50 protein-coding genes (2 of these 50 cut by a window edge) are annotated in these 56,988 nt (G+C 69.4%); 14 read left to right on the top strand and 36 right to left on the bottom strand.

Features of this window, described 5'->3' with window-relative positions; all coding sequences use genetic code 11:
* On the bottom strand, positions 1-1,041 hold the 5' portion of the coding sequence (locus Q5716_RS01955) for an extracellular solute-binding protein (RefSeq protein ID WP_305001407.1). The gene continues 234 nt to the left of window position 1, outside the view; 1,041 of the gene's 1,275 nt are visible here — the first part of the coding sequence; the start codon lies at positions 1,039-1,041; the stop codon falls past the left edge of the window.
* Positions 1,042-1,173: 132 nt separating this feature from the next.
* On the bottom strand, positions 1,174-2,322 hold the full coding sequence (locus tag Q5716_RS01950) for an ROK family transcriptional regulator (RefSeq protein ID WP_305001406.1): 1,149 nt from the start codon (positions 2,320-2,322) through the stop codon (positions 1,174-1,176).
* 119 nt (positions 2,323-2,441) lie between these two features.
* On the opposite strand from Q5716_RS01950, the gene xylA reads away from it, so the two are divergent.
* Genes xylA through Q5716_RS01935 form a run of 3 tightly spaced genes read left to right on the top strand, consistent with a single transcriptional unit; the run spans position 2,442 to position 5,985 of the window.
* Positions 2,442-3,626 carry a xylose isomerase gene (gene xylA / locus Q5716_RS01945; protein ID WP_305001405.1) on the top strand — a complete coding sequence of 395 codons (1,185 nt, stop codon included), beginning with the start codon at positions 2,442-2,444 and terminating at the stop codon, positions 3,624-3,626.
* Positions 3,627-5,006 (top strand): xylulokinase, encoded by a 1,380-nt coding sequence (xylB, locus tag Q5716_RS01940; protein ID WP_305001404.1) that lies wholly within the window; start codon positions 3,627-3,629, stop codon positions 5,004-5,006.
* A gap of 10 nt (positions 5,007-5,016) precedes the next feature.
* The gene (locus Q5716_RS01935; protein WP_305001403.1) at positions 5,017-5,985 is read left to right on the top strand and encodes an acetylxylan esterase; all 969 of its coding nucleotides are present in this window, start codon (positions 5,017-5,019) and stop codon (positions 5,983-5,985) included.
* Positions 5,986-6,003: 18 nt separating this feature from the next.
* Here Q5716_RS01935 and Q5716_RS01930 read toward each other — a convergent pair whose 3' ends face one another.
* The 3 genes from Q5716_RS01930 to Q5716_RS01920 form a co-directional block, all read right to left on the bottom strand.
* A complete protein-coding gene (locus tag Q5716_RS01930) occupies positions 6,004-7,284 on the bottom strand; it encodes a sugar ABC transporter permease (protein ID WP_305001402.1) in 1,281 nt (426 codons plus the stop codon).
* Positions 7,281-8,033 (bottom strand): ATP-binding cassette domain-containing protein, encoded by a 753-nt coding sequence (locus Q5716_RS01925; protein ID WP_305001401.1) that lies wholly within the window; start codon positions 8,031-8,033, stop codon positions 7,281-7,283. Before Q5716_RS01925 ends, Q5716_RS01930 begins: the two co-directional genes overlap by 4 nt.
* A 139-nt stretch (positions 8,034-8,172) precedes the next feature.
* Positions 8,173-9,222, bottom strand: coding sequence for a sugar ABC transporter substrate-binding protein (locus tag Q5716_RS01920; RefSeq protein WP_305001400.1), 1,050 nt, complete (start codon positions 9,220-9,222; stop codon positions 8,173-8,175).
* Between the two features lie 303 nt (positions 9,223-9,525).
* Here Q5716_RS01920 and Q5716_RS01915 point away from each other — a divergent pair, with 303 nt between their 5' ends.
* The 4 genes from Q5716_RS01915 to Q5716_RS01900 all read left to right on the top strand — a co-directional run bounded on the left by Q5716_RS01915 (position 9,526) and on the right by Q5716_RS01900 (position 13,840).
* Complete coding sequence (locus Q5716_RS01915) at positions 9,526-10,710, top strand: ROK family transcriptional regulator (protein ID WP_305001399.1); 1,185 nt, start codon at positions 9,526-9,528, stop codon at positions 10,708-10,710.
* A 64-nt stretch (positions 10,711-10,774) separates the two neighbouring features.
* Complete coding sequence (locus Q5716_RS01910) at positions 10,775-11,821, top strand: sugar ABC transporter substrate-binding protein (protein WP_434056574.1); 1,047 nt, start codon at positions 10,775-10,777, stop codon at positions 11,819-11,821.
* A 4-nt stretch (positions 11,822-11,825) separates the two neighbouring features.
* The gene (locus Q5716_RS01905) at positions 11,826-12,617 is read left to right on the top strand and encodes an ATP-binding cassette domain-containing protein (protein ID WP_305001397.1); all 792 of its coding nucleotides are present in this window, start codon (positions 11,826-11,828) and stop codon (positions 12,615-12,617) included.
* Complete coding sequence (locus Q5716_RS01900) at positions 12,614-13,840, top strand: sugar ABC transporter permease (RefSeq protein WP_305001396.1); 1,227 nt, start codon at positions 12,614-12,616, stop codon at positions 13,838-13,840. The genes Q5716_RS01905 and Q5716_RS01900 overlap by 4 nt, the downstream gene beginning before the upstream one ends.
* Positions 13,841-13,902: 62 nt before the next feature.
* Here Q5716_RS01900 and mmsB read toward each other — a convergent pair whose 3' ends face one another.
* From mmsB to Q5716_RS01870, 6 genes are all read right to left on the bottom strand, one after another.
* A complete protein-coding gene (gene mmsB, locus Q5716_RS01895; RefSeq protein ID WP_305001395.1) occupies positions 13,903-15,114 on the bottom strand; it encodes a multiple monosaccharide ABC transporter permease in 1,212 nt (403 codons plus the stop codon).
* Between the two features lie 35 nt (positions 15,115-15,149).
* Positions 15,150-16,658: a multiple monosaccharide ABC transporter ATP-binding protein gene (gene mmsA / locus Q5716_RS01890; RefSeq protein WP_434056601.1), complete on the bottom strand. Its 1,509-nt coding sequence runs from the start codon at positions 16,656-16,658 to the stop codon at positions 15,150-15,152.
* 136 nt (positions 16,659-16,794) lie between these two features.
* Positions 16,795-17,904 carry a multiple monosaccharide ABC transporter substrate-binding protein gene (gene chvE / locus Q5716_RS01885; protein ID WP_305002947.1) on the bottom strand — a complete coding sequence of 370 codons (1,110 nt, stop codon included), beginning with the start codon at positions 17,902-17,904 and terminating at the stop codon, positions 16,795-16,797.
* 118 nt (positions 17,905-18,022) lie between these two features.
* Entirely contained in the window at positions 18,023-18,733 is a 711-nt protein-coding gene (locus Q5716_RS01880; RefSeq protein ID WP_305001393.1) for an L-ribulose-5-phosphate 4-epimerase, read from the bottom strand.
* A gap of 141 nt (positions 18,734-18,874) precedes the next feature.
* Positions 18,875-19,906, bottom strand: coding sequence for a LacI family DNA-binding transcriptional regulator (locus Q5716_RS01875; RefSeq protein ID WP_305001392.1), 1,032 nt, complete (start codon positions 19,904-19,906; stop codon positions 18,875-18,877).
* A gap of 81 nt (positions 19,907-19,987) precedes the next feature.
* The gene (locus Q5716_RS01870) at positions 19,988-20,608 is read right to left on the bottom strand and encodes a TetR/AcrR family transcriptional regulator (RefSeq protein ID WP_305001391.1); all 621 of its coding nucleotides are present in this window, start codon (positions 20,606-20,608) and stop codon (positions 19,988-19,990) included.
* A 98-nt stretch (positions 20,609-20,706) separates the two neighbouring features.
* Here Q5716_RS01870 and Q5716_RS01865 point away from each other — a divergent pair, with 98 nt between their 5' ends.
* Positions 20,707-22,200, top strand: a complete 1,494-nt coding sequence (locus tag Q5716_RS01865; protein ID WP_305001390.1) for an MFS transporter — start codon at positions 20,707-20,709, stop codon at positions 22,198-22,200.
* Between the two features lie 45 nt (positions 22,201-22,245).
* Here Q5716_RS01865 and araA read toward each other — a convergent pair whose 3' ends face one another.
* From araA to Q5716_RS01810, 11 genes are all read right to left on the bottom strand, one after another.
* Positions 22,246-23,763: an L-arabinose isomerase gene (araA, locus tag Q5716_RS01860; RefSeq protein WP_305001389.1), complete on the bottom strand. Its 1,518-nt coding sequence runs from the start codon at positions 23,761-23,763 to the stop codon at positions 22,246-22,248.
* A gap of 30 nt (positions 23,764-23,793) precedes the next feature.
* A complete protein-coding gene (locus tag Q5716_RS01855) occupies positions 23,794-25,401 on the bottom strand; it encodes a xylulokinase (protein ID WP_305001388.1) in 1,608 nt (535 codons plus the stop codon).
* A complete protein-coding gene (locus Q5716_RS01850) occupies positions 25,398-26,105 on the bottom strand; it encodes an L-ribulose-5-phosphate 4-epimerase (protein ID WP_305001387.1) in 708 nt (235 codons plus the stop codon). The genes Q5716_RS01855 and Q5716_RS01850 overlap by 4 nt, the downstream gene beginning before the upstream one ends.
* Before the next feature lie 156 nt (positions 26,106-26,261).
* Entirely contained in the window at positions 26,262-27,275 is a 1,014-nt protein-coding gene (locus Q5716_RS01845) for a LacI family DNA-binding transcriptional regulator (protein WP_305001386.1), read from the bottom strand.
* Between the two features lie 43 nt (positions 27,276-27,318).
* Positions 27,319-28,230, bottom strand: coding sequence for a cyclase family protein (locus Q5716_RS01840; protein WP_305001385.1), 912 nt, complete (start codon positions 28,228-28,230; stop codon positions 27,319-27,321).
* A complete protein-coding gene (locus Q5716_RS01835) occupies positions 28,223-29,512 on the bottom strand; it encodes an APC family permease (RefSeq protein ID WP_305001384.1) in 1,290 nt (429 codons plus the stop codon). The genes Q5716_RS01840 and Q5716_RS01835 overlap by 8 nt, the downstream gene beginning before the upstream one ends.
* Positions 29,513-29,633: 121 nt before the next feature.
* The gene (locus Q5716_RS01830) at positions 29,634-30,512 is read right to left on the bottom strand and encodes an LPXTG cell wall anchor domain-containing protein (protein ID WP_305001383.1); all 879 of its coding nucleotides are present in this window, start codon (positions 30,510-30,512) and stop codon (positions 29,634-29,636) included.
* A gap of 145 nt (positions 30,513-30,657) precedes the next feature.
* Positions 30,658-31,548, bottom strand: coding sequence for an LPXTG cell wall anchor domain-containing protein (locus Q5716_RS01825; RefSeq protein WP_305001382.1), 891 nt, complete (start codon positions 31,546-31,548; stop codon positions 30,658-30,660).
* Positions 31,549-31,649: 101 nt separating this feature from the next.
* Positions 31,650-32,813 (bottom strand): cystathionine gamma-synthase, encoded by a 1,164-nt coding sequence (locus tag Q5716_RS01820; protein ID WP_305001381.1) that lies wholly within the window; start codon positions 32,811-32,813, stop codon positions 31,650-31,652.
* Positions 32,814-32,829: 16 nt separating this feature from the next.
* Positions 32,830-34,191, bottom strand: a complete 1,362-nt coding sequence (locus Q5716_RS01815; RefSeq protein ID WP_305001380.1) for a cystathionine beta-synthase — start codon at positions 34,189-34,191, stop codon at positions 32,830-32,832.
* A gap of 141 nt (positions 34,192-34,332) precedes the next feature.
* Positions 34,333-34,521, bottom strand: coding sequence for a hypothetical protein (locus Q5716_RS01810; RefSeq protein WP_305001379.1), 189 nt, complete (start codon positions 34,519-34,521; stop codon positions 34,333-34,335).
* A 315-nt stretch (positions 34,522-34,836) separates the two neighbouring features.
* Here Q5716_RS01810 and Q5716_RS01805 point away from each other — a divergent pair, with 315 nt between their 5' ends.
* Both Q5716_RS01805 and Q5716_RS01800 read left to right on the top strand, forming a co-directional pair.
* Entirely contained in the window at positions 34,837-35,532 is a 696-nt protein-coding gene (locus Q5716_RS01805) for a thioredoxin-like domain-containing protein (RefSeq protein ID WP_305001378.1), read from the top strand.
* Positions 35,525-36,205 carry a DUF305 domain-containing protein gene (locus tag Q5716_RS01800; protein WP_305001377.1) on the top strand — a complete coding sequence of 227 codons (681 nt, stop codon included), beginning with the start codon at positions 35,525-35,527 and terminating at the stop codon, positions 36,203-36,205. Before Q5716_RS01805 ends, Q5716_RS01800 begins: the two co-directional genes overlap by 8 nt.
* 94 nt (positions 36,206-36,299) lie before the next feature.
* On the opposite strand, the gene Q5716_RS01795 is transcribed toward Q5716_RS01800, so the two are convergent.
* The 5 genes from Q5716_RS01795 to Q5716_RS01775 form a co-directional block, all read right to left on the bottom strand.
* Positions 36,300-37,733: a mechanosensitive ion channel domain-containing protein gene (locus tag Q5716_RS01795; protein ID WP_305001376.1), complete on the bottom strand. Its 1,434-nt coding sequence runs from the start codon at positions 37,731-37,733 to the stop codon at positions 36,300-36,302.
* Positions 37,734-37,741: 8 nt separating this feature from the next.
* Positions 37,742-39,919 carry an adenylate/guanylate cyclase domain-containing protein gene (locus Q5716_RS01790; protein ID WP_305001375.1) on the bottom strand — a complete coding sequence of 726 codons (2,178 nt, stop codon included), beginning with the start codon at positions 39,917-39,919 and terminating at the stop codon, positions 37,742-37,744.
* Between the two features lie 138 nt (positions 39,920-40,057).
* Entirely contained in the window at positions 40,058-41,035 is a 978-nt protein-coding gene (locus Q5716_RS01785; RefSeq protein WP_305001374.1) for a carbohydrate ABC transporter permease, read from the bottom strand.
* Positions 41,032-42,165: a carbohydrate ABC transporter permease gene (locus Q5716_RS01780; RefSeq protein ID WP_305001373.1), complete on the bottom strand. Its 1,134-nt coding sequence runs from the start codon at positions 42,163-42,165 to the stop codon at positions 41,032-41,034. The genes Q5716_RS01785 and Q5716_RS01780 overlap by 4 nt, the downstream gene beginning before the upstream one ends.
* A 103-nt stretch (positions 42,166-42,268) precedes the next feature.
* Positions 42,269-43,588: an ABC transporter substrate-binding protein gene (locus Q5716_RS01775; RefSeq protein WP_305001372.1), complete on the bottom strand. Its 1,320-nt coding sequence runs from the start codon at positions 43,586-43,588 to the stop codon at positions 42,269-42,271.
* A gap of 292 nt (positions 43,589-43,880) precedes the next feature.
* Here Q5716_RS01775 and Q5716_RS01770 point away from each other — a divergent pair, with 292 nt between their 5' ends.
* Positions 43,881-44,912: a LacI family DNA-binding transcriptional regulator gene (locus tag Q5716_RS01770; protein WP_305001371.1), complete on the top strand. Its 1,032-nt coding sequence runs from the start codon at positions 43,881-43,883 to the stop codon at positions 44,910-44,912.
* Positions 44,913-45,072: 160 nt separating this feature from the next.
* On the opposite strand, the gene Q5716_RS01765 is transcribed toward Q5716_RS01770, so the two are convergent.
* The 5 genes from Q5716_RS01765 to Q5716_RS01745 form a co-directional block, all read right to left on the bottom strand.
* The gene (locus Q5716_RS01765) at positions 45,073-45,759 is read right to left on the bottom strand and encodes a hypothetical protein (protein WP_305001370.1); all 687 of its coding nucleotides are present in this window, start codon (positions 45,757-45,759) and stop codon (positions 45,073-45,075) included.
* 288 nt (positions 45,760-46,047) lie between these two features.
* Positions 46,048-46,443 carry a 50S ribosomal protein L7/L12 gene (rplL, locus tag Q5716_RS01760; RefSeq protein ID WP_305001369.1) on the bottom strand — a complete coding sequence of 132 codons (396 nt, stop codon included), beginning with the start codon at positions 46,441-46,443 and terminating at the stop codon, positions 46,048-46,050.
* A 36-nt stretch (positions 46,444-46,479) separates the two neighbouring features.
* Positions 46,480-46,995 carry a 50S ribosomal protein L10 gene (gene rplJ / locus Q5716_RS01755; protein WP_305001368.1) on the bottom strand — a complete coding sequence of 172 codons (516 nt, stop codon included), beginning with the start codon at positions 46,993-46,995 and terminating at the stop codon, positions 46,480-46,482.
* Positions 46,996-47,310: 315 nt separating this feature from the next.
* The gene (locus tag Q5716_RS01750) at positions 47,311-48,774 is read right to left on the bottom strand and encodes a sensor histidine kinase (RefSeq protein ID WP_305001367.1); all 1,464 of its coding nucleotides are present in this window, start codon (positions 48,772-48,774) and stop codon (positions 47,311-47,313) included.
* Entirely contained in the window at positions 48,771-49,523 is a 753-nt protein-coding gene (locus Q5716_RS01745) for a response regulator transcription factor (RefSeq protein WP_305001366.1), read from the bottom strand. Before Q5716_RS01745 ends, Q5716_RS01750 begins: the two co-directional genes overlap by 4 nt.
* Before the next feature lie 131 nt (positions 49,524-49,654).
* Between Q5716_RS01745 and Q5716_RS01740 the strand changes: the two genes are divergently transcribed.
* Complete coding sequence (locus Q5716_RS01740; RefSeq protein WP_305001365.1) at positions 49,655-51,124, top strand: ABC transporter permease; 1,470 nt, start codon at positions 49,655-49,657, stop codon at positions 51,122-51,124.
* A 29-nt stretch (positions 51,125-51,153) separates the two neighbouring features.
* Entirely contained in the window at positions 51,154-51,825 is a 672-nt protein-coding gene (locus Q5716_RS01735) for an ABC transporter ATP-binding protein (RefSeq protein WP_305001364.1), read from the top strand.
* A 58-nt stretch (positions 51,826-51,883) separates the two neighbouring features.
* On the opposite strand, the gene Q5716_RS01730 is transcribed toward Q5716_RS01735, so the two are convergent.
* From Q5716_RS01730 to Q5716_RS01715, 4 genes are read right to left on the bottom strand one after another with little or no spacing between them, the layout of a single operon-like run.
* Entirely contained in the window at positions 51,884-52,870 is a 987-nt protein-coding gene (locus tag Q5716_RS01730) for an LAVTG motif-containing sortase-dependent surface protein (protein ID WP_305001363.1), read from the bottom strand.
* A 14-nt stretch (positions 52,871-52,884) separates the two neighbouring features.
* Positions 52,885-53,895: a hypothetical protein gene (locus Q5716_RS01725; RefSeq protein ID WP_305001362.1), complete on the bottom strand. Its 1,011-nt coding sequence runs from the start codon at positions 53,893-53,895 to the stop codon at positions 52,885-52,887.
* Positions 53,896-53,945: 50 nt separating this feature from the next.
* Positions 53,946-55,046 (bottom strand): Gfo/Idh/MocA family protein, encoded by a 1,101-nt coding sequence (locus Q5716_RS01720; RefSeq protein ID WP_305001361.1) that lies wholly within the window; start codon positions 55,044-55,046, stop codon positions 53,946-53,948.
* Positions 55,043-55,789 (bottom strand): sugar phosphate isomerase/epimerase family protein, encoded by a 747-nt coding sequence (locus Q5716_RS01715; protein ID WP_305001360.1) that lies wholly within the window; start codon positions 55,787-55,789, stop codon positions 55,043-55,045. Before Q5716_RS01715 ends, Q5716_RS01720 begins: the two co-directional genes overlap by 4 nt.
* Before the next feature lie 87 nt (positions 55,790-55,876).
* Here Q5716_RS01715 and Q5716_RS01710 point away from each other — a divergent pair, with 87 nt between their 5' ends.
* On the top strand, positions 55,877-56,988 hold the 5' portion of the coding sequence (locus tag Q5716_RS01710; RefSeq protein WP_305001359.1) for an ROK family transcriptional regulator. 40 nt of this gene lie beyond the right edge of the window; the window shows 1,112 of its 1,152 coding nt (coding positions 1-1,112); it begins with the start codon at positions 55,877-55,879; its stop codon lies off the right edge, out of view.

The following is a 56,988-nucleotide window of genomic DNA, read 5'->3' as shown; positions in this document are numbered from 1 at the left end:
GTCGGAGAGCGCCGCCTGGCCGGCGACGGAGGCCGGGAACAGGCCGCCCTGGGCGAGCAGCGACGATCCCTCGTCGGAGCCGTTGAGCCACTCGAGGAACTTGACGGCCTCCTCCGGGTGCTTCGTCGTGGAGCCGACCATCGCGGACGAGCCGCCGAAGAGCCCGGCCGAGGTCTCGCCGTCCCACGTCGGCATCTTCGCGATGCGCCACAGCCCGGCGGTGTCGGGCGCGACGGAGGCGATCGTGCCGGGCGCCCACGCACCAGCAGCCCAGCTGACGATCGATCCGTCGTTCATCTGGGTGTTCCACTCGGGCGTGAAGAAGTGGGTGGTCGAGATGAGGTCCTCGCGCACGAGCGGCTCCCAGAAGTCGACGACGCGGGTCGTCTCGGCGCCGTCGATGTCGACCGACCAGGAGTCGCCGTCGGTCGACCACCACTGCGCACCGAGGGGCATCGCGTAGCCGGCGAGGGTGGCGCCGTCGTCCGGGAAGCCGCCGAGGTAGGCGCCGGTGGCCCGCACCTGCGCGGCGAGGTCGGCGTACTCGTCCCACGTGGTCGGCGGGGTCCAGCCGTTCTGCTCGAAGATGTCTGCGCGGTAGAGGTACACCATGGGGCCGGTGTCCTGGGGCACGCCGTAGACTCCGTCGCCGACGGTGACGAGGCTCCAGTTGGCGTCGGTGAACTCGTCCGAGAAGTCGGAGACGAGGTCGGAGATGTCGTACCCGGCGCCGCTCAGGACGAGGTTCGGCACCTTCTGGTACTCGGCGGCGAACATGTCGGGGCCTTCCCCGGCGCGCTGTGCGGCGAGCACCTTCGCAATGATGTCGTCGGCGCCGGCGGGCTGCTCCACCTTGACCTGGATGTCGGGGTTCTGCTCGTTCCACACCTCGACGGCGTCGGGCACCGCGGGTGCCCAGGTCCAGTAGGTGAGGGTGACGGGGCCGTCGTCCTCGGCTGCGGGGGCGCAGGCCGTCAGGCCGATCGCCGTCGCGAGGACGGCCGTCCCGACGACGCCGCGGAACAGGGCGGATCGCTTCATCGTGGCTACTTCCTTGTAGTGCGGCGGACCGCCGCTGGCTGATCACAGGACGCCGCTCGGGGCGGCGCGGGATCAAGCATCCGTCGCCGATTCGAATTTGTCAAGCAACGAAACAATATTGATTTAACGTCGTCAGGAGAGCAGCTCCCGCATGGCCGCGACGGCGGCCCCCCGGGCGTACAGGCCGAACTGGAACGGCGGCAGGTCGATGACGACCTCCTCCGGCGCGCTCTGCTCGAGGTGGTCGGCGAGCGCGGACGCCAACCGATCCGGGGCCAGTTCGACCATGTCGCGACCTTCTCCCATGACGGAGACGATCTCCGGATCGAAGGCGTTCACGGCATCGGCGACGACGATTCCCAGCGCCTCGGCGGCGAGCGCGAAGGCGCGAGCGGCCGCGGCGTCGCCCGCCCGAGCGAGAGCCAGGGCATCCTCGTACCGGTCCTCGTCGACGCCCGCGTTGACGGCGATCGCGGGCATCGTCACGAAGCTGTGGACGCAGTCGACGTGCCCGTTCTCGCAGGGCCGACCCACCGCATCCAGGCGATGGTGCCCGACCCGACCGGCCCGGCCGTGGGTGCCGGTGAGGAGCTCGTCCTGCAGGACGACCCCGCTTCCGATTCCCGCGCCGAGACCGAAGACCACGAGCGAGCGATGCTTCTGGAGGCCGCCGAACCAGTGGTGCGCACCGGTGAGCGCTTGAACGTCGTTCGCGATCGTGACCGGGAGGCCCGTCGCCGCCTCGAGGCGGCCGGCGAGCGGCACGTCGTGCCAGCCGAGGAAGTTCGAGCGCTGCAGGAGCACCTCGCCGTCGCGAGTGACGACGTCACCGGCGACCGCCACTCCGAGCGCCACCGGGGGCGTTCCGTCCGTGACGAAGTCCGCGATGAAGCGGCCGAGGAACTCGACCACCTCGTCGAAGTCCCGGCTCGGGAGCGGGGCCTCCGCCTCCGCGACGACCGCGGCCGCGAGGTTCGTGCAGACCAGGTACGCGGAGTCCCCCGTGAGCTTGAGCCCGAGGAAGCGCGCCGCGTCCGGCTGCAGGTCGAGGGACTCGCCGGGCCGGCCGCGTGAGCCCGAGTTCACAATCGCGCCCTCGCTCACGAGCCCCGCATCCATGAGCCCTCGGGCGATGCGCGTCAGGCTCGCCCGGGAGAGGCCGATCCGCTCCGCGAGGCGCACCCGTGCCTGCGAGCCGTGCAGCAGGAGGTCGAGCAGAACCCGGCGCTCCGTCTCGGGGAGATCGGGCCAGGGTCGGCCGGGCGCGGACGCGGTGCTCACCGCCCTAGCCTAGGCATCTGGCGCGGCGGTCTCGCGCGAAACGCCTCTTGGCACGACGCCCGACTCGCGATATGTTGGAGCGCGCAACATTCGTTCGATGATGAGCCTGGAGGCCCCACATGCCCACCCCCACCCGCGCCGACAAGTTCTCCTTCGGCCTCTGGACCATCGGCTACAACGGGGCCGACCCCTTCGGCGGGCCCACTCGCCCCGCCCTCGATGTCGTGCACGCCGTCGAGAAGCTCGCCGAGCTCGGCGCCTACGGCCTCACCTTCCACGACGACGACCTGTTCGCCTTCGGATCGACGGATGCCGAGCGCCAGACCCAGATCGACCGCCTCACGCAGGCGCTCGCCGACACCGGCGTCATCATCCCCATGGTGACGACGAACCTGTTCAGCGCGCCCGTCTTCAAGGACGGCGGCTTCACGTCCAACGACCGCGCCGTCCGCCGGTTCGCGCTGCGCAAGGTCCTGCGCAACATCGACCTCGCCGCCGAGCTCGGCGCCAAGACGTTCGTCATGTGGGGTGGTCGCGAGGGCGCCGAGTACGACGCCGCCAAGGACATCCGCGCCGCCCTCGAGCGCTACCGCGAGGCCGTCAACCTGCTCGGCGACTACGTGACCGACAAGGGCTACGACATCCGGTTCGCGATCGAGCCCAAGCCCAACGAGCCGCGCGGAGACATCCTGCTGCCGACCGTCGGCCACGCGCTCGCGTTCATCGAGTCGCTCGAGCGCCCCGAGCTCGTCGGCCTCAACCCCGAGGTCGGCCACGAGCAGATGGCTGGCCTCAACTTCGCCGCCGGAATCGCCCAGGCGCTGTACCACGGCAAGCTGTACCACATCGACCTCAACGGCCAGCGCGGCATCAAGTACGACCAGGATCTCGTCTTCGGCCACGGCGACCTGCACAACGCCTTCGCCCTCGTCGACCTCCTCGAGAACGGCGGCCCCAACGGCGGCCCCGCCTACGACGGACCGCGCCACTTCGACTACAAGCCGTCGCGCACCGAGGACGAGACCGGCGTGTGGGACTCCGCCGCCGCGAACATGCGCACCTACCTGCTGCTCAAGGAGCGGGCGGCCGCGTTCCGCGCCGACCCCGAGGTGCAGGAAGCGCTCGCTGCGTCGCGCGTGCCCGAGCTCTCCGAGCCGACGGCCCCCGAGGGCTACGAGGCGCTCCTCGCCGACCGCTCCGCGTTCGAGGACTTCGACCCGAGCGCCTACTACGGCGGCAAGGGCTTCGGCTTCGTGCGCCTGCAGCAGCTCGCCACCGAGCACCTGCTCGGCGCCCGCTCGTAGATGACGCTCGTCGCGGGGGTCGACTCGTCGACCCAGTCCTGCAAGGTCGTGGTGCTGGATGCCGCGACCGGCGCCCTCGTCCGCGAGGGCCGCGCCGCCCACCCCGCCGGAACCGAGGTCGACCCGGAGGCGTGGTGGGTCGCCCTCCAGGACGCGATCGCCCAGGCCGGCGGACTCGACGACGTGAGCGCCGTGTCGGTCGGCGGGCAGCAGCACGGCATGGTGGTTCTGGATGCGGGAGGCCGGGTCATCCGCCCCGCCCTGCTCTGGAACGACACCCGCTCGGCCGCCGCCGCAGAGGAGCTCGCCCGGGAGCTGCCGGACATCGTGCAGCGCACCGGGTCGTACCCGGTGGCGAGCTTCACGGCGACGAAGCTGCGCTGGCTGCGAGACGCGGAGCCCGAGAACGCGGAGCGGGTCGCCGCCGTCGCGCTCCCCCACGACTGGCTCACGTGGCGGCTGCGCGGCTTCGGACCGGAGAACCCGCGCCTCGACGCCCTCACGACCGATCGCTCCGACGCGAGCGGCACCTCGTATTGGTCCCCTTCCTCCGGAGAGTACGACCTCGAGCTGCTGCGTACCGCTCTCGGTCACGACGCGATTCTGCCGCGAGTTCTCGGCCCGAGCGACGCATCCGGGAAGGCGAACGGGGTGGTGGTCGGCGCGGGAGCGGGCGACAACGCGGGAGCCGCCCTCGGGCTCGGCGCCGTTCCGGGCGATGTCGTCGTCTCGATCGGCACGAGCGGCACCGTGTTCGCCGTCACGACCGAGCCGACCGCCGTGCCCACCGTCGCAGGGTTCGCCGACGCCACCGGCAACTTCCTCCCGCTCCTCGCCACGCTCAACGCCGCGCGGGTGCTCGACTCCATCGCGGGGCTCCTCGGAGTCGACCACGACGAGCTCGGCCGCCTCGCCCTCGAGGCGGAGCCCGGCGCCGGCGGCCTCGTGCTGCAGCCGTACTTCGAGGGCGAACGGACGCCGAATCTGCCGGATGCCACGGCCACCCTCTTCGGGATGACCCTCTCCTCCACTACCCGACCGTCGCTCGCGCGCGCCGCGATCGAGGGACTGCTGTGCGGGCTCGCCGACGGCCTCGACGCCTTGCGCGCCGCGGGGGTCACCGCCGAGCGCCTCCTCCTCATCGGCGGTGCCGCCCAGAATCCTGCCGTGCAGTCGATCGCGGCGCAGGTGTTCGACGTCCCCGTCGTGGTCCCCGAGCCGGGCGAGTACGTGGCGCGCGGCGCCGCGGCCCAGGCGGCGTGGGCACTCACGGGCGAGCGACCCGGTTGGGATCTGCCCGTCGTGGCCGAACCGGCGGTGGACTACCGCCCGGTCATCCGGGAGCAGTACCGGGCGCGCGCTGTCCCCGGCGCCCAGTAGCGTAGCCGCCATGGCTTTCACCGATCTCTCCCCCGAAGAGCTCGCCCGCTACCGCCCCGAGATCCCCCAGCCCGCCGACTTCGACGACTTCTGGTCGAGCACCATTGCCGAGGCACGCGCGCACGGCGGCGACCCCGAGCTCTCGCCCGCCGACACCCCGGTGAGCGAGCTCGTCGTGGAAGACATCGTCTTCCCCGGTTTCGGCGGCGAACCGATCCGCGGCTGGCTGACCCGGCCGCGCGGCGACGCGCCGCGGCCCGTCGTGGTCGAGTACCGCGGGTACGGCGGCGGTCGCGGGCTGCCGCACGAGAACCTCGCGTGGGCGGCATCCGGCTATGTCCACCTCCTCATGGACAGCCGCGGACAGGCGAGCAACTGGGGCACCGGTGGCGCGACTCCCGATCCGCACGGCTCCGGTCCGACGACGCCCGGTGTGATGACCAAGGGCATCGAGCATCCCGAGACCTATTACTACCGGCGGCTCTTCACCGACGCGGTGCGGGCGGTGGATGCGGCGCGCAGCCTGCCCTTCGTCGACGCCTCTCGTACCGCCGTGACGGGTGGCAGCCAGGGCGGGGCGATCTCGCTCGCCGTCGCCGCGCTCGTTCCCGACCTGAGCGCGGTGATGCCGGATGTCCCGTTCCTGTGCGACTTCCGACGCTCCGCGCAGCGCACGCCGCGCGCCCCGTTCACCGAGCTGACGACGTACCTCTCGGTGCACCGCGACCGCGTGGAGCAGGTCTTCGAGACCCTCTCCTACTTCGACGGCGTGAACTTCGCCCGTCGGGCGACCGCCCCCGCCCGCTTCTCCGTCGGCCTCATGGACGACATCGTGCTGCCCTCGACGGTGTACGCCGCCTTCAACCACTACGCCGGGGGCGAGAAGACGCTCGACGTCTACGAGTTCAACGGGCACGAGGGCGGGCAGGGCCACCAGTGGCAGCGCCAGGCCGGGTGGCTGCGCGACCGACGGGGCTGACCCGCCCGCCCTCGTCGACTACCGGATGAGCGTGCCGCCCGCTCGCTTGCGGGAGAGGGCGTCGATCGTCGCCGCGAGGATGAGCACGCCGCCCGTGACGAGGAAGTTGATTCCCGCCGGGAGGCCGAGCAGTCCGAGGCCGTTCGCGATCACCGCGATCACGAGGGCGCCGATTGCCGCGTGGACGAGCCGGCCACGACCGCCGAAGAGGCTCACGCCGCCGACGACGGCAGCCGCGACACCGCTCAGCACGATCTGGCTTCCCGAGGACGCGGTAACGACGCCGATGCGGCTGGCGTCGAAGAGGCCCGCGACGACGGCGAGCGTCGAGCACACGATGAAGGCGGACATGCGGATGGCCGCCACCTTGATTCCGGCACGTCGTGCCGCCTCGGTGTTGCCGCCGACCGCGTAGAGGTGACGCCCGTAGCGGGTGCGGTCGAGCACGAAGGTACCGATCCAGAGCAGGCCGACGGCGATCGGCACGACGATCGGCACTCCCTCGATCGCATCGTGCGGGATCTCGACTCCGTTGAGCGTGCCGCGGCTCGCTGCGCGGTCGATGCTCATGAACGCGACGAACAGCGCGCCCGCGATCGCGATCGCGACGAGACGGCCCCACATGAGGATGAGCGGGCGGTTCGCCACTCCGGCACGAGTGCGACGGGCGCGGTCCCACAGCGCGATGCCGACGGCGAGCGCGATCGCGACGCCGTAGAGCACCCACCCGACCGGGATCGGGAGGTTCTTGTTCATGATCGCCGCGATCTCGGGAGTCTCGATGCGATACGCGCCACCGGTGCCGATGATCACGAGCTGGAGGCCCTGGAACCCGAGGAACAGGCCGAGGGTCACGACGAACGAGGGGATGCCGACGCGCGCGACGAAGAATCCGATGAACGTTCCGATGGCGAGGCCCGCCGCGAAAGCCGCAGCGAGCGCGAGCAGCCAGGGCACCTGGAAGTTGTGCACGAGCACGACGAAGATCGCCGCCGTCACGCCGGAGGTCACACCGGCGGAGAGGTCGATCTCCCCCAGCAGGATCACGAAGACGAGCGCCATCGCGAGCGTCATGAGCGTCGCGCTCTGCGTGAGGAGGTTGGCGAGGTTGAGCGGCGTGAGGAACGACGAGCTCAGGAAGCTGAACAGGATCGCGAGCACGACGAATCCGCCGATCGCGGGCAGGGCACCCATCTCTCCCTGGCGCACCGTGCGGAAGTAGGCGCTGATCTGATCGCGGGCGGAGCCCTCGTGACCGCTGCCGATCGTCGGGGGCGGCGTGGCCGGGGTCGTGGTCATGCGCGGCTTCCTTCGTAGGTCTTGACACCGGTGATGTAGCCGATGACGTCGTTGTTGTTCGTGTCCTTCGTCTCGAGCTGGGCGACCATGTTGCCGAGGTAGAGCACGCTGATGTAGTCGGCCACCTTGAAGACGTCGACGAGGTTGTGGCTGATGATGATGACGGCGACGCCCGACTCGGCGAGGCGCCGCACGAGGGCGAGCACTTGCTCGGTCTGCGCCACTCCGAGGGCGGCGGTCGGTTCGTCGAGGATGACGAGCTTGGCCTTCTTGAGCACGGAGCGCGCGATCGCAACCGTCTGGCGCTGACCGCCCGACAGCGACGACACCTTCTGCCGCACCGACTTCACGGTCCGAACGGATAGGGACTGCAGTGTCTCGGAGGCCTGGCGCTCCATAACGCCCTCGTCGAGGGTCCCTGCGGCGGTCTCCTCCCGGCCGAGGAACATGTTCTGGACGATGTCGAGGTTCTCGCAGAGCGCGAGGTCCTGGTACACGACCTCGATGCCGAGAGCGGATGCCTCGCGCGGGGTGTGGAGCGCGACGGGCTCCCCCGCGAAGCGCACCTCCCCCGCGTCGAACGGCTGCACTCCGGCGAGCCCCTTGACGAGAGTCGACTTGCCGGCACCGTTGTCACCGACGAGGGCGGTGACCTTGCCGGCGTAGGCGGTGAGGTTGACCCCCTTGAGTACGTCGACAGGGCCGAAGCTCTTGACGACACCCGACAGTTCGATTACAGGCACATCCATGCCGAAGTCCTTTCATCGTCGCGGGCGACGCTGCCCGCGACACCCAGTGTGCCGCGTGTCGGCACGAAGGGGAATCGTTAAGGGAGGGGCCCCGCGTCGGCACGCCGCCGATGCAGGGCCCCTCACTTGCTAGGTGGTGCTACTTGACGCCGTACTGCTCGCACGCCGCCTTGACGGCGTCGGTGCAGATCTCCGCGGCGGTCGCGTTGCCGTCGTCGACGACCTTCTGCACGTCGGACGGGCCGACGAGCGTCGGGGTCACGGCGATGAACGGCGTTCCGTCGTCGAGCTTCTTGTCGACGGACGGGGTCTCGCCCTGGAGCAGCTGGATGGCGAGCTTCGACGCGGCCTCGGCCTCGAGCTGGAACGGCTTGTAGACCGTGGCGGTCTGCTTGCCGAGGAGCACGTTCTGGAGACCGGCGATCGAGGCATCCTGACCGGACACGGGGACCGTCTTGCCGTTCTTGTCGAGGACGGCGATCACCGCGGCGGCGTTGGAGTCGTTGGCGACCCAGACCGCGTCGATGTTGCCGCCGAGGGCGGTGTAGGCCTGCTCGAAGCCGGTGCCGGCCGTGGCCGGGTCCCAGGTTCCGGGGGTCTCGAAGGCGGCCTTGATGCCGGCGGCCTCCATGACGCTCGTGGCGCCCTCGGAGAACATCGCGGCGTTGCCGTCCTTCGGGTCACCGGGCACGTAGACGACCGACGCGGTGGCCGGGTCCTTGCCCGCGGCCGCGAGACCGTCGAGGATCGACTGGCCCTCGAGCTCGCCGACCTTCACGTTGTCGAAGGAGACGTAGTAGTCGGCTCCCGCGATCGGGCGGTCGTAGGCGATGACCGGGATTCCCTGGTCCTTGGCCTTCTGAGCGACCTGCACTCCGGCGCTGTTGTAGTCGACGAGGATCATCACGCCGCAGCCCTCGCTGAGCTGCTGCTCGGCGATGGTCGCGTACTTGGCCTCGTCGCCCTGGGCGTTCTGGATGTCGGACTCGAAGCCGGCGTCGGTGAACGCCTTCTCGAGGGCGGGGCGGTCGCCCGACTCCCAGCGGGGAGACGAGGCGGTGTCGGGAAGGATGATGCAGGCGCGGGCCGCGGCGGAGTCGCCGCCGTCCGCCGGTGCCGAGCATCCCGACAGCAGCAGTGCTGAAGCGGAGGCCGCGACGGCGATTGAGATCCATGAAGACTTCTTCACGTCACTCCCTTTCTGTGGTGTGAGGCGAAACTCCTCGAGTACCACGCTCATCGTCGAGCGGTGGCAGGATGATTGTGCATGAGTTCAAGCTTTGAAGATAGAGCGCCGACGAACTCACAGATAACAAGATGGTAACGGCCCGAAATTCCGGGCGATTATGGGCCTTATGCGGGGTTTGTTTTGACGATCGACAAAAAAGCTGAGACGCATACGCCTCTATTGCTTGAATTCAAACGTTTCAGCACGCCCGGGAAAGGCTCGGCAGGACGAGCGCGACGGGACCGGCGAGTGTATCTTGGCAGGGTGCCGAGCCGCAGCCCCACCCCCGGTTCGCAGACTTCACTGCGCGAAGCCAATCGTGTGCGCATCGTCGAGTCGCTCAAGCACCACGGACACCTCACGCAGGTCGAGCTCGCCGGGTTCACCGGCCTCTCCCCCGCCACCGTCTCCAACATCGTCAAGGAGCTCGCCGCGTCGGGCGTTCTCAACACCTCCGTGACGTCGCGATCGGGCCGGCGCGCCACCGAGGTGACCCTCGCGCGCAACCTCGGCCTCGTCGCGGGGCTCCACTTCTCGAGCCGCCACCTGCGCGTCGCGATCTCCGACGTGAGCAAGACGATCGTCGCCGAGAACCACGTTCCGCTCGCCCTCGACCACCGTCACGACCGCGAGCTCGATCGGGCGACTCTCCTGCTGAGCGACATGCTCGAATCGGTGAACGCCTCCTTCACCGACCTGCTCGGCATCGGCATAGGCCTGCCCGCGCCCGTCGACGCGGCAACCGGCCGGCTTGCGACGGGCGGCCTCCTGCGCGGGTGGGAGCACGTCTCGATCAGCGAGGCGATGGCGCAGCGCGTCAACGTCCCCGTCTTCGTCGATCACGAGGCCAACCTCGGCGGGCTCGCGGAAGCACGCTCGGGGTCTGCCCGCGGCTCTCGGGATGCCGCGTACATCCAAGTCGGCCACACCATCAGCGCGGGGCTCATCATCAACGGCGCCATCTACCGCGGCACGAGCGGCAAGGCCGGCCAGATCGGCCACATCACCATCGACGAGAACGGCCCGATCTGCCGGTGCGGGAGCCGCGGGTGCCTCGACACGCTCGCGGGCGGCCCTGCCCTGCTCGAGCTGTTCCGCGACGACCCGGGCATCCAGCGCCTCCGCGACCTGCTGCTGCGCGCCGAGTCCGGGGATGCCAGCTCCCGCCGCGTCATCGCCGACGCCGGGCGCCACGTCGGCATCGCCGCCGCGAGCCTCTCGAACCTCTTCGACCCGGAGCTGCTCGTCATCGGCGGCGAGCTCGCCCGGGCCGGGGAGACGCTCCTGGCGCCGCTGCGCCACGCCCTCGACCGCTCGGCGCTCGCCGGCCCCCGAGGCGTGCCCATGGTGGTCCAGGGCGAGCTCGGCGACCGCGCCGAGGTCCTCGGCTGCCTGGCCCTGGCGATCGAGAACGTCGGCCTCGGCGCCGACGTCAGGCCGCCCCGATAACGAGTTCCGAGTCCGACACACGCAGTACCCCGACCAGCGGGCACCAACGAAGGTGGAGATCCAGATGATCACGGTGAGACGAGCAGCGCAGGCCGCCCTGTGCGCCGTCGTCGCCGCATCCTGCCTCGTCGGGTGCTCCCCCGACGACGGCTCCATCAAGGTCGCGCTCCTGCTCCCCGACGTCAAGACCGCGCGCTACGAAGCGCTCGACCGGCCGATCTTCACGCAGCGGCTCGAGGAGCTCGGCGACTACTCGGTCCTCTACTCGAACGCCGACCAGGATGCCGCGAAGCAGCAGTCGCAGGCCGAAGCCGCCCTCGCGTCCGGCGTCGAAGTGCTCGTGCTCGATCCCGTCGACTCCGCCGCGGCGGTGAGCATCGTCATCGCCGCGAACGCCCAGGGGGTGCCCGTCATCGCCTACGACCGCATCGTCGACGGCGGCGAACTCGCCTACTACATCTCCTTCGACAACGACACGATCGGCGACCTGCAGGCCCAGGCCCTCGTCGAGCGGCTGGATGACACGGGCGCGACGGGCGGCATCCTCATGGTCAACGGCTCGCCCACCGACAACAACGCGCAGCAGTTCAAGCGGGGCGCCACCGCCGCGCTCGAGGCGAGCGGCTACCCGATCCTCGCCGAGTTCGACACCCCCGACTGGAGCCCCAACCAGGCCCAGGACTGGGTCGCGAGCCAGGTGACGCTGTACGGCGACCGGATCAGCGGCGTCTACGCCGCCAACGACGGCACGGCCGGCGGTGCCATCGCCGCGCTGAAGGCGGCGGGCATCCGGGACTTCCCGGTCGTGACCGGGCAGGATGCCGAGCTCGCCGCCATCCAGCGGATCGTGTCGGGCGACCAGTACATGACCATCTACAAGGACATCCGCGCCGAGGCGGCCCTCGCGGCGGAGATCGTCGACGATCTCGTCGAGGGGCGTCCGGTGACCGGCGAGCTCACGATCGGCGGAACCCCGACGACCCTGCTCGACGCGCAGGTCGTCACCGTCGAGACGGTGCTGAGCTCCGTCGTCGCCGACGGGCTGTACACGGTAGAGCAGATCTGCACAGCAGAGTACGCCGCGGCTTGCGCGGCAGCGAGGATCAGGTGAGCCGATGACGTACTCCACCCAACCGGCCGAGCACCTGCTGTCGCTTCGCGGCATCAGCAAGCGCTTCGGCGCGGTCCGCGCGCTCACCGATGTCGACCTCGACGTGTATGCCGGCGAGGTCGTCGCGATCGTCGGAGACAACGGGGCGGGCAAGTCGACGCTCGTGAAGATCCTCTCCGGCGTGCACCCGCAGGATGCCGGCGAGATCTCGTTCGAGGGCGTGCCCGTCACGATCTCCAACCCGACCGAGGCTCGCGGGCTCGGCATCGAGACGATCTATCAGGACCTGTCGCTGTGCGACAACCTCGACGTCGTCAGCAACCTGTGGCTCGGCCGCGAGCTGCTCACCAACGGCGGCCTCGACGAGGTGGCGATGGAGCAGCAGTCGTGGACGCTCCTGCGCGAGCTCAACGCGCGCATCCCCTCCGTGCGCGTGCCGGTCGCGGCGCTCTCCGGCGGGCAGCGCCAGGTGGTCGCGATCGCGCGCTCGCTCGTCGGCGATCCGAAGGTGGTGATCCTCGACGAACCGACCGCCGCGCTCGGCGTCGCGCAGACGGCGGAGGTGCTGAACCTCATCGAGCGGTTGCGCGAGCGCGGGCTCGGGGTCATCCTGATCAGCCACAACATCGCCGACGTCCAGGCGGTCTCCGACCGCATCGTCGTGCTGCGCCTCGGTCGCAACAACGGCGACCTGCGGGTCGCGGATGTCACGAGCGAGATGATCATCGGCGCGATCACCGGAGCCAGCGATGCCTCCCTCCTGCGCGGCACCCGACCGGCGGCGGTGGCGCGATGACGACGACCGACATCCCGACGATCGCCGACCCGAACGAGTCCGGGGCTCGGGCGGCCGTCCGCGACTTCGTGGCGCGCGCCCGCGGCGGCGACCTCGGCTCGGCCCCCGTTGTCGCCGGCCTCATCGTGATCTGGATCGTCTTCGAGATCTTGAACCCCACGTTCCTGTCGAGCACCAACCTCGTCAACCTCACTATGCAGAGCGCGGCCGTCGGCACGATCGCGCTCGGCGTCGTTCTCGTGCTGCTCATCGGCGAGATCGACCTGTCGGTCGGGTCGGTGAGCGGGCTCGCGTCGGCGGTGCTCGCGGTCGGCTTCGTGGAGCTCGGGATGCCCCTGCCGGTCGTGCTCGTCGCGGCCGTGGCATCCGGCGCTCTCGTCGGCCTGCTGTTCGGCCTCATCCGCACCCGCTTTGGGGTGCCGAGCTTCGTGATCACGCTCGCGGGGCTCCTCGGCGTACTCGGCGTGCAGCTCGCCGTGCTCGGCCGCACCGGGTCGATCAACCTGCCCTTCGAGTCATGGATCGTGCAGTTCGGCACGCAGTGGTTCCTGCCCGCGTGGCTCTCGTACACGCTCGTCGTCGCGGCGGTCGGCAGCTACGCGTGGAGCCAGGTCGTGCTCGCGCGGCGCCGCACCGAGGCGCGCCTGCCCGCGGTGCCGCTGCGGACCATCATCGTGCGGTCCGTGGCGCTGCTCGTGCTGCTCACCGCTGCCGCGTGGTACCTCAACCTCTCGCGCGGCGTCGGAGTGATGTTTGCGCTCTTCCTGCTGCTCGCCGCGCTCACCCAGCTCGCCCTCACCCGAACCCGCTGGGGTCGCTCGGTGTACGCCGTGGGCGGCAACGTCGAGGCGGCCCGGCGGGCGGGCATCCGGGTCAACCGCGTGTACGTCTCCGTCTTCGTGCTGTGCTCGAGCCTCGCCGCCCTCGGCGGAGTCTTCGCGGCGGCCCGGCTCGCGGCGGCGAACCAGTCCAGCGGCGGCGGCGACACCAATCTCAACGCCATCGCGGCCGCGGTCATCGGCGGCACGAGCCTGTTCGGCGGTCGCGGCTCCGCGCTCTCGGCCGTCCTCGGCGTCATCGTCATCATGTCGATCACATCGGGGCTCGCCCTCATCAACCCCGACTCGTCGCTGCGCTACATCATCACCGGCGCGGTGCTCCTGCTCGCAGTGGTCATCGACTCCCTGTCGCGGCGGTCCAGGGCGGCGGCCGGTCGCGCCTGACACACGACGAAGGCCCCGGGATGCTGCATCCCGGGGCCTTCGTCGTGGTGGTGGAGCGCGAGTTACGCGCCGCCCGCCCGGCGCTTGTTGAAGACGTCGAAGGCGACGGCGAAGAGGAGCACGAGGCCCTTCACGGCCTGCTGCCACTCGATGCCGATGCCGAGGATCGACATTCCGTTGTTGAGCACACCGATGATGAGACCACCGATGATGGCGCCGCCGATCGTACCGACACCGCCCTGGACCGCCGCGCCGCCGATGAACGCCGCCGAGATCGCCTCGAGCTCGAAGCCGTCACCGGCCTTCGGTCCGGCGAGGTTGAGTCGCGCCGTGAAGACGAGGCCCGCGAGCGCGGCGAGGAAGCCCATGTTCACGAAGATCCAGAAGTCCACCTGGCGGGTCTTCACGCCCGAGAGCTCGGCCGCGTGGCGGTTGCCGCCGATCGCGTAGATGTGGCGGCCGAAGACGCTGCGGTTGGTGACGATGCCGTAGACCATCACGAGCACGGCGAGGATGATGAGCGTGATCGGGATGCCCTTGAAGCTCGCGAGGGCGTAGGCGAAGGCGAGCACGCCCGCCGTGAGCAGCACGATCTTCGCGACGAACCAGCCCATCGGCTCGACGTCCTGGCCGTAGCTCTGGCGACCCCGACGGGTGCGGACCTGCTGCACGACGAAGCCGATGACGGCAAGGACGCCGACGCCCATGGTGAGCGGGTCTATCGCGAAGTCTCCGAAGACATCCGTCAAGAACCCGTTGCCGAGCGCCCGGTACTGCTCAGGGAACGAACCGATGTTCGCGTTGCCGAGCACCACGAGCGCGAGCCCGCGGAAGATGAGCATGCCCGCGAGCGTCACGATGAACGCAGGTATTCCGATGTAGGCGATCCAGAAGCCCTGCCAGGCCCCCACGAGCGCGCCGATCGCGAGCGAGAGGATGATCGCGAGCCACCACGGCAGCCCCATCTTCACCGCGAACACACCCGACACGGCTCCGATGAAGGCCGCGACCGATCCGACGGAGAGGTCGATGTGGCCTGCGACGATGACCATCACCATGCCGATGGCGAGGATGAGGATGTAGCCGTTCTGGACGATGAGGTTCGAGATGTTCTGCGGCCGCAGCAGGATGCCCTGCGTGAGGATCGAGAACAGCACGACCACCGCGATGAGGGCAATGAAGATGCCGTTCTTGCCGAGGTCGCTGACGATGTGGCTCAGCGTCGACGACGCGCGCGACGCCGCGCCCGGCTGCTTGGTACTGGTGTCCGTCATTGAAGTGTGCTCCTTGTGCGTGGTTCGCCAGCCCGCTAGCGGGGCGTTTCCATGGTCATGAGTTTGAGGAGGGCCTCGGGGTTGGCCTCCTCGATCGGCAGCTCGCCGGTGATCCGTCCCTCCGAGAGCGCGTAGATGCGGTCGCAGATGCCAAGCAGCTCGGGCAGCTCGGACGAGATCACGATGATGCCCTTGCCCTCGGCGGCGAGGCGGTTGATGATCGTGTAGATCTCGTACTTCGCGCCGACGTCGATGCCTCGGGTCGGTTCATCCAGGATCAGCACGTCGGGGTCGGAGTAGATCCACTTCGACAGCACGACCTTCTGCTGGTTGCCGCCCGAGAGCTTGCCCGTCTTGACGAGCACGTTCGGCGCCTTGATGTTGAGCGACTTGCGGTACTCGTTGGCGACCTTGTACTCCTCGTTGTCGTTGACGAGCCCGCCCGTGGCGAGCTTGCTCAGCGAGGCCATCGAGATGTTGCGCTTGATGTCCTCGATGAGGTTGAGGCCGTACTGCTTGCGGTCCTCCGTCGCGTAAGCGAGTCCGTTGCGGATCGCCTCGTCGACGGTGCGGGTGTGGATCTCCTCGCCCGCCTTGAAGACGCGACCCGAAATGCGGGTGCCGTAGCTGCGGCCGAAGAGACTCATCGCGAACTCGGTGCGACCGGCCCCCATGAGGCCGGCGATACCGACGATCTCACCGCGGCGGACGTTGAGGTTGACCTTGTCGACGACGACGCGGTTGACGTCCTGCGGGTGGTGGGCGGTCCAGTCCTCGACGCGCAGGATCTCCTCACCGATGTGCGGCGTGTGATCGGGGTAGCGGTGCTCGAGGTCGCGGCCGACCATGTCCTTGATGATGCGCTCTTCCGTGACGTCCGTCTTGGCGATCGTCTCGATCGTCTTGCCGTCACGGATGATCGTGACCGAATCGGCGATCTTCTTGATCTCGTTGAGCTTGTGGCTGATGATGATCGACGTGATGCCCTGCTCCTTGAGGTGCAGGATCAGGTCGAGCAGGTGATCCGAGTCCTCGTCGTTGAGGGCCGCGGTCGGCTCGTCGAGGATGAGCAGCTTCACTCGCTTCGAGAGCGCCTTGGCGATCTCCACGAGCTGCTGCTTGCCCACGCCGATGTCGAGGATCTTCGTCGTCGGGTTCTCGCGCAGGCCGACTCGGGCGAGGAGCTTCGCGGCCTCGCTGTTCGCCTTGTCCCAGTCGATGAGGCCGAAGCGGCCCTTGACCTCGTTGTTGAGGAAGATGTTCTCGGCGATCGAGAGGTAGGGGCTGAGTGCGAGCTCCTGGTGGATGATCACGATGCCCTTGGCCTCGGAGTCACGGATGTCCTTGAACTCGACGACCTCGTTCTCGAAGACGATGTCGCCCTCGTAGCTGCCGTGCGGGTAGACGCCCGAGAGCACCTTCATGAGGGTGGACTTTCCCGCGCCGTTCTCGCCGCAGATGGCGTGCACCTCGCCGCGCGCCACCTGGAGGGTGACGTCGGAGAGCGCCTTGACGCCGGGGAAGGTCTTCGTGATGGACCGCATCTCGAGGATGTTCTGTGTCACGTCGTGGCCGACTTCCTTGTTGGGACCGTTAGGGGGAGGGTACTGAGGATGCCGGTGGCGGGGAAGATCGGGTTCTCCCCCACCACCGGCTAGGTGGACTCAGAGTCCGGCCTGATTACAGGCCGAGCTCCTCCGCCGTCCAGTAGCCCGTGTCAACGAGCGCGGACTCGACGTTGTCCTTGACGACCGGCACCGGCTGGAGCAGGTACGACGGGACGACCTTCTTGCCGTTGTCGTACGTCTCGGTGTCGTTGATCTCCGGCTCCTCGCCGTTGAGGATCGCGACGGCCATGCCAGCCGCGACCTTCGCGAGCTCGCGAGTGTCCTTGAAGATCGTGGCGTACTGCTCGCCCGCGAGGATGGCCTTGACCGAGTCGATCTCAGCGTCCTGGCCGGAGATGATCGGCCAGCCCTCGCCCACCGTGTAGCCGGCGTCCGTGAGCGCGGAGATGATGCCGCGCGAGATGCCGTCGTAGGGGCTCAGGACCGCGTTGACCTTGCTGCCGTCCGAGTAGTTCGCCGTGAGGAGGTCCTCCATGCGGCTCTGGGCGGTCTCGCCGTCCCAGCGGAGCGTGGCGGCCTGCTCGATGTCGGTCTGACCCGACTTCACGACGAGGGTGCCGTCATCGATCAGCGGCTGGAGCACGTCCATGGCGCCGTTGAAGAAGAAGAAGGCGTTGTTGTCGTCGAGCGAGCCGGCGAACAGCTCGATGTTGAACGGGCCAGCCGGCGCGTCCGCGATCGGGGTGCCGTCGAGCTCGGTCAGGCCGAGGCCGTTGAGCAGGGTCCAGGCCTGCTGCTGGCCGACGAGGAAGTTGTCGAACGTCGCGTAGTAGTCGACGTTCTCCGAGTCGCGGATGAGGCGGTCGTACGCGATGACCGGGATGCCACCGTCAGCGGCCTCCTGCAGCACGCTCGTGAGCGTGGTGCCGTCGATCGCCGCGATGATCAGAGCCTTGGCGCCCTTGGTGATCATGTTCTCGACCTGGCTGACCTGCGTGGGGATGTCGTCCTCGGCGTACTGGAGGTCGACCTGGAAGCCCTGCTCCTCGAGCGTGGCCTTGAGGGCGTCGCCGTCGGCGATCCAGCGCTCCGACGACTTCGTCGGCATGGCGACGCCGATGAGGCCGCCCTCACCGCCGCCGGAACCGCTGTCACCGGCGGGGGCGCAGGCTGCGAGGCCCACGACCATGGCACCGGCCGCAACGAGCGAAAGAAGTGACATCTTCTTCACTGTGTTTCCTTTCGATTGATGGACGTCATTGTCGTTTGTGGTGCAAACCCCGGCCTCGTCCATGAAGGCCGGGTCTCGATCCGGGACGCAGCCCGGCGAGTCTGTGTGGTCACGGCATGGCCCCCTGGGCGGCCTGTCCGTAGACGTTCTGGTAGCGGTCGAAGAGCGAGTCGATGGCGTCCTGCGGGATCGGCAGGAGCGCGCCGCCCTGGCGGGCGAGGTGCACGGTGCGCGCGACATCCTCGACCATGACGGCCGCCTTGACGGCGTCGCGCGCGTTGCGGCCGATCGTGAAGGGGCCGTGGTTCTGCATGAGCACGGCACGCGAGCGGTGGCCGGTGAGGGTCTCGACGATGCCGCGGCCGATCGAGTCGTCCCCGATGATCGCGAACGGGCCCACCGGGATCTCGCCGCCGAACTCGTCGGCCATGGCGGTGATCACGCACGGGATCGCCTCGCCGCGGGCCGCCCACGCGGTTGCGTAGGGCGAGTGGGTGTGCACGACTCCGCCGACGTGCTCCATGTGGCGGTAGACGTAGGCGTGGGCGGCGGTGTCGCTCGACGGCTCGCGGTCGCTGCCGGGGGTGTCGGGGATGACGCGCCCCTCGAGGTCGCAGACGATCATGTTCTCCGGCCGCAGCTCGTCGTAGCTCACTCCCGACGGCTTGATCACGAAGGCGTCCGCACCGGGGACTCGGCCGGACACGTTTCCGCCGGTCCAGACGACGAGTCCGTTGCGGACCAGCTCTGCGTGGAGCGCCGACACCTCGTCACGAGTGCGCGCGATGGCGACCTCGATCTCCGGGCTGAACGCGCTCATGCGACTCCGTTGTCTCAGGTTTCCGACTGATCATGTGACGCAATGTGACCGTTTCACATGACGACCATCAGATTACACGCGAAACGGTCACATCTGTCAAGCGGGCGGCGAATACCGGTCGGTCACGGTTCGGTAACCGGCTTACCGCGGGGCGGCGGTGGACCGGCGCACCACCAGTTCGGGCACGATCTGGGCGTGGTCGACGGTGATGCCCTGGAGCTCCGAGACGAGAAGCGAGACCGCCCGTCGGCCGATCTCCGCGAAATTCTGGCGCACCGTCGTGAGCGGCGGGTAGAAGTGGGCCGCCTCCGGGATGTCGTCGAAGCCGACGACGCTGATGTCGCCCGGGACATCCAGCCCCGAATCCCAGCAGGCATGGATGAAGCCGAGCGCCATCTGGTCGTTGCTCGCGAACAGAGCCGTGAAGTCGCGGAAGCGCAGCAGCTCGAGCCCCGCGTAGTAGCCGAAGTGCGCCGTCCAGTCGCCGAGGATGGGGGCGCGAGTGCGTAGATCCTTCTCGTTGATCGCCTCGAGGTAGCCCTGCATCCTCGCCTCCGCCTCGATCCAGTCCTGCGGGCCCGAGATGTGCATGATCTCGGTGTGGCCGAGCTCGATGAGGTGCCGCGTCGCCATGCGGGCGCCGGCCACCTGGTCGACGGACATCGAGTGCTCGCCGCCGCCGACATCGGCGTTCTGGAGAGTCACGTAGGGCACGCCGAAGTCCATCTCGCGGATGGCGTCGAGCACGCGCACTTGCGGCGCGATAACGACGAGCGCCTCGACCGCTTGCGTCAGGAGGTAGTCGAGGGCGCTGCGGATGGCGGTGTAGTCGGTCGACGAGATGCTCGTCACCGTGATGCGGTAGCCCGCCTCGCGCGCCGCGACCTCGATCGCGGAGACGCTCGTCGATGGCCCGTAGTTGACGGTCTGCGTCGTCAGCACGCCGATGGTTCGCGATCGACTCGTGACGAGGGCTCGCGCGGCCTGATTGGGGCGGTAGCCGATCTCCTGGATGACATCGAGAACGCGCTGCTTCGTCGACTCGCGGATGCTGGGGTGCTCGTTGAGGACGCGCGAGACTGTCTGGTACGAGACCCCCGCGAGGCGGGCGACGTCACGGATGTTCGGCGCGCGGACCTTCTCTGGCTCCATGTGGCTCGTCCCGCGCTCCATTGCTCGTGTGTACGTTCACATTCATTATGGCCCGTCGGGGGCGCAGAGCCGACATCCGGCCTGCGGGACCCGACGCCGGAGTCAGCTCGGGCGAACGCCGGCGGCAGGCAGCACGACGGTGTCGATCGTCGAGATCATGAACTCTCGCGTCACCGGCTTCTGCAGCAGAAGGGTTCGGTAGGCGACGATCGCCGGAGCGATGCCGATGAGCGTCTCGATGTCCACGTCGGCGGAGATCTCGCCGCGGTCGACCGCGCGCTGGAAGATGATGCGGTTGAGCGCCGCCCGGGGCTCGACCAGTGCGTCCCGCGCGGCATCCGCGAGCTCGGGGTTGCGGGCGATCATGGACACGATGCCCGCCATCACCTTGAGCTTGCGTTCGGCATCCCGCAGAGTCGGCGCCTTGATCATGGCGATGAGGTCACCGCGCAGGGTGCCGGTGTCGGGCAGGCTCTGCGGGTCGAGGGTCGTCGCCTTCATGCACGCGACGGCATCGAGCACGAGCTCCGGCTTCGACGGCCACCTCCGGTAGAGCGTCGCCTTGCCCGCCTTCGCGCGCGCGGCGACCATGTCGATGGTCATGCCGTCGTAGCCGTGCTCGGCCAGCACGTCGAGCGTGGCATCGAGGATCTCCGGATCGCGGGAGTCGTCGCGCTTGCGACCGAGCCGAGGCTTGGAGTCGGTGAGTTCCGCCTGCCGCATCGCCGCGCCCCTTCCTGCTCCGTCGTCAACATTACCAGCGCATTAATTCCTGTACCGATGATATCCGGAACTATTGAGTTCCGTATATAGTGTCCAGCATGTCTGAAACCATCATCCCCGCGGTGGACAACCGCCGCTGGCTCACGCTGGTCGTCGTGGGGCTCGCCCAGCTCATGGTCGTGCTCGACGCGACCGTCGTGAACATCGCCCTGCCGTCCGCGCAGGCCGACCTCGGATTCTCCGACGGCGACCGCCAGTGGATCATCACCGCCTACTCCCTGGCCTTCGGCAGCCTCCTGCTGCTCGGCGGGCGGCTCTCCGACCTCATCGGCCGCAAGCGCACCTTCATCATCGGCCTCATCGGATTCGCGATCGCCTCCGCCCTCGGCGGAGCCGCCGGCTCCTTCGAGCTGCTCGTCGCGGCCCGCGCGCTTCAAGGCGTCTTCGGCGCGCTCCTCGCACCGACCGCCCTCGCCGTGCTCACGACGACGTTCACCGTGCCGAAGGAGCGCGCCCGAGCGTTCGGCGTCTTCGGCGCCATCGCCGGAGCCGGGGGCGCCGTGGGCCTCCTGCTCGGCGGGGTGCTGACCGAGTCCCTCGACTGGCGCTGGAACCTCTACATCAACGTCGTCATCGCCGCCGTCGCGCTCGTCGGCGCGCTCGTGTTCGTTCCCACCATCGCGCGCAGCGGCGATCGCCCCCGCCTCGACATCCCGGGCACGCTGCTCGTCTCGGCGGCGCTGTTCGCCCTCGTCTTCGGGTTCTCGCACGCCGAGACCGACGGCTGGGATGCTCCCCTCACGTGGGGGATGCTCGCCGGCTCGGGCGTGCTACTCGTCGCGTTCGTGCTGTGGCAGCTGCGGGCATCCCACCCGCTCCTTCCGCTGGCGATCGTGCTCGACCGCAACCGCGGCGCCGCGTACCTGTCCGTGCTCATCGCGGGTGCCGGGATGTTCGGCATCTTCCTGTTCGTCACCTACTACCTGCAGGCGACGCTCGGCTACTCGCCCATCCAGACCGGCCTCGCCTTCCTGCCCATGATCGGGATGCTCGTGCTCGCCGCCCAGATCGGGACGAACTTCCTCGTGCCGCGCCTCGGCCCCAAGATCATGGTTCCCGCGGGCATGATCCTCGGCGTCATCGCCATGGTGCTGCTCACGCGACTCGACGAGTCGAGCAGCTACGCGCCGAACGTACTCATCCCGCTCATGATCATGGGCACCGCGATGGGCACGATGATGCCCGCCTCGATGCAGACCGCCACGCTCGGGGTCGACCGCCAGTTCGCCGGAGTCGCCTCCGCGATGGTCAACACGAGCCAGCAGGTCGGCGGATCGATCGGCACCGCGCTGCTCAACACGCTCGCCGCGACGGCCGCGACCGACTACCTCGCCGCCCACGCACCGGTGACCGCCGAGGTCGCGACGAAGGCCGCCCTCGCGAGCTACGCGACCGCGTACTGGTGGGGCGCCGGGTTCTTCGCCGTGGGTGCCGTCATGTCGGCGCTGCTCTTCCGTCGGCGCGGCGACGGGCTGTCGCTGTCGCACGCGCCCCGGGCGGCGGATGACGCGGAGCCGGTGCTCGCGCACTGAGGTGGACGGGGCTGGTCGGCACGAGCCGGCCAGCCCCTTCCGTTGCTAGATGCCCTGGGCGAGGCGGTAGTACGCCGCGTTCCACTTGACCTCGCGCTGGAAGTCGCGCAGGGTCGTGTCCTCGTCGATGACGAGCAGCTCGAGGCCGCCGATCTCGGCGAAGTCGCGGAACACGTCCACGCCGACCGCGGTCGACATGACGGTGTGGTGCGCCGCTCCCGCGGTGAGCCAGGCCGCGGCGGAGGTCGCGAAGTCCGGGGCCGGCTTCCAGACGGCCCGCCCGACGGGAAGCTTGGGCATCGGAGCATCCAGGGGCACATTCTCGACGACGTTGGCGACGAGGCGGAACCGGTCGCGCATGTCGCTCATCGCGACGACGACCGCGGGGCCGCTGTCGGCGGTGAAGACCAGGCGCACCGGGTCCTCCTTGCCGCCGATGCCGAGCGGGTGGATCTCGAGGCTCGGCTTCGAGGTCGTGAGCGACGGGCTCACCTCGAGCATGTGCGCGCCGAGGATCTTCTCCTCCCCCGGCGTGAGGTGGTACGTGTAGTCCTCCATGAGGGATGCCCCACCCGGCAGCCCCGCGCCCATGACGTTGGCGACGCGCACGAGCACGGCCGTCTTCCAGTCACCCTCAGCGCCGAAGCCGTAGCCGTCGGCCATGAGGCGCTGCACGGCGAGGCCGGGCAGCTGGCGCAGGGCGCCGAGGTCCTCGAAACTCGTGGTGAAAGCGGAGAACCCGCCAGCTTCGAGGAAGCTCCGCAGGCCCAGCTCGATGGCCGCACCGTAGCGGAGGGAGTCGTGGCGCTCGCCGCCCTTCTTCAGTTCGGGGACGACGTCGTAGGTCTCCTCGTACACGGCGACGAGGTCGTCGACGTCCGACTCGGACGCCGCGTGCACGGCGTCGGCGAGCTCGTTGACGCCCCACGTGTTTACCTGCACGCCGAGGCGGATCTCCGCCTCCGTCTTGTCGCCCTCGGTGACGGCGACGAAGCGCATGTTGTCACCGAAGCGCGCGAGCTTCATGTTCTGCGCGGCATCCCACCCGGCGGCGGCGCGCGACCAGTCGGAGATCTGCTTGATCACCGCGGGGTTGCTGACGTGGCCGACGACCGTCTTGCGGGCGACGTTCATGCGGCTGAGGATGTACGCGTGCTCGCGGTCGCCGTGCGCGGCCTGGTTCAGGTTCATGAAGTCGAAGTCGATCTCCTCCCACGGCAGTGCGACGTTCGCCTGGGTGTGCAGGTGCAGCAGGGGCTTCTCGAGCACGGAGAGCCCGTGGATCCACATCTTCGACGGGCTGAAGGTGTGCGCCCACGTGATGACGCCGATGACGCTGTCGTCGGAGTTCGCGTCGAGCACGGCGCGACGGATCGCGTCGCTCGACTTGAGCACGGGCATCCACTCGACGGTGACGGGGATGTCGCTCGACTCCTGCAGCACGCGGGCGACGGCCTGCGACTGCTCGGCGACCTGGCGGAGGGTCTCCTCGCCGTAGAGGTCCTGGCTGCCCGTGAGGAAGCGGACCGTCTTGGTCTTCAGGTCGGGGATGATGCTGGCCATGCTGGTGTCCTTTGTTTACAGTGCTTCTGCTTACAGTGCGGCTGCGGCGGCGCGCTCGATGGCGAGGCCCGCGCGGTATCGGTCGAGGTAGGCGGCGAAGCCGGCGACGTCGTCGGGATACGGCTCGATGACGTGGAGGCTCGCGCCGCGGAAGACATGGTCGCGCAGGTACTCCGCGAGGGTGGTCGTCTCTCCTGAGGCGCGGTAGGCGGCCAGCACGGCGACGCCCCACGCCCCGCCCTCGGACGCGGTGTCGGCGACGGAGACGGGGGCGCCGAGCGCCGCGGCGAGGAACCGCTGGGCGACTCCCGCGGTGCGGAAGATGCCTCCGTGCGCGAACATGCGGTCGAGGGCGACGCCCTCGTCGTCGAGCACCGTCATGCCGAGGCTGAGGGTCGCGAACACGCCGTAGAGCTGGGCGCGCATGAAGTTCGCGAGAGTGAAGCGGCTCTCGTCCGTGCGCACGACGAGCGGGCGCCCCTCCTCGAGTCCCGCGATCGGTTCCCCGGAGAGCTGGTTGTAGGCGAACACCCCGCCCGCGTCGGCCTCGCCCTCGAGCGCCTCCGTGAAGAGGGCCCGGTAGGCGGCATCCGCGTCGAGATCGGCCCCGGCCGCGGCAGCGAACCGCCGGAAGAGCGACACCCACGCGGCGAGCTCGCTCGCGCCGTTGTTGCAGTGCACCATCGCCACCGGGTCGCCCGCCGGGGTCGTCACGAGGTCGAGCTCCTCGTGGACGTTCTGCAGCGGCCTCTCGAGCACGACCATCGCGAAGATGCTCGTGCCGGCGCTCACGTTGCCGGCGCGCGGCGCGACCGAGTTCGTCGCGACCATTCCGGTGCCCGCGTCGCCCTCGGGCGGACAGAGCGGGATGCCCGCACCCAATGCGCCGGTCGGGTCGAGCAGTCGCGCACCCTCCTCGGTGAGCGAGCCTGCCTCCGCCCCCGCGGGGAGCACGCGCGGCAGCAGCTCGGCGACCGGACGCTGGATGCCCCGGCCCGCCACGAGCTCGTCGAGGCGGGCGAGCATCCCGGGGTCGTAGCCGCGGGTCGCGTCGTCGATCGGGAACATTCCGGACGCGTCGCCGATACCGAGCACCTTCTCGCCGGTGAGGCGCCAGTGCACGTAACCGGCGAGGGTGGTGACGAAGCGGATGCTCGGCACGTGGGCCTCGGAGTCGACGACCGCCTGGTACAGGTGGGCCACCGACCAGCGCAGCGGGATGTTCACTCCGAACTCGCGAGTGAGCTCGGTTGCCGCCGGACCGGTGTTCGTGTTGCGCCACGTGCGGAACGGCACGAGAAGTTGGTCGGCGTCGTCGAAGGCGAGGTAGCCGTGCATCATCGCGGAGACGCCGATCGCGCCGATCGTCTCGAGCGGGGTCCCGTGCCGGCGCTGGACGTCGGCGGCGAGGGCGGCGAACGCCGCCTGCAGCCCCGACCACACGTCGTCGAGCGAGTACGTCCACAGCCCGTCGACGAGCTGGTTCTCCCACTCGAACTCGCCGACCGCGAGGACGACCGACGGGTCGTCACCGATCAGGCACGCCTTGATGCGCGTCGAGCCGAGCTCGATGCCGAGGCTCGTGCGGCCGTCGCGGATCCAGGCCGCGGTCGTGGAGGTGTCGGGTGCGGCGTTCATCGGCGCTCGTCCTCACTCTGTCCGTAGACGTTCTGGTAGCGGTCGAAGAGGCGGTCGATGGCCTCCTGGGGAATGGGGATGAGCGGTCCGGCCTCGCGGGCGAGGTGCACGGTGCGCGCGACATCCTCGACCATGACGGCGGCCTTCACGGCGTCGCGCGCGGAGACGCCGATCGTGAAGGGGCCGTGGTTTTGCATGAGCACGGCGCGCGAGCGGTGACCGGCGAGGGTCTCGACGATGCCACGGCCGATCGAGTCATCCCCGATGATCGCGAACGGACCGACGGGGATGGGTCCGCCGAACTCGTCCGCCATCGCGGTGATGACGCACGGGATCTCCTCGCCGCGAGCGGCCCACGCGGTCGCGAAGGTGGAGTGGGTGTGCACGACGCCGCCGACCGTCGGCATGTGCCGGTAGACGTAGGCGTGGGCGGCGGTGTCGCTCGACGGGCTGCGGTCGCTTCCCTCGGTGCCGGGGATGACGTCGCCGTCGAGATCGCACAGGATCATGTTCTCGGGGGCGAGGTCGTCGTAGCTCACGCCCGACGGCTTGATGACGAAGAGGTCGGCGCCCGGGACGCGGCCGGACACGTTGCCCCCGGTCCAGACGATGAGGTTATTGCGGACGAGCTCCCCGTGCAGTTCGGCGACGTCGCGGCGGGTCTCGGCGATGGCGGCCTCGACGGCGAGGCTGAAGGTGCTCACGGGGGTTGATGTTACCGGTCACACTGCGTCGGAGCAAGCGCCGGGCATCCTGATACTCGGGGCGGCGGACCGCGCGGGTTCTATCTGCGGTTTTCGGCGCAATCCGAGTGCCTCGGCGTGCGGATCGCGCCGAGAGGGGCGGACTGGCGGGATGCCCTACGCCGAGCGCGGGGGTGCCGTCGAGGCGCGCACGACCAGCTCCGGCTCGATGAGCGATCGGGACGGGACATCCCCGCCCTCGAGCCCGGCGAGCAGGGCATCCACGGCGAGCGACCCGAGCGCGCGGAAGTCCTGGCGCACTGTCGTGAGGGGCGGCAGGAAGTGGCGCGCGTCCGGCAGGTCGTCGAAGCCGATGACGCTCACGTCGTCGGGAACCCGGATGCCCGACTCGTGCAGCGCGTGCACGAGCCCGAGCGCCATCTGGTCGTTCGCCGCGAACACCGCCGTGAAGTCCGGCCGACCGCCGAGCGAGCGCCCGAAGGCGTAGCCCGAGTCGGAGGTCCAGTCCCCCACGACGACCGGTCGGATCGGGATGCCGGAGCGCTCGAGGTGCTCGGCGTACTCGCGGTCGCGCGCGCGGGCATCCAGCCAGTCCAGCGGGCCGGCGAGGTGCAGGATGCTGCGGTGCCCGAGCTCCACGAGGTGCTCGAGCGCGAGGCGCGTGCCGAGGCGCTGATCCACCGCGACCGTGTACAGCCCGGCCTCGGGCTCGGACGCGACGACGAGGGTCGGCACGGCGTCGGCGGTCGCGCGCAGCAGCTCGAGGGACTCGGAGCGCGGGGTGATGAGGCAGAGGGCGTCGACGCCGATCGCGCGCAGGGTGGCGATCGCGTCGTCCGCGGTAACCGTGCGGTCGACGGTGATCGTGGAGACGGTGTAGCCGCGCTCGTGGGCGGCGTCCTCGATCGCGCGCACGGTGCTGCCCGGCCCGAATTCGACGACGCTCTCAACGATGACGCCGAGCCGGTTGGACCGCCGCGTCGCGAGGGCGCGAGCGGCGCTGTTCGGCCGGTAGTCGAGCTCGCGGATCGCCTCGAGCACCCGCTCACGCGTGGCGGGCGCGATACTCGGGTGCCCGTTGAGCACCCGCGAGACGGTCATGTGCGAGACGCCGGCGCGCGCGGCGACCTGGCGGATGTTCGCCTGCGGGCTGCCGGGGGCCGTGCTCATGCCTCCCGACACTAGCCCACGGGTTGCGCGCCGGGCGCCCGCGTCACTCGACGATTGCGAACGCCCGCACGGGGAACGTGCCGAAGCCCTCCACCGCGGGCGGCGCCGCCGTGAACCGCGCGCCGCGCGCCGGCAGCGCCCCGAGGTTGGTGAGGTGCTCGACGACGTGGATGCCCGCCGCAAGCAACCCCGAGTGCGCGGGCCGCTCGCCCCCGCTCTCGGTGTCGTCGATGTTGAGGGCGTCGATGCCGACGAGCGCGGCGCCCTGACCGACGAGGTACTCGACGGCCGCGGTGTCGAGGTACGGGGAGCCGGAGGCGTAGGCGGGGGTACCGAAGTGGCGGTCCCAGCCGGTGTGGATGAGCACCGCGGCATCCGTCACGTCGCGGTCCCAGAAGACGCTCGCGGGCACCCCGCGCGAAGCGATGTCGGTGACGTGGAACACCTCCGCGCGGAGGTCGACGAGCGTGCCGAGGTCGAGGCCGGCGAGGTCGGCACCGTCGCCGTAGCGGTGCCACGGGCTGTCGAGGTAGGTGCCGGTGTTGCCGATCATCGTGATGATGTCCATCGCGAACTCGGTGCCGGGCGCGTACTTCGCGCGGGAGTCCTGGCGCGTGAGGTGCGGGGTGATAGTCGGTGCGGGCAGGCCCGGGTAGGTGACGAGGCCCGCACGGATGACGTGGCTCAGGTCGACCACGCGCCGCGACGGCGCTGCTGACTGCGCGGGTGCCGTCTCGATTCCGCGCGAACCGCGGTGCTGCTCCTCGACGATCTCGAGGTTCGACAGCGTGACGCTGCCGACGAGGGTGAGCCCCAGGTGCTGGACGAGCAGGCGCGAGATGTCGTCGGCCGAGGCATCCGCGCTGGGCAGATCGAGGCGGAATCCCTCGGTCGAGAGGGAGCCGCCGTTGGCGAACTGGATGACGGCATCGACATGGGCGCGGTACTCAGGCACGCGAGGTTCTCCGTTTCACGAGGGTGACGAGCAGGGCGATCACCGCGAGGATCGCGGGGACGAGGAGGTTTCCGCCGGCGAGCACGAGCAGGCCCGCGACGAGGACGACGGAGACGACGGCCATCCACCACCCGACCGTGAACCGCTCGAGCAGGCGCACCGCCGCGACCATGCCGAGCGCGTAGACGGCGACCATCGACGACGTGTGGATGAGGATGAACGGCGTCAGCACGAGGCCCTGCGAGAGCGCGATGCCGAAGTAGCCGAGCGTGATCGCGCTGATGAGCACGAGCGCCCGCCGCGGAACGCTGCCCGGCTCGGCGCCGCGCGCGAACCAGCGCGGCAGGTGTCCGTCGCGGCCGAGGGAGGCGGCGAGGTTGCCGAACGCGGGCACGTACGCGTTGAGCACGCCGACCGCGACGACGGCCGCGATCATGGCGACGACGATCGGCCCGATGCCGGGCACGGTCACGGCGACGAGGTCGATGAGCGGCACCTGGCTGAACCCGTTGTCGGAGCCGAGCACCCCGACGGTGACGATCTGCAGCGCCAGGTACGCGAGCCCCACGACGACGATCGCGATGCCGGTGGCGAGCGGGATGACGCGGCGCGGGTCTCGGAACTCCCCCGCGATGTGGGTGACCGCCTCCCATCCCGCGAACGCCCACACGAACAGGCTGATCGCGATGCCGACGCCCACCCAGCCATGCGGCAGGAACGGCTCGAAGTTCGCGGGTTCGACCACCGGCGCGGTCACGGCGACCACGCCCACCACCACGACGACGAGCAGCCCGGTGAGCACGAGCTGCAGCTTGCCGCTCACCCGCAGGCCGAAGAAGTTGACGGCGAGCGGCACGGCGAGGAACGCGAGGGCGATCATCCACACCACCGAACGGTCCGCGCCGAGGGCGGCGACGAGGTACTCGGCGCCCAGGGTCGCCACCACGGGAGCCCCGAACTGCACGCCGAACAGGAACCAGTAGCCGGCCATCCGCGCCGCCGTATCGCCGAGCGCAAGGCGCACGAACGTCGCCACTCCCCCGGCGTCGGGGTAGCGTGCCGCGAGCGCCGCGAAGGTGCCCGCGAGCGGGATCGACAGCCCGAGCACCGCGAGCACGGCGACGATCGAGGCGGGGCCGGCGGCATCCGCGGCGAGGCCCGGGAGCGCGAGGATGCCCGTGCCGAGCACCGCCGCGATGTAGAGCGCCGACGCCTGCACGAGCCCGAGGCGGCCGCCGGTGGCGGCGGTTGCGGGTGGGGCGGATGGCGCGGTGGTGCTCATGGAGTCCATGGTGGCGCGACCGGGCGACATCCTGCCGCCGAGAAGCCGCCACGGTTCGCGGGGTTAATGCCAGAAGCGGCGACCGGATGACCCGGCCGCCGCTTCTGAGGGTGCTTAGCGCTTACGCAACGGCCTTGCGGCGCGCGACGATCACGACCGCAGCACCCGCGAGGAGCAGGAGCGCGGCGCCGCCGACGTACAGACCCGGCTCGACGGAGGAGCCGGTCGCGGCGAGCTGCGGGGCCGGGGCGGGCGCGTCGACCGGGAGTCCGAGGAGGAGACCCTGGACGATGTTCCAGTCGGCCCGCGCGGTGATGTCGGTCGGCTCCGTGCCGGGGTACCAGTCGTACGCGAGCGTGTAGATGATGCCCGCGTCTACGGGGAAGGCGCCCACGGCGAGCTCATCGGTGTCCTCGTCGAAGTACACCGGACCGGACGCCTCGTACTGGACGTCCGTCCACGACGAGATGTTGATCGGCGAGGTGCCGTTCGAGTAGCTGAGCTGGGCGGGGAAGCTCGAGTCGCCGCCGAGGAACGGCCAAGGGCCGCCGCCTCCGACCGTGGACCACACCGAGGTGAAGTCCACGCCCGTGATGAGGCTGAGCAGGTTCTCCTGACCGACCGTCGGGAGCAGCAGGATGCCGCCGGCAGAAACCCAGTCGGCGATGACCTCGGCGGATTCGACGGGCAGCACGATGCTGTTGAGCAGCGGGCTGCTCTCGGGGATGACCAAGGCATCCTTGCCCGCGAGAGCGGCCGTCCACGTCGCGGGTAGACCGTCGCCACCGTTGAACACGGTCACGGTCGCGCCGACTTCCTCGAGGGCGGCGATCTGCGTTGCGTCCTCCGACGTCGGGCTCGTGAAGTCCCCGTTGGAGAAGAAAAGAACGTTGATCGCCGGGTATGCGGCCGCAGCAGGGGCGGCCAGGGCGACGGGCGCAACGAGGAGGCCGAGCGCCCCCGCGATGGCGACCGCAGCGGTGCGAATGCGCTGAGTCATCAAAGTGAGTCCTTGTGGTTCGTCGAGTCCGTACTCGCGGAGTCGACAGACGTGTATTTGCTTCACACCTTAGTAGATGCTGGGAAAATTCGGGCAGACGAAAGCGGCGCCCGAATGATCCGGACGCCGCTTTCAGGAAAAGTACTTACGCAGCGGCCTTGCGACGCGCGACGATCACCACCGCAGCACCCGCGAGGAGCAGGAGCGCGGCGCCACCGACGTACAGGCCGGGCTCGACCGACGAACCGGTCGCAGCGAGCTGCGGCGCCGGCGGGGCGACAGGCGGGATGCCCGCCTCGAGGATCGCCTCGACGTAGGCGTTCCAGGCGGCCTGGAGCTCACCTTGGCCCGGGCTGGGGTACCAGTCGTACCCGAGGTAGATGACTCCACCGGCACCGGCACGGAACAGGCCCGACACCCAGCTGTTGTCCTCGTCAGCGGGGTCATCGACGGCGTAGAGCGGCGTGTACACCGACAGCTGCTCGGGCGTCCAGAAGAAGGAGTTGTAGGCGGTCGTGCCGTCGGCTGGGGCGAGTGCGTCCGGGGCGCCCGGGAAGAACTCGGTCAGCCGCGGCCAGGGCCCGAAGAAGTCGGCTGAGTAATCCGGGACCTCGGTGTAGTCGATGCCGGTCACCACGGACGTGAGGACGAAGTCATAGTCCGACGACGCGAGGATCAGTCCGCCCGCCTTTACCCAATCGGCGATGGCGTACGCGGCCTCCTCGGTGATCGCATTGTTGTAGAGATCGTCGTCGTGCTCCGGGAACGCGAAGACCTGCTGGCCCGTCAGGGCAGCGGTCCAGGCGGCGGCGGAACCATCGCCTCCGTCGAAGACGGTCACGGTTGCCCCAGCGGCCTCGAGGCCGTCGATCCAGAAGGCGTCCTCCTCGTCCACATCGGTGTAGGCGTCGTTCGAGAAGAACAGGACCTGGGTAAGCGGAGCAGCCGCAGCGGGGGCGGCGAGGGCGACGGGCGCGACGAGGAGGCCGAGCGCCCCCGCGATGGCGACCGCAGCGGTGCGAATGCGCTGAGTCATGAAGTTGTATCCCCAAAGATCGTCGACCCCGGGCTCGCGGCGTCGGCGGACGTGTTTAGTGAAGCTTAGTACACGCTGGGAGGTTTCGGTCTGCCGAAACCCTACAGTCGCTCGAGCGCTCCGAGCAGGTCGGCGGTCAGATCATCCACGTCCTCGATCCCCACCGACAGCCGCACGACGTTGTCGGGCACTTCGAGGGCCGTGCCCTTCACCGATGCGTGGGTCATCTCCGACGGGTAGCCGATGAGCGACTCGACACCGCCGAGCGACTCCGCGAGCTGGAAGAGCGTCGTCGACTCCGCGAACTTCTTCGCCTGGGCTGCCCCGCCAGCGACGGCGACCGAGATCATGCCGCCGAACGACTTCATCTGCTTCGCCGCGAGGTCGTGTCCGGGGTGGTGCGGCAGGCCCGGGTAGTAGACCTGCTCGAGCTTCGGGTGACCGACGAGCGACGCCGCGATCGACTGAGCGTTGGACGAGTGGCGGTCCATGCGCACGGCGAGGGTCTTGATTCCGCGGACGGTGAGCCAGGCATCCATCGGGCCCGACACCGCGCCAACGCCGAATTGCAGGAACCCCACCTTCGAGGCCAGCTCCTCATCGTTCAGGATGACCGCGCCGCCGAGGACATCGGAGTGACCGCCGAGGTACTTCGTCGTCGAGTGGACCACCACGTCGGCGCCGAGCTCGAGCGGGCGCTGCAGGTACGGCGAGGCGAAGGTGTTGTCGACAACGACGGTGATGCCGAACTCGTGCCCCAGCTCGGCGAGCGCCGCGATGTCGGTGATCTTCATGAGCGGGTTCGACGGCGTCTCGACCCAGAGGATCTTCGTCGCATCCGGCCTGATCGCGTGCCGCACCGCATCGAGGTCGCTCATCTCGACCGTGGAGATGGACACGCCCCACGGCACGAAGACGCGGCTCACGAGGCGGTGCGTTCCGCCGTAGACGTCGTTACCCATGACGATGTGGTCGCCGGGCTTCAGGATGGCCCGCAGCAGGGCATCCTCCGCTGCGAGCCCCGACGCGAAGCTGTACGCGCTCGCGCCCTTCTCGAGCGAGGCGAGCAGCTCCTGCAGGGAGTCGCGCGTCGGGTTGCCACCGCGGGCGTACTCGTAGCCGCCGCGGAATCCGCCGATGCCGTCCTGCACGAACGTCGACGTGAGGTACACCGGGGGCACCACGGCGCCGGTGGTCGGGTCGAAGTCCTGGCCGGCGCGGATGGCGCGAGTGGCGAAGTGGTACTGGTCGTTCTGGTCTGACACGGGGGTCTCTCTAGTACTAGGCGCTCAGGAAGGAGAGCAGATCGTGGCGGGTGACGACCGCGGCGGGCTTGCCGTCGGCGGTCACCAACAGGGCGTCGGACTTCGTGAGCGCCTCGCGGGCGGCGGCGACCGAGTCCTGCATGCCGATCAAACCGAGGGGCGGGCCGACGAATTCCGCGAGCGCGTCGGTGAGCTGCGCACGACCGCTGAACACCGCGTCGATGAGCGTCTTCTCGTCGATGGAGCCGACGACCTCGCCCATCACCACGGGCGGCTCAGCGGTCAGCACCGGCATCTGCGAGATGTCGAACGTGCGCATCTTGTCGATCGTGTGGCGGACCGTGTCCGACGGATGCACGTGCACGAGTCCCGCGAGATCGGGGTCCTTGGTGCCCACAAGGTCGGCCACCGTGCGATCCTCCTCGGCCGGCAGGAACCCGTAGGAGCGCATCCATTTGTCGCTGAACACCTTGCCGAGGTAGCCGCGACCGCCGTCGGGCAGCAGGATGACCATGACGTCGTCGGGCCCGAGGTTGCGCGCCGCCTTGAGACCGGATGCCACGGCCAGCCCGCTCGAGCCGCCCACGAGCAGCCCCTCCTCGCGCGCCAACCGCCGCGTGAACTCGAACGACTCCGCGTCGCTCGACGCGATGATCTCGTCGACGACGGAGCCGTCGTAGGCGGTCGGCCAGAAGTCCTCGCCGACGCCCTCCACGAGATACGGCCGGCCGGTGCCGCCCGAGTAGACGCTGCCCTCCGGGTCGGCGCCGATGACCTGGATGCTCGGATTCTGCTCCTTGAGGTACTTGCCCACCCCGGAGATGGTGCCGCCCGTGCCGACGCCCGCGACGAAGTGCGTGATCTTCCCCTCGGTATCGCGCCAGATCTCGGGACCCGTGGTCTCGTAGTGGCTGCGCGGTCCGTTGAGGTTGGAGTACTGGTTCGGCTTGTAGGCCCCGGGGATCTCGCGCGCGAGCCGGTCGCTCACGGAGTAATAGGACTCCGGGCTCTCCGGCGCGACCGCGGTGGGCGTCACCACGATCTCGGCACCGTAGGCGAGCAGCACGTTGCGCTTGTCCTCGCCGACCTTGTCGGGCAGCACGAAGATGCAGCGGTATCCGCGCTGCTGAGCGACGAGGGCCAGGCCGATACCCGTGTTGCCGCTCGTCGGCTCGACGATCGTGCCGCCGGGCTTCAGCAGCCCCTGCGCTTCGGCGTCGTCGATGATGCGCGTCGCGATGCGGTCCTTGGATGACCCGCCCGGGTTGAAGTACTCGACCTTGACGAGCACCGTGGCGGCGATCCCCTCGGTGACCTTGTTGAGCTTGACGAGGGGCGTGTCGCCGATCGTGTCGAGGACGGTATTGGCGTACTTCATGGTCTGGCCAGTTTAGTTGCGGGGAGCGGGGGTGTTACGGGGCGCGGGGTATGGCTGCCCTGAGTGGCGACTTATGCACCTTCCCGGGGCCCGAACGCGGTCCGGAAGGGGCGGAACTCGCAACTCACCGTCGGCCCAGGACTACCGACGCAGGTTGTGGAGCGGCCAGAGCAGTAGGCCGACGGCGGCGACGAGACCGACGGCTCCGAGCATCCACCACTTGACACTGTCGTCGGCGGTCAGCAGCACGACGGACGCCACCGCGGCGACACCGACGAGGATCCCTACGTACGCGATGATGCGAGGCACCTGCGAGCGCGGTTCGCTCATTCGGTCCCCCGATGCTCAACACGAGACCGACCACGGCGGCGACGGCCATCAGGCACAGCGCCAGGAGCATGGCGAAGAGGAACAGCATCCGATCATTCCTCTGTGTGGGGGTGGGGGTGTGGGTGAGGCGAGCCTAGTGTTGATCGCCCACCGAGTTGCGACTTCCGCACCTTCCGGACATCGAAACCGCTGCACGAAGGTGCGGAACTCGCAACTCGTTGCGCCACGGCCCGCCACTCGATGCGTTCACATGGTGTTCCGAGCATCCAGCCAGCAGAATAGGCGGACAGATCCCCTGCCCACAGCAACGACAGGATGCCCGTGTCAACTTCCTCGAACAAGCCGACCGTCAAGCAGCAGCGCGAGGCCCAGCGCGCCGCGAAGGTCGCCGCCCTGAAGAAGAAGCAGGCGACCGAGAAGCGCAACCGCCTCATCGGCATCATCCTCGGCGCGACTGCGGGCGTCGCCGTGCTCGCGCTCATCGTGGTGCTCGTCGTCACCAACCCGGCGAAGACGCCGACGACCGGTGAGGACCCCGTCGCATCCGGCGACCGCGACTCGATCGAGATCGAGGGGCTGGAGACCTGGCCCGGCCTCACCGCGACGCACGTCGAGGGCACAGTGGACTACGAGATGACTCCCCCGGCGGGCGGCGACCACAACGCGGTATGGCTCAACTGCGGCGTCTACAACGTCCCGCAGCCGAACGAGAACGCGGTGCACGCGCTCGAGCACGGCGCGGTGTGGGTCACCTACAACGCGGACGAGGTGGATGCCGCGGGCCTCGAGACCCTCCGCGCGGCCCTGCCGTCGACGTACATCATCCTGTCGCCGTACGAGGGGCTCGACGCCCCGGTCGTCGCGTCCGCGTGGGGCGCGCAGGTCAAGCTCGACGGACCCGACGACGAGCGACTTGAGGCGTTCCTCCAGAAGTACTGGAAGTCGCCGTCCGCACCCGAGCCGGGCGCGCTCTGCACGGGCGCGCTGACGGGCGAGGGCAAGGTTGGCTGACACCAGCCCTGAGGCGGGCGCCGCAGTATCCGCACCCCGCCGGGGCGGACGCCTGCTCGCGGCGCTGCTCGTCGCCGCACTCGTGCTCGCCGTAGGCGCGTTCGCGATCGGCCGCTTCAGCGTGCCGAGCAGCGCGACGCCGTCGACGACGAGCGCGGACGCCGGGTTCGCCCGCGACATGCAGGTGCACCACCTCCAGGCCGTCGAGATGTCGATGACCGTTCGCGACCTCACCGACGACCCCGATGTGCGACTCCTCGCCTACGACATCGCCACCTCCCAGGCCCAGCAGGCCGGTCAGATGTACGGATGGCTCGCCACCTGGGGCCTCCCGCAGTTCGGCGAGCCCGCGATGACGTGGATGTCCCGCCCCCTCCTCGACGGTAGCGAGCACGGTCACGACGGTCCGACGTCGACGCACAAGCCGGGCGACCCGATGCCCGGGCTCGCGACCGACGAGCAGCTCGCGGAACTCGCATCCCTCACCGGCGTCGAGGCGGAGCGCTACTACCTCGAGCTCATGATCGCCCACCACAAGGGCGGGGTCGAGATGGCCGAGGCGGTGCTCGCCCGCACCGACACCCCGGTCGTCGTCGACCTGGCGTCGAGCATCGTGAAGGCGCAGACGTCTGAGATCGAGCTCATGGAGAGCATGCTCGCCGAGCGGCAGTAGTCAGAGCTCCGTCGCCGAGTTGCGAGTTCCGCATGCGTGCGCGCCGTCAGCGCGCTAGCGGAGGTGCCGAACTCGCAACTCGCGGCCCGCGCCGCTACGCCATCAGGCTCGTCGACCCCGGATCCTCGACCCCCGCCGAGCGCAGCGCCTCGCGGGCCCGCGCCTGCCGGTTGTCCATCTCGATGCCGATGTCACGCGCCAGTCGAGGTCGGGTCTTCACGAGCTGATCGAGCACGGCGGTCGGCACGAAGAGCACCGCGAGATCCGAGGTGGCGGTGATGCGCGCCGCGACGCCCTGCCGGGTGAGGGCGGTGAGCCCCACGACGTCGTCGCGGTCGATCAGGGCGAACGTGACATCCCCGCCGCTCTCCACCGGTGTCGAGATCGACGCCGTCCCACTCACGACGTAACGCATGCCGTCGGGTACCGCGAGCGGCCGCTGCACGACCTCGCCGGCGCCGTAGCGCTCGAGCCGCAGTTGGGGGGCGATCGCCTCCACGTCCTCCGCCGAGAGGTAGAGCGCGGGCGCGAAGCGGCGCAGCGTCTCCTTCGTGCGCTCCGGGGTGTTGTAGTTGTCGGTGAGGTCGCCGTCGAGGTGCAGGTCGGCACGCCGGGCCGCGTACCAGAGGCGCGTGCGGAACGCCTTCTGCGTCGACCAGTTGTCGGCGGGGCTGCGCACCGGGATGTCGACCTCGTACTTGCCCTTCTCGATCGGCTTGACGGATGCCCCCTCCCCCGGCACCACCGCGGGAAGGTCGGCCGCCACGGCCGTGCACACGTCGATGACGTCCTGGGGCGCGTCATCCGTCGCGAACTTCACGACGAGGGATGCCTCGAACGGCGAGTCACTGCGGCTGATGTTGAGGAACGTGCTCTCCGCCAACGAGGCCGTCGGCAGCACGTAGACGCCGTTCGGGTTCTTGATGTGGACGGCCCGCCAATTGACCTCCACGATGCGGCCGCGGAGGTCGCCGACCTGCAGCCAGTCCCCGAGCTGGAACGGCTGCTCGAACAGCAGCAGCAGGCCCGAGACCACCGAGCCGACGGCGTTCTGCAGGGACAGGCCGATGACGATCGACCCGACGCCGAGCGCGGCGAACAGGCCGCCGACATCCGCGCTCCACACGACCGAGAAGAGCACGGCGAGGCAGACGACGATGAGGATGATCCGCACGATGTCCACGAAGATCGACGGCACCTTCGACCGCCACGTGCCCTGCTTCGCCGTCACGAACAGGACGAAGTTGAGACCGTTGAGCAGCACGAGGATGATCAGGAAGCCGAAGATCGTCGCCGTGACCTGCGTCCACGTGAGGTCGATGTCGGCGTAGGCCGCCTGGTTGAGCAGCAGCAGGAGGGCTCCGACGGGCGCGACATAGTTGCGCAGGAGCAGGATGATCCGCGCGGCGCGATTGCCTCGGCGGTCGAGCGCGCTGTGCACCTCGGTGAGCACCAGGAGTAGCACCGGCAGCCCGATGATGACCCCGACCGCGGGCCAAAACCAGGGCTCGTTCCAGAACTCGATCACGGGCGCACTCAGTTCGCGTGGGTATCGTCGGGGTCGATGCGCCACACCCGCTGCGGGCCGGTCGCGGTGTTCACAATGCCCCAGTCGCGCACATGCACCGTGTCGGGCATCCGATCGACGACCGCCTGGGTGAGGAAGATGCCGCTGTCCGAGTGCGTGCCCTGCACCTGGAACGCGAGGTTCACGGCGTCGCCCCACAGGTCGTAGGAGATCTGGGTCTGGCCGATGAGACCGCTCGTGACCGTGCCGGTGTCGAGCCCCGCGCGCACGCTGAGGCTCGCCCCGTGCTTGCCCCCGAAGCGCTCCAGGATGCGCTGCAGCTCGATCGCGAAGTCCACCATTCGCCGCGCGTTGTCGACTCGGGGCACGATGAGCCCGCAGCTCGCGAGGTATCCCGCCCGGGTGGTGCGCACCCGCTCGATACCGAGCCGCTCGGCCGCCTCATCGAAGCTGCGCAGGATCTCGTTGAGCTGCTCCAGCGCCACCTCGCTCGACTTGCCGCGGCTGAAGGCCTCGAACCCGACGATGTCCGCGAACATGACGGTGACCTCTTGATGGTCGAGCGCGATGGTCCGCGCGCCCTCGCGGTACCGCTTCGCGAGAGGCTCCGGCATGAGGGAGTGGAGCAAGCGCTCGTTCTCCTCCTGCTGCTGCTCGAGCAGCGCCGCCTTCACCTGCAGGCTTCGGCTCATGTCGTTGAACGCGGCACCCACGTCGGCGAGCTCGTCACTTGTACCGGCGTCGACCTGCACGCCCTCCTCGCCGGCGGCGATGCGGCGCGCAGCATCCCGCAACCGCCGCAGCGGCCGCACGATCACCCCCGCGATCACGAGCGACAGCAGAGACACGACGAGCACGATCACGGCGGACGACAGCACGAGGTTGCGGGTGAAGTCGTCGACGGGACCGAAGGCCTCCGCGCTGTCGAGCTCGGCGACGATCACCCAGTCCAGGCCCGGGATGTCGAGGGGCGCGTAGGCGGCAATCGTCTCGCCCCCGAGGTAGCCGACGTTGAGCGTCGTCCCGGTGGTGCCGGCCGCGGCGGAGGTCACAGCATCCGTGCGCACCGGCTGCAGCAGGAGGGTGCTGCCGGTCTCGACGGCCCGCTTCGCGACATTCGGCGGGGTGCCCGCCGCCACCGCCTGCTCGAGGTAGCGCTCCGGGTCCTCGACGAGGTCGCGGGAGATGGAGCGCATGAGGCTATCGTTCGCGCCCACGATGTAGGTCTCGCCGGTCTCGCCGAGGCCGCTGCCCTCCCAGTCGCCGCCGCCGGACATGACGAAGTCGATCTGGTCGATCGGCATCTCGACCGCGAGCGCGCCGACGATGACGCCGTCGACCGCGACGGGCGTGACGGCCCAGGCCGCCGGGATGCCCAGCGACGGTGGGTACGGCGCGAAGTCGGTGAGCACGACGGTGTCCGCGAGGTTGCCGGTCATCGCCTGGGAGTACGCGTCGGCGAGGTTGGTGCGCTGCAGCGGGCCCGAGTCCAGGTTGGAGCCGAGGTCGACGCCCTTGTAGGCCGAGTAGACGATGTTGCCGCCCGAGTCGATGAGCAGCACGTCTTCGAAGGAGAGGAGCTGGGTCATCCGTCGGAAGAAGTCGTGGTACTGCGCGTGCGTCGCCGACCACGCGCTGCCGTCCCCCGCGTCGTCGACGGTGATCGCCTCGGCCGGGTCGGTGAAGGGCGCGGTGTACTTGAGGGCGAGGTAGCTCTGCGCGGGGTCCGTCGGAACGAACGTCGAGGCGTCGACCGGCTGGCCCGTCGCCTCCTCGAGCTGCGGTCCGAACGTGTCGGTGAAGTACGCCTCGAGCTGGGCGCGCTCGTCGGCGGTGAGCGGCACGGACTCGAGTTGCTGGAACGCGGCCGAGAACTGCTGCATCGCCTGCGCGACCGTCTCGCCGCGCGCACTCAGCAGGAGTGCGTTCTCGATGTTCGTGAAGAGCGAGACGACCTCGCGCGCCTTCGAGTCGCGCACCTCGGTAAGGCGGTCGAACGCGGCGTCCTGCAGCGAGTCCCGGCCGTTGACGTAACCGATCAGGCCGACCACCACGCTCGACGCGACGCTCACGAGGAGCAGCATGATGAGGAGGATCGACCGGATGCTCAGCCCCGGTTTCACACTCGGGCTGGGCAGCACGATCGACCCCTCGGCGGGGGGCGGCGGCGGGCCGGCGTGGGACATGGGCGCTCCTGGATACACGGCGTGCGGTGCTGCGTGGAGTTCACTTTAGCCACACCCGGCCCTGCTCCGAGAGCCCCAGCGATCGAGGTCGGTCTCGACCCGGCCGCTGGGGCTCTCGAAGGGAACTGCTGGGGCGGACTAGCCCTTCGTCGAGCCGGCCAGCAGGCCGCGCACGAAGAAGCGCTGGAGTGCGAAGAACACGATGAGCGGAACGAGGATCGAGACGAACGCGCCCGCCGTGAGCAGGTGCCACTCCTGCCCGTACTTGCCGGTGATCTCCGCGAGCAGCTTCGTCATCGGCGCGACTCGGCCGTCGGCGAAGACGAGGGCGACGAGCAGGTCGTTCCAGACCCACAGGAACTGGAAGATCGCGAAGGACGCGATCGCCGGCATCGTCAGCGGCAGCACGATCCGGAAGAAGATCTGACCGTGACCGGCCCCGTCCACGCGAGCCGCCTCGATGAGCTCCCGGGGGATCTCGGAGACGAAGTTGTGGAGGAGGAAGATCGCCAGCGGCAGCGCGAAGATCGTGTGCGCGATCCACACCTGAGCGTAGGAGCCACCCGCGTTCAGTCCGTCGAAGATCTGGACCCCGCCGATGTTGAGCCCTCGGCTGAAGAGGCTCAGCAGCGGAACGAGCGCCATCTGCAGCGGAACGATCTGCAGGGCGAAGACGCCGATGAACATCCAGTTCTTGCCCTTGAAGTCGATCCACGCGAACGCGTACGCCGCGAGCGACGCGATGACGAGCGGGAACACCGTCGCGGGAACCGTGATGGCGACCGAGTTGAAGAACGCGCCAGCCAAGGTCAGCTGCGTGTTGCCGGCTTCAAGCACCGCGGCGTAGTTGTCGAGCGTGAAGCCGGGGTTCCAGAACACGGTCCACCAGCCGGTCGTCGCCACCTGCTCCTTCGGACGGAAGGAGGAGATGAAGAGGCCGAAGGTCGGCGTCGTCCACAGGATGGCGATGATGAGTGCGGCGATCGTGGCACCGCGGCTCGTGAGCCGCTTCTTGGTGCGCTTGACGGCGGTCTCGGTCTCGGCTCGGGCGCCGCGCTTGAGCTGGCGCTCGGTGGCGGCGTCGACCGGCAGGTCGATGGGTTGTACGGCGCTCATCGGATCTCCCTCTGGGCCTTGATCTGGCGGGCGTTGTAGATGACGATCGGCAGCACGAGGATGAACAGCACGACCGCGAAGGCGGCCGAGCGGCCCGGCTCGAAGCCCTTCCATTGCGTGTACATCTCGTTGGCGATGACGCTCGTCTGGTTGGCGCCCGCGGTCATGGTCCGCACGATGTCGAAGACCTTGAGGCTGGCGATCGAGATCGTCGTGAGGACGACCACGAGGGAGCTGCGGATGCCCGGCACCGTGACGTTGATGAACCGCTGCCACGCGTTCGTGCCGTCGAGCGAGGCGGCCTCGAGCTGCTCCGTCGGAACGCCCTTGATGGCCGCCGAGAGCACGACCATCGCGAAACCGGTCTGCACCCAGATGAGCACGACGATCAGGAAGAACGTGTTCCACGGCGAGTTCGACAGCCACTCGACCGGCTGACCGCCGAACCAGACCACGATCTGGTTGAGGAGGCCGATCTGCTCCTGCCCGGGCGGGTTGGCGTCGTACACGAACCGCCAGATGATGCTCGCGCCGACGAACGAGATCGCCATCGGCATGAACACGAGCACCTTGAAGATCTTCTCGCCGCGCGACTTGTCGATGAAGACCGCGTACGCGAGGCCGAAGATCGTCGAGACGGTCGGCACCACGAGAACCCAGATGATCGTGTTGATGACCGTGCGGATGCCCGTCTCCTGCGTGAAGATCCACACGAAGTTGTCGAACCCGACGAAGCGGTCGCTGCGGTTGTTCATGAACGCGGCGATGAAGGTGCTGATCGTCGGGTAGATGAGCCCCACGAGCAGGAGGATCACGGCTGGGCTCAGGAAGCCGATGAGCTGGAAGAGGTAGCCGCTGCCCTCCTTCGAGCGGTAGTCGAGAATGAAGAACACTCCGCCGAGAACAGCGGCGACTGCTGCCGCCCACCAGACGGACCCCAGGACCAGGAAGACGATGGCCGGCGCGAGAATGCAGACCGCCAGGCGGATGGCGGTGTAGACCTTTCCGCTGCGCGGCGCGATCTCGATGAAGAAGAGAACGAGCGCGACGACGGCGAGGAAGGCGAGGACTACGAGTGGTATCTGCGCGAGTGGCGGAAGCCCGGCGATCCATTGCAGGAAACCTGACATGGAGATCCTTTCGAGTACGACGGTGGACTCAGGAGAAACAGTAGGGGTAGGAGGAGGGCCGGCGGAAGACGATCCGCCGGCCCTCCCGGGGTACTACTCGGTACTACTCAGCGGGCCACGAGGCGTCGATCGTCGCGAGGACGTCCGCCGTCGGCTTGCCGTTGATCCAGTCGACCATGCCGGTCCAGAAGGAACCAGCACCCACGACGCCGGGCATGAGGTCCGAAGCGTCGAAGCGGAACGTGGTGTTCGGGTCCTGCAGGATCTTGATGGCCTCCTGGAGGATCGGGCTCGACGCGTTGGCCGGGTCGAGGCCCTTGTTGGCGGAGATCACACCACCGAGGCTGACGCGGGCGTTGGCCCACTCCGGGCTCGACAGGAACTCCTGCACCTTGACGGTGTCGGCGTCGTCCGAGAACGCGGCGACGATCTCGCCACCACCCGTCACGGCCGGGGCGCCGGCGGTCTCACCCGGGGTGATGAAGGCCCAGATGTCAGCATCCGGTCCGACCGTGGCGTTGCCGTTGGCCGGGTCCTGGATGAAGCCGTCGTAGAACGACGCCTGGTGGTGCAGGGCGCACGTGCCCTCGCCGAGCGCGCGAGCGGGCTCGCCGAACGGCGTGGTGTTGATCGACTTCACGTCGCCGAAGCCGGCGTTGACGTACTCCGGGTTGAGGAGGATGTCGCCGACGGAGTCGAACGCCGAGGCGATCGCGTCATCCGTGAAGGGGATCTCGTGGCTGACCCACTGGTCGTAGACCTCGGGGCCGGACTGACGGAGGACGAGGTCCTCCACCCAGTCGGTGCCCGGCCACCCGGTCGCGGCGTCGGAGCCGAAGCCCGCGCACCACGGGGCGGCGCCCGTCTTCTCCTGGATGGTCTGCGTCAGCGTGAGGAGCTCGTCCCACGTGGTCGGAACCTCGACGCCCCACTCGGCGAACTTCGCCGGCGAGTACCAGATGAAGCCCTTGACCGAGGCCATGAGCGGCGCGCCATAGAGCGTGCCGTCGACGGTGCCGTAGCCGGCCCAGTCCTCGCTCCAGTACTCGGCGACGTTCTTGGCCACGCCCTCGGGGGCGGGCTTGATGTAGTCGCGCGAAGCGAGGTCGGCGAGGAGACCCGGCTGCGGGAAGATCGCGATGTCAGGAGCGTTGCCGCCCTGAGCGCGAACGCCGATCTGGGCCTCGAACTCCTTGGATGCCTCGTACTGGATGTCGATGCCCGACTCCTCCTCGAAGTCGGCCCACGACTGCTCGAGCAGCTCCGCCTCGGTGTCGCTGATCGTGCCGTAGACGGTGACGACGCCATCGGCCTCGCCACTGCCCGAATCGGTGCCTCCCGTGGAGCACGCGGAGAGCGCGAGTCCAGCGACGGCGAGCACGGCGATCGGGGCTGTGAAACGGCGGTGCACGGTGAAACTCATACTTCCTCCTCATTGAGGTCGTCCGACGCGCGCCGGGAGGCGGCGAACGGATGTGATTTGCAAGCTGGAACCCGTTTCCGTCGTCGGGAACCGGTTCCACATCACAAGGTAGGGCACGGGATGCGAGTATGCAAGCGCTTGGCATGAACTGCTGCAGAACCGTTGCCTGCAGAAGTCGCGAACGGCGCGATTTCCCGGGATTCCGGGTAAGAGAGCGCTCCCGCGATTGTGGAACCGGTTCCACAGTGGCTATGCTGCTGACCGTCCGCTCGACGACGAGAAGGGAGCATCCATGAGCGCGCTCAGCGATGTCGCCCGTCTCGCGCAAGTGTCGAAGGCCACGGCATCCCGCGCCCTCAGCGGTCGCGGTTACGTCTCGGACGAAGCGCGCGACCGCGTCCTCGCCGCCGCCGCGGAGATCGGCTACGTCGTGTCGACGAATGCACAGAGCCTCGTGACCGGCAGTTCCCGCAACGTGGGCGTGGTCATCCCCTTCATCAACCGCTGGTACTTCGGCGACGTCCTCGAGGGAATCGAGTCGGCTCTCATCGCCGCGGGCTACGACCTGACGCTCTATCGGCTGAGCGCGGACTCGGCCGAGCGCCGCAGGGTGTTCGACTACTTCCTCGTGCGCAAGCGCGTCGACGCGGTCATCGCGGTCGGCATCGAGCTCGCCCAGTCAGAGGTGCGGATGCTGCACGCGCTCGGTAAGCCGACCGTCGGCATCGGCGGCCCTATCGACGGCATGGCGACGTTCTCCATCGACGACGTCGCCGCCGCCGCGCTCGTCACCGACCACCTGATCAGCCTCGGACACACCCGCATCATGCACTTCGGCGGGGACCAGTCCGAGCAGATGGACTTCCGCGTGCACTCGCAGCGCCTCGCCGGGTTCCAGCAGGCGATGGCAGCAGCGGGCCTGGATGCCGGGCCCGACGCATTCCGGACGACCGTGCTCTCCATCCCCGGCGGCTACTCGGTCGGGCTCATGGTGCTTGCCGATCCTCGGACGCGGCCGACCGCCGTCTTCGCGGGCAGCGACGAAGTGGCGATCGGCACGATCGTCGCGGCCCGCCAGCTCGGCATCCAGGTGCCGAACCAGCTCTCCGTCGTCGGGATCGACGGCCACGAGCTCGCCGACATGTTCTCCCTCACGACCCTCGCGCAGGACCCGGGAGAGCAGGGGCGCCTCGCCGTGCACCGCGTCATGGAGGAGCTCGTGGGGCAGCAGCCCGCGGCGCCGCGCACGTGGACGCCATTCCCCGTGCGGCTCGAGGTGCGGGGCAGCACGCGGGCGCCTGCGGCCTCGGCCGTGGCGCAGTAGTTCCGTTGGGTCGCCGGGGCGAGCAAACACCGCGCCACGTCCCGTTTCTCAGGAATATGCCGCCGCCGCGCGCACTATCCCCTCGGAAGCGGCATATTCCTGAGAAACAGAGTTCGAGAGGGGCGCAGGCGCGCCTTCAGCTGCACGCCTGACCACACGCCTAGCGGCGGCGGCGGAGCGCGCCGAGGCCGGCCGCGAGGGCGCCGCCCTGCAGCGCGCCGAGGCCGACGAGGAGGAGCCCCACGGCGGGCAGACCGGTCGGGGCGAGAGTGCGGGTTCCGGGAGCGGCGTCATCCCCGTCGGCTCCGACGACCGGGTCGTCGAGCGTCGGAAGGTCGCAGACAGGGAGGGCGATCGAGGTGGTCGCGACCGTGTGGCCCGTCGAGTCCTTGAGCCAGACGACGTACTCGCCGCCGTTGGGCAAGTCGGCGAACACGGTCGTGCTGTTCGAGGCGGTGAGCGCGTCGTTCGGCACACCAGGCACGGGGGAACCACCGGCGGAGACACCCGCCGGGTACGCCCCCGAGCCGAGGCCGCTCGCCGAGACGGTGATGTCGCTCGCCCCGAGCAGATCGCACGCGATGAGCGAGGCCTCGAGTCCCGGAGCTTCGGCGGCGACCGCCCGACCCGCGGGCTCGGCCTCGGGCTCCGGCGCGGGCTCGGCGGCGGACGCCAGCTCGGGCGCGACGCTGGTCTCGGGCTCGGGCGCCACCGAGTCCGCGGCCGCCGGGGCGACGCCGGAGAAGAGGGCGAGAGCCGCCACCACGAGGCCGAGGACGAGGGCGCGACCGCGCGGCCGCCCCGCCAGGCGACCGTCGGGTTCGGCCTCAGGCAGGGCGGCCCGCATCGGGCCACGGTCCAGTTGCATCTCGGGTAAATGCGCTCTCAGTGGTGAGCAGCGCACCCGCTCGATGCACGCTAGCCAGAGGGTAAGACTGTCTAGATTGCCTTGTCGAGTCGGGGGATGCTCGATCGGGTACTGAACACGCCCGCTGGGGGGACAGGCGCGACTGTCCCCCATTATGCCGACACGCTCACGTTTTGCGCAAGCCTGTATATCGGGTCGTTAAACGACGAGGAGCGCCGCCCGAAAGCGGCGCTCCTCGCGCAATCCGACCCCCTCGCGGGGGCGCGATTACTTGAGCGTGACGGTGGCGCCAGCCTCCTCGAGGAGGGCCTTCGCCTTGTCCGCGGTCTCCTTGTTGGCACCCTCGAGCACGGTGCTCGGCGCGCCGTCAACGAGGGCCTTCGCCTCACCGAGACCGAGGCTCGTGAGGGTGCGCACCTCCTTGATGACCTGGATCTTCTTGTCACCGGCGCTCTCGAGAACGACGTCGAACGAGTCCTTCTCCTCGGCCTCCTCGGCAGCGCCACCGGCGCCACCCGCGGCGGGGGCCGCAGCGGCAACCGCGACGGGAGCCGCAGCGGTGACCTCGAAGACCTCCTCGAACTTCTTCACGAACTCGGAGAGCTCGATGAGGGTGAGCTCCTTGAACGCCTCGATCAGCTCGTCGCTGGTCAGCTTGGCCATGATTTTCTCCTTTATGCTTTCTGGTTTCTCGCCGCGTTACGCCGCGGTGTCCTGCTTCGCGCGCAACGCGTCGACCGTGCGAGCGGCCTGAGCGAGCGGTGCGTTGAACAAGTACGCTGCGCCGAACAGCGAGGCCTTGGCGGCACCCGCGAACTTCGCGAGCAGCACCTCCCGGGACTCGAGATCGGCAAGCTTCTTGACCTCGTCGGCCGAGAGCGGGTTACCGTCGAAGTACCCGTTCTTGACGACCAGCAGAGGGTTTGCCTTGGCAAAGTCACGCAGCGTCTTCGCGACGGCGACCGGGTCGCCGTGCACGAAGGCGATCGCGGACGGGCCGGCGAGGGAGTCGTCGAAGGACGAGATCCCCGCAGCGTTCGCCGCGATCTTGGTCAGCGTGTTCTTCACCACGGCGTAGGTGGCGTGCTCACTGAGTTCCTTGCGCAGGCTCTTGAGCTGCGCGACAGTGAGACCGCGATACTCGGTCAGCAGAACGGCGGTCGAGTCGCGGAACTTGTCCGTGAGCTCGGCGACCGATGCTTCCTTGTTCGCCATGGTGCTCCTTTGGTGGTTGGTTGTTCTTCTCCGCAAACCACCGGGGCAAGAAAAAAGCTCCGGCTCTGCAGGAGCGCAGACGCACGGAGCGATGCCCGAGAACGGGCTACTTCGGTCACCTGCGCGGGGATTAGATCGACGTTTGCTTTCACGCACGACGAAGACCTGCGGTCTTTGGCTGGTATCCAGGGTACGGGATGACCCGTCCGACCGCAAACCACAGGCTGCCGGGCATCCCGCGCTGCCGCCGCCTCTGGGCGCTTTCCGGCACCATTCGTCGAGCCGCGGCGGCGCGCAGGGTCCCGAAAGGCGCGCCTAGGCGGGAAGGATGACTCGGAACACCGTCTGGCCCGGCTCGCTCTCCACCTCGGCCCGGCCGCCGTGCGCCTCGACCACCGCGGACACGATCGCGAGCCCGAGCCCGGTGCTCCCGAGCCCGGACGCGCCACCCGCCCGCGCCCGCGACGAGTCGCCCCGCACGAAGCGCTCGAAGATGGTGGGAACGAGTCCGGGGTCGATACCCGGGCCGGTGTCACGGACCTCGAGCACGGCATCCGCGCCCCGTCGTCCGAGGGAGGCGGTCACGACGGTTCCGGCGGGCGTGTGGGTGCGCGCGTTCGCGAGGAGATTCACGACCACCTGGTGCAGTCTCGAACGGTCGCCGCGGACCGTCACGGGCTCCTCGGGGAGGTCGAGGTGCCACTCGTGCTGGGGACCGGCGGCCTGGGCGTCACTCACGGCGTCGACGAGGATGCGGGTGAGGTCCACCTCCGTGCCCTCGAGCGCGGCGCCCTCGTCGAGCCGCGCGAGGAGCAGGAGGTCCTCGACGAGCGCGGTCATCCGCACCGACTCCGACTCGACACGACCGATCGCGTGGGCGACGTCGTCGGGCAGGTCGCTGTGGGCGCGTCGGGTGAGCTCGGCGTAGCCCCGGATCGACGCGAGCGGGGTGCGCAGCTCGTGGCTCGCGTCGGCGACGAACGTGCGCACCTTGTTCTCGCTCGCCTGGCGGGCCGAGAGGGCGGATGACACGTGCTCGAGCATCACGTTGAACGCGGCGCCGACCTTGCCGGCCTCCGTCGCGGGATCGGCATCGGCGTCCTCGACGCGAACGGCGAGGGCGACCTCGCCGCGGTCGAGCGGAAGCTCCGCCACGCGGGTGGCTGCGGCGGCGACCCGCTCGAGCGGCCGGAGCGCGACGCGGACGACGACGGCGCCGGCCGCTGCCGCGCCCGCCACGCCGAGCACGCCGATCCCGGCGATCAGGAGGGTGAGCTGCAGGGCGGTCGCCTCGACCTCGGCGAGCGGGAGGCCGACGAGCAGGGCATCCCCCGCCGGTCCGACCTCGCGGATGACCACGCGGTAGTCGCCGAGCGAACCGAGGTTCACCGTCGCCGGCTCGCCCCCCACCTGCAGGCCGATGAGCCCCTGGAGCTCGGAGGGGTCGACGGTCTGGAACTCCCCCGACTCCGAGATGACGGCGGCGTTGTACACGACTCCGCCCGCGACGACCCCGGCGAGGGTGCCCTCGCGCTGACCGGGGACGCCGAGCAACTGGGTCGCGGGCGGCCTCGATCCCGGATCCTCCCCCTGCCCCGCGCCCTGGTCGAACGCGTTCTCGGAGCGGCCGGTCGCCGCGGTGAGCTGGTCGTCGAGACGGTCGACGAGGAAGCCGCGCAGCGCGAGCACGCTCGCGACGCCGATCACCACGGTGACGGCGGCGAGGAGGGCCGCGATGCCGATGACGAGGGTGCGGCGGAGAGTCAGGCGCCGGGTCATCCGGCCGGCTTCAGCACATAGCCGAAGCCCCTCACGGTGTGGATCATGGGCGGGCCGAGCGTGTCGATCTTCTTGCGCAGGTAGGAGATGTAGATCTCGACGACGCTCGACCGGCCGCCGAAGTCGTAGCTCCACACCCGGTCGAGGATCTGCGCCTTGCTGAGCACGCGCCGCGGGTTGCGCATGAGGAAGCGCAGCAGTTCGAACTCGGTCGCGGTGAGCTCGACGGACACTCCCCCGCGGGAGACCTCGTAGCTGTCCTCATCGAGCACGAGGTCGCCGACCTCGAGGACGGAGTCGTCGCTCGCCGTCACCGCGAGCGCGGAGCGGCGGATGAGGGCCCTGAGGCGGGCGACGAGCTCCTCGAGGCTGAAGGGCTTGGTGACGTAGTCGTCCCCGCCGACCGTGAGACCGGCGACTCGGTCATCCACCGAGTCCTTCGCCGTCAGGAAGAGGATGGGCACCTGGATGCCGTCCGCGCGAAGCCGTGACAGCACGGCGAGTCCGTCGATGTCGGGGAGCATGATGTCGAGCACCACGACGTCGGGCCGGAACTCGCGGATGGTGGAGAGCGCGTGCTGACCGTCGGACGCGAGCCGCACATCCCAGCCCTCGTAGCGGAGCGCCATCGACAGCAGGTCGGTGAGGGAGTCCTCGTCGTCGACGACGACGGCCCGGATGGGGCTGCCGTCCGCGCGGGTGATGCGGGGCTGAGCGGTGGCCGCGGGGGCATGGCGCGATTCGGTCATGCTCCCCAGTATTGGGAGTTTTCTATGAGCCGTCTGTGAGAGGCGGGCCTCCATAAGCAACTCCCAGGTTCGTCTTGGCCCGGGCATATCCACCATCCCTAGCGTCGGCACGACCCCAGCTAAGGAGAAGCATGTTCGGCACCTACCTCGTCCGAGAACTCAGCAACAGGCGCAAGCAGACCGTCATCATCGCCATCGGGATGGCCCTCGCCATCGCCCTCGTCATCGTCGTCAATGCCGTCTCGGCGGGAGTGCGCAACGCCCAGGCGAGCGTGCTCGAGTCGATCTACGGCGTGGGCACCGATATCACCGTCAGCCAGCCCGCTGCGGCGCCCGGCGAAGGCGACATGGCCGGACCCCGGTTCGAGTTCGGCGCCGACGACGGCACGACGACGGACGGCACGACCGAGATCTCCCAGTCCCGCCTCATGGCCGGGTTCGGAAGCACCACGTTCGACGCCTCGGCGCTCGAGACCGTACTCGGTGTCGACAACGTCGCCGCCGCGACGGCGACCCTCTCGCTCACCAACACCTCCTTCAGCGGCGAGCTCCCCGACTTCACCCAGATGCAGGGCGGTGGAGAAGGCGGCGACGTCATGCAGGCGCCTCCGACGGGCGGGGCGGATGGCGCCGGCGGCAGCGCGTTCGACGTGAACAGCTTCACCGTCGAGGGCGTCGACGTCGCGGGCACCGCCGTCGGACCCCTGACGGCCGCGACCCTCAGCGACGGCCGCGCCTTCACCGCCGACGACGCGGGAACGAACGTCGTGATCCTCGACGAGAGCTACGCGACGAGCGCCGAGCTCGCAGTCGGCGACACCACCGACATCGGCGGCGAGGACTTCGAGGTCATCGGCATCGTCTCCTCCACATCGGCGGATGCCACGACCGCCTCGAACACATACATCCCCCTCGACACCGCTCAAGCCCTCGCCGACCTCGACGGTCAGGTCTCCACGATCTACGTGCAGGCGACCTCCGCGGACGCGATCACCCAGGTCCAGTCCGACCTCGAGGAGGCGCTGCCCGACGCGACGGTGAACACGCAGGCCGACCTCGCGTCGAGCGTCTCCGGCTCGCTGTCCACGGCCGGAGACCTCATCTCGAGCCTCGGCACCTGGCTGTCGGTGATCGTCCTCGCGGCGGCGTTCCTCATCGCCATCCTCTTCACGATCTCCGGAGTCGCTCGCCGAACCCGCGAGTTCGGCACGCTCAAGGCCATCGGCTGGACCAACGGCCGGATCGTCGGGCAGGTCGCCGGCGAGAGCCTCGTCCAGGGCGCGATCGGCGGCGTGATCGGCGTCGCCGTCGGCCTCCTCGGGGTGCTCGTGGTGAACCGCGTCGCGCCGACGCTCTCGGCGGGAGCCGCCTCGACCGCGGCCGTCGGTCCCGGGGGCGGACCGGGCGGCGGCTTCGTCGGCGGCCCGATGGCCGAGCAGGCGAGCGCGACGAGCGAGGTGACTCTCCAGGCGCCGATCACGCTGCCGATCATCCTCATCGCCGTCGGCCTCGCGATCGTCGGCGGACTGCTCGCCGGCGCCATCGGAGGCTGGCGCGCCGCCCGCCTCCGCCCCGCCGAAGCGCTCCGCAGCGTGGCCTGACCGATCGACCCTCCGGAAAAGAGAACACCATGTACCTGTTGAAGAACGTCACCAAGTCCTACGACCAGTCGAAGCGGCGGGTCACCGCACTCTCCGACGTGACCCTCGAGATCCCCACGGGCCAGATGGTCGCCATCCAGGGGCCGACCGGCGGCGGCAAGTCCACCCTGCTGCAGATGCTCGGGGCGCTCGAGCGGCCGACGTCCGGAACCGTGAGCCTCGGGGATGCCGAACTCTCGAGCATGGCCGATGCCCGGCTCGCGGGCATCCGGGCCAAGGAGATCGGGTTCGTCTTCCAGGGGTTCAACCTCATCCCCACCCTCACCGCCCAGGAGAACGTCGAGACCGCCCTCGCCCCGATGCGCCTCTCGGCGACGGAGCGGGCGTCCCGGGCGAGGAAGGCGCTCGAGAGCGTCGGCCTCGGCGACCGCGGCAACCATCGCCCCGCCGAGCTCTCGGGAGGTCAGCAGCAGCGCGTCGCAATCGCCCGGGCGATCGTGAAGAACCCGGCGGTGCTGCTCGCCGACGAGCCGACCGGCAACCTCGACGAGGAGACGCGCGACGAGATCATGGAACTGCTCGAGGGGCTCTGGCGCGACCAGGGGCTCACCCTCATCCTCGTCACGCACGACTCGGCCGTGGCCAAGCGAGCCCAGCGGCGCCTGCACATCAAGCAGGGGAAGGTCACCGAGAAGAAGTAGCCCGCAACGCCGAAGGCCCCCGTCGACCGAGGTCGCGGGGGCCTTCGTGCGTGCGGTTCTAAGCGGTGCGGCGACGGACCGCGATGAGCGCGAGACCGCAGAGCAGCAGGATGCCCGCCCCGAGCGCCACTCCGAGCGGCAGCTCAGCCCCCGTCGCCGCAAGCTGCGGGGCCACCACGGCGATCCCGTCGGTCGCGAGCGGGATCGGCGACTGGATCTGCAGCTCCTGCGGAGTCGAGTAGTACGGCAGAATCCCGATGTCGGTCACCGGGCTCGTGGCGAGGTCGGCGCCGGCGGCGTACGAGAGGAGGTGGTACTGCTCCTCGTTGTTGATTCCCGCGACGATCCACAGTCCGCCCGCAGCGTCGAAGTCCACACCCTGCGTGAAACCGGTGCTCTCGAACTCGTCGCCGATGCCGGCCTGCTCCACCCACTCGCCGATGACACCGGTCGACGGGTCGAAGGTCGCAACGCTTGGTGTGCCCTCGACGTCGCCGAAGAGGTAGGTGGCTCCGCTCGGGTTGGTCGCAATGCCGGTCGGCTCGGCGGGTTCCTCGGTGAGGTCCGCGACGACCGCGGCGGCTCCCGTGGCGGGGTCGACGCTGATCACAGCGAGGCCCGGGAGATCGCCGGAAAGACCAGCGAGGGTCAGCACGGTGCAGTCGAGCAGCGTGTCGAGCTCGAAGACACCGTCGATCGCGCCGTCCTCGATGGTGATGTCGATCGGCGCCGACGTGAGGGCACCGGTGTCGTGGTTCCACGTGACGATGACCGACGCGTCGCCCTGCGTCGAGACGGCATAGGCCGTCTCTGCGCAGATCTCGACGCCGCTGGGGCTGTCGATCTCGGAGCTCGTGTCAGCCCCGAGAAACGCGAGTGCGGCATCCGTCTTGGAGGTCGTCGCGAACCCACTGACGTCGGGCGTGACCTGCGGGTTGTATGCCCAGGTGTAGAGATTCCCAGTGTGGGCAGTGGCTGCTGACGGAAGGACGACGAGCCCGAGGGCCGCGGCCGCTACTCCCGCGGCGAGGATGGAGCGCCTCATGGTGCCTCTTTCATTCAGGCCGCGCGGCGGCGGGTCAGGACAAGTCCGAGCAGCAGCAGGATACCCGCCCCGAGCGCCACTCCGAGCGGCAGCTCGGCACCCGTCGCCGCGAGCTGCGGGACGGGGGCGGGGAGGCCGCCACCCGAGCCGCCGGAGACGGCGAGCGGCACCGGCTCGAACACGGTGGGGCCGTCGACCGGCGATCCCGTGATCGGCAGGTCGCCGACGATGGTGGGAGTGGACGTGAGAGCCGCACCGGGGGCGAACGAGACCACCAGCATGGCCTCGGTGGTCGCCACGATCATCCAGGTCGTGCCGCTCTCGTCCACGTCGACGCCCTGCACGATCGGACCGCCGAGAGTTCCGAGGCCGGTGAGCTCGACGGGCGCGCCTACCGTCTTCGCGGCGAGGTCGACGGGCGCGGCATAGGCGGCGGCCCCCGAGTCGTCGGTGAGGAGTAGCGTCACCTGCCCACTGATGGGGTTGGTGGCGAGCGCGACAGCCGTCGAGGGGACGTCGACGATGACCGTCGTCTCCCCCGACCCAGGGTCGACGGACGCGATCGCGGTGATGGTCTCGGGGTCGTCCTCCACGCGGTATGTCACGATCGTCAGCGGCGAGCAGTCCGAGAGCGAGTCTGCCTCCAGAGCGCCGAGCACTGTGGCCTCATCGGAGGGCTCGGGGAGGCTCTCCGGGTCCATCCACAGCGAGGACTGCGCGGTCACCTCGCCCGTCGACGTGTTCCACGTCGCGATGACCGGAGCGCCCGGCTCGCCGGGCTCGGCGAAGGCGATCCCCGCACCGCCGCACACCTCGGTACCGGTCACCTCGAGACCGAGGTAGCCGATGTTCGTCGCCAGGAACTCGAGTGCGGCATCCGTCGTCGACAGGGTCGCGAACGCCATCTCCGGCGCCGAGCTCGTGCCGTAGGTGTACAGCGTCACGTCGGCGGCGGATGCCGGTGCGGCACCGAGGGCGACCACGGCGGCGGCGCCCAGGCAGGCGAGAACAGGGATTCGGGTCACGGCAACCTCAGCTCGGGTCGGGGATGTCGGGTACCCGCCCAGAGTATCGGCTACAGCGTGGCTGCGCGGGGGTCCCAGTCCGTCGGGAGCGACGGCTGCACCTCGACCGTGCTGGCCACCTCGACGAACGCCGCCGACTCGGCTGCTTCGATGATCGACACCATGATGTCGAGCACGTGGAAGGCGAGCTCGCCCGACGCCCGCTCCGGCACTCCGCCTCGGATCGCTCGCGCCAGATCGACGACTCCCGTACCGCGCTCGGCGAGCTTGGTCGTCGGGATGGTCTCCGGGTCGCCCGACGCGCCGAACAGCGTGAGGTCGCCGTCGAACATGTTCGGGTCGGGGAAGACGAGCGTGCCCTCGGTGCCGGCGATCTCGACGAAGCCGGTGCGCGACAGGTGCGACTGGAAGCTGAAGACCGACTGGGCGGACGCCCCGCTCTCGAACTCGAGCAGCGCGCTGATGTGCGTCGGCACCTCCACCGTGAACTCTTCGCCGGCTCGCGGGCCGGAGCCGATCACGCGGGTCGAGCGCGACTGCGATGCGGTCGCGGCCACGCGCTTCACGGGGCCGAGGTTCTGCACGAGTGTCGTGAGGTAGTACGGGCCCATGTCGAACAGCGGGCCGGCGCCCTTCGCGTAGAGGAAGTCGGGGTTGGGATGCCACGACTCCGGCCCCGACGCCTGGAACAGGGTCAGCGCGGTCAGCGGCGTGCCGATGCGTCCATCCTCGATGAGGCGGCGCCCCGCCTGGAGGCCCGCGCCGAGGAAGGTGTCGGGCGCGGTCGCGACGCGCAGACCGAGTCGCTGGGCCTCGGCGAGCAACCCGGCGCCGCTCTCGCGGTCGAGCGCGATCGGCTTCTCCGTCCACACGTTCTTCCCCGCCGCGAGAGCCTGCCGGGCGACCTCGACGTGCGCCGCCGGAATGGTCAGGTTGACGACGATCTCGATGTCCGGGTGCGCGAGGAGCTCCTCGGTGGTTCCGAATCCGGGGACGCCGTACTTCTCCGCCTGGGCCTGAGCGCGGGAGACGTCGATGTCCGAGACGAAGAGCACCCGGACATCCGGGAACGTCGTCAGGTTGTCGAGGTACTGGGTGCTGATGACTCCGGCGCCGATGACGCCGACTCCGACGGGACCGGTTGCGGTCACAGGGACTCTCCATTCGAGGTGAGGAAGGACACGGATGCTGCGAGCCCGTCGAACACGTCGCCCGCGTAGTCGTCGAACTCGACCACGCGCACGGCCTGGGGCGCGGCGGCGAGAACGTCGAGCACGGGCACCTCGCCCGAGCCGGCGGGCTGCTGGGCCTTCGTGTCGCCGGTGGGCTCGCCATCCTTGACGTGGATGAACTGTACGCGATCGCCGAGGCGGCCGAGGAGTCCGACGGGGTCGACGCCGCCGACGAAGCTCCAGTAGGTGTCGACCTCGAGGAAGACGGCCGGGTCGAGGTTGTCGGCGAGCGCCTCGAGCGCCGTCGTGCCGTCCACCTTCGTCGACAGCTCCCACGCGTGGTTGTGGTAGCCGACCGAGATACCGATGTCCGCGGCGATGGCGGAGACCCGGTTGAGCTCGGTAGCGATCGCCACGACGTCGTCGGAGGTCTGCCAGCGCTCGGCGGGGATGAACGGGTCGATGATCTTGGTCACGCCCACCTTCTTCGCCGCCTCGAAGACGGGCACGACGTCCTGGCCGACGAGGCTCGCGTGAGCGGACGACGCGGTCAGTCCGGCTGGGGGTAGGAGTGCAGCGAACTCGTCAGCGCGGTCCACGAAGCCGTAGAGCTCGACGGTGGTGAATCCGATCTCCGCGAGTCGGGCGAGGGCGGCCGCGGGGTCGGCGGCGAACGCGTCGCGCACCGAGTACAGCTGGACGGACAGGGGCTGGGCGCTCACGAGGTCTCCTTTGAAGCGAATTGCGGCCGTGCTTACTCTAGGCCGACTTAGGTCGACGGCCAAACAAAGTTCTGCTTTACTGACGAAATGACCCTTCCCGCCCCGCCCTCGGGCGCGAGCGAGCTCTTCCAGCTGCTGCGCGACGGGGTGCCGCGCACCCGTGCCGAGCTCGCGGAGCTCGCCGGGCTCGCCCGATCCACCGTCGGCTTGCGCGTCGACGAGCTCGTGGGCGTGGGACTCGTGCGTCCCGTGGGCGACGCCGTGTCGAGTGGCGGGCGACCGGCCTACCGGTTCGCCATCGACCCGGGGGCGCGGCTCATCCTCGCCGTCGACTGCGGAGCGCGCCACCAGCGCGTCGCCGTGCTCGACCTCGACGCCAACGTCCTCGCCCTCGAGATGCACGTACGGCCGATCGCCGACGGTCCCGACGCCGTGCTCGAGGACGTCGCGGCCACCGCTCGCGCGCTGCTCTCCAGCCTCGGTCGCGCCGAGTCCGACCTCATCGCCCTCGGCATCGGCCTGCCCGGTCCCGTCGAGCACGCCACCGGGCGCCCGCTGCAGCCTCCCATCATGCCCGGGTGGGACGGCTTCGACGTGCCCGCCTGGTCGATGCGGGAGCTGGGCATCCCGGCGCTCGTCGACAACGACGTCAACATCATGGCCGTCGGCGAGCGCACCGTCGCACTGCCCGACACCGACGACGTGCTGTTCATCAAGATCGCGACCGGTATCGGCGCGGGGATCGTCTCGGGCGGTCGACTGCAGCGCGGGGCGCGCGGCACCGCGGGCGACCTCGGACACGTGCGCGTCGCGCGCGGCACGGGTGTGCGCTGCTCGTGCGGCAAGGAGGGCTGCCTCGAGGCGCTCGCCTCCGGCGGAGCGCTCGCTCGCGCGCTCGGAGTCGCCACCGCCGAAGACGTCGCGACGCTCGTCGGGAGCGGGGATGCCCGAGCCACCGCCGCGCTCCAGCAGGCCGGTCGCGACCTCGGCGAAGTGCTCCTGTCGTGCGTGAGCCTCATCAACCCGGCGACCGTCGTGCTCGGCAGCACGCTCGCGCTGCCTCCGCTCGTCGACGGCGTGCGCGCGGTGCTCTACGACCCCGCGTTGCCGGAGGCCGCGCGCCAGGTGGGGCTCGAGGCATCCGTCACGGGCGACCGCGCGGGCGTCATCGGCGCCGGAGTGCTCGCCCGCGACGAGGC

It is taken from the genome of Antiquaquibacter soli (assembly GCF_030580675.1).
GTDB classification, from domain to species: domain Bacteria; phylum Actinomycetota; class Actinomycetes; order Actinomycetales; family Microbacteriaceae; genus Rhodoglobus; species Rhodoglobus soli.
Note: the sequence above shows the minus strand (reverse complement) of the source record. Positions and strands in the feature narration are given on the sequence as shown.

What these genes read in the sequence shown, in the direction of transcription:
- xylA (WP_305001405.1), top strand. Translation starts at nt 2,442, where the DNA reads ATGCCCACCCCCACCCGCGCCGACAAGTTCTCCTTCGGCCTCTGGACC.
- xylB (WP_305001404.1), top strand. Translation starts at nt 3,627, where the DNA reads ATGACGCTCGTCGCGGGGGTCGACTCGTCGACCCAGTCCTGCAAGGTC.
- Q5716_RS01935 (WP_305001403.1), top strand. Translation starts at nt 5,017, where the DNA reads ATGGCTTTCACCGATCTCTCCCCCGAAGAGCTCGCCCGCTACCGCCCC.
- Q5716_RS01930 (WP_305001402.1), bottom strand. Translation starts at nt 7,284, where the DNA reads ATGACCACGACCCCGGCCACGCCGCCCCCGACGATCGGCAGCGGTCAC.
- Q5716_RS01925 (WP_305001401.1), bottom strand. Translation starts at nt 8,033, where the DNA reads ATGGATGTGCCTGTAATCGAACTGTCGGGTGTCGTCAAGAGCTTCGGC.
- Q5716_RS01910 (WP_434056574.1), top strand. Translation starts at nt 10,775, where the DNA reads ATGATCACGGTGAGACGAGCAGCGCAGGCCGCCCTGTGCGCCGTCGTC.
- Q5716_RS01905 (WP_305001397.1), top strand. Translation starts at nt 11,826, where the DNA reads ATGACGTACTCCACCCAACCGGCCGAGCACCTGCTGTCGCTTCGCGGC.
- Q5716_RS01900 (WP_305001396.1), top strand. Translation starts at nt 12,614, where the DNA reads ATGACGACGACCGACATCCCGACGATCGCCGACCCGAACGAGTCCGGG.
- mmsB (WP_305001395.1), bottom strand. Translation starts at nt 15,114, where the DNA reads ATGACGGACACCAGTACCAAGCAGCCGGGCGCGGCGTCGCGCGCGTCG.
- mmsA (WP_434056601.1), bottom strand. Translation starts at nt 16,658, where the DNA reads ATGCGGTCCATCACGAAGACCTTCCCCGGCGTCAAGGCGCTCTCCGAC.
- chvE (WP_305002947.1), bottom strand. Translation starts at nt 17,904, where the DNA reads ATGTCACTTCTTTCGCTCGTTGCGGCCGGTGCCATGGTCGTGGGCCTC.
- Q5716_RS01880 (WP_305001393.1), bottom strand. Translation starts at nt 18,733, where the DNA reads ATGAGCGCGTTCAGCCCGGAGATCGAGGTCGCCATCGCGCGCACTCGT.
- Q5716_RS01875 (WP_305001392.1), bottom strand. Translation starts at nt 19,906, where the DNA reads ATGGAGCGCGGGACGAGCCACATGGAGCCAGAGAAGGTCCGCGCGCCG.
- Q5716_RS01870 (WP_305001391.1), bottom strand. Translation starts at nt 20,608, where the DNA reads ATGCGGCAGGCGGAACTCACCGACTCCAAGCCTCGGCTCGGTCGCAAG.
- Q5716_RS01865 (WP_305001390.1), top strand. Translation starts at nt 20,707, where the DNA reads ATGTCTGAAACCATCATCCCCGCGGTGGACAACCGCCGCTGGCTCACG.
- araA (WP_305001389.1), bottom strand. Translation starts at nt 23,763, where the DNA reads ATGGCCAGCATCATCCCCGACCTGAAGACCAAGACGGTCCGCTTCCTC.
- Q5716_RS01855 (WP_305001388.1), bottom strand. Translation starts at nt 25,401, where the DNA reads ATGAACGCCGCACCCGACACCTCCACGACCGCGGCCTGGATCCGCGAC.
- Q5716_RS01845 (WP_305001386.1), bottom strand. Translation starts at nt 27,275, where the DNA reads ATGAGCACGGCCCCCGGCAGCCCGCAGGCGAACATCCGCCAGGTCGCC.
- Q5716_RS01835 (WP_305001384.1), bottom strand. Translation starts at nt 29,512, where the DNA reads ATGAGCACCACCGCGCCATCCGCCCCACCCGCAACCGCCGCCACCGGC.
- Q5716_RS01830 (WP_305001383.1), bottom strand. Translation starts at nt 30,512, where the DNA reads ATGACTCAGCGCATTCGCACCGCTGCGGTCGCCATCGCGGGGGCGCTC.
- Q5716_RS01825 (WP_305001382.1), bottom strand. Translation starts at nt 31,548, where the DNA reads ATGACTCAGCGCATTCGCACCGCTGCGGTCGCCATCGCGGGGGCGCTC.
- Q5716_RS01815 (WP_305001380.1), bottom strand. Translation starts at nt 34,191, where the DNA reads ATGAAGTACGCCAATACCGTCCTCGACACGATCGGCGACACGCCCCTC.
- Q5716_RS01810 (WP_305001379.1), bottom strand. Translation starts at nt 34,521, where the DNA reads ATGAGCGAACCGCGCTCGCAGGTGCCTCGCATCATCGCGTACGTAGGG.
- Q5716_RS01805 (WP_305001378.1), top strand. Translation starts at nt 34,837, where the DNA reads ATGCCCGTGTCAACTTCCTCGAACAAGCCGACCGTCAAGCAGCAGCGC.
- Q5716_RS01790 (WP_305001375.1), bottom strand. Translation starts at nt 39,919, where the DNA reads ATGTCCCACGCCGGCCCGCCGCCGCCCCCCGCCGAGGGGTCGATCGTG.
- Q5716_RS01785 (WP_305001374.1), bottom strand. Translation starts at nt 41,035, where the DNA reads ATGAGCGCCGTACAACCCATCGACCTGCCGGTCGACGCCGCCACCGAG.
- Q5716_RS01780 (WP_305001373.1), bottom strand. Translation starts at nt 42,165, where the DNA reads ATGTCAGGTTTCCTGCAATGGATCGCCGGGCTTCCGCCACTCGCGCAG.
- Q5716_RS01775 (WP_305001372.1), bottom strand. Translation starts at nt 43,588, where the DNA reads ATGAGTTTCACCGTGCACCGCCGTTTCACAGCCCCGATCGCCGTGCTC.
- Q5716_RS01770 (WP_305001371.1), top strand. Translation starts at nt 43,881, where the DNA reads ATGAGCGCGCTCAGCGATGTCGCCCGTCTCGCGCAAGTGTCGAAGGCC.
- Q5716_RS01765 (WP_305001370.1), bottom strand. Translation starts at nt 45,759, where the DNA reads ATGCGGGCCGCCCTGCCTGAGGCCGAACCCGACGGTCGCCTGGCGGGG.
- rplL (WP_305001369.1), bottom strand. Translation starts at nt 46,443, where the DNA reads ATGGCCAAGCTGACCAGCGACGAGCTGATCGAGGCGTTCAAGGAGCTC.
- rplJ (WP_305001368.1), bottom strand. Translation starts at nt 46,995, where the DNA reads ATGGCGAACAAGGAAGCATCGGTCGCCGAGCTCACGGACAAGTTCCGC.
- Q5716_RS01750 (WP_305001367.1), bottom strand. Translation starts at nt 48,774, where the DNA reads ATGACCCGGCGCCTGACTCTCCGCCGCACCCTCGTCATCGGCATCGCG.
- Q5716_RS01745 (WP_305001366.1), bottom strand. Translation starts at nt 49,523, where the DNA reads ATGACCGAATCGCGCCATGCCCCCGCGGCCACCGCTCAGCCCCGCATC.
- Q5716_RS01740 (WP_305001365.1), top strand. Translation starts at nt 49,655, where the DNA reads ATGTTCGGCACCTACCTCGTCCGAGAACTCAGCAACAGGCGCAAGCAG.
- Q5716_RS01735 (WP_305001364.1), top strand. Translation starts at nt 51,154, where the DNA reads ATGTACCTGTTGAAGAACGTCACCAAGTCCTACGACCAGTCGAAGCGG.
- Q5716_RS01730 (WP_305001363.1), bottom strand. Translation starts at nt 52,870, where the DNA reads ATGAGGCGCTCCATCCTCGCCGCGGGAGTAGCGGCCGCGGCCCTCGGG.